Annotated in this window: 57 protein-coding genes and 1 other RNA gene (2 of these 58 cut by a window edge); 43 read left to right on the top strand and 15 right to left on the bottom strand. The window is 69.6% G+C overall.

The window, feature by feature from the left end; genetic code table 11:
- Together nagB and IAI58_RS12120 are read left to right on the top strand one after the other, a co-directional pair.
- Positions 1–559, top strand: the 3' portion of a protein-coding gene (gene nagB / locus IAI58_RS12125; protein WP_207450770.1) for a glucosamine-6-phosphate deaminase. The gene continues 218 nt to the left of window position 1, outside the view; 559 of the gene's 777 nt are visible here — the last part of the coding sequence; its start codon lies off the left edge, out of view; it ends in the stop codon at positions 557–559.
- A gap of 28 nt (positions 560–587) precedes the next feature.
- Positions 588–2,201: an ABC transporter ATP-binding protein gene (locus tag IAI58_RS12120; RefSeq protein ID WP_207450768.1), complete on the top strand. Its 1,614-nt coding sequence runs from the start codon at positions 588–590 to the stop codon at positions 2,199–2,201.
- A 3-nt stretch (positions 2,202–2,204) separates the two neighbouring features.
- On the opposite strand, the gene IAI58_RS12115 is transcribed toward IAI58_RS12120, so the two are convergent.
- On the bottom strand, positions 2,205–3,464 hold the full coding sequence (locus IAI58_RS12115; RefSeq protein WP_207450766.1) for a cytochrome P450: 1,260 nt from the start codon (positions 3,462–3,464) through the stop codon (positions 2,205–2,207).
- A gap of 100 nt (positions 3,465–3,564) precedes the next feature.
- Between IAI58_RS12115 and IAI58_RS12110 the strand changes: the two genes are divergently transcribed.
- The 5 genes from IAI58_RS12110 (at position 3,565) to IAI58_RS12090 (ending at position 7,273) form a co-directional block, all read left to right on the top strand.
- A complete protein-coding gene (locus tag IAI58_RS12110) occupies positions 3,565–4,080 on the top strand; it encodes a hypothetical protein (protein WP_207450764.1) in 516 nt (171 codons plus the stop codon).
- A gap of 63 nt (positions 4,081–4,143) precedes the next feature.
- Entirely contained in the window at positions 4,144–4,485 is a 342-nt protein-coding gene (locus tag IAI58_RS12105) for a hypothetical protein (protein WP_207450762.1), read from the top strand.
- 1 nt (position 4,486) lies between these two features.
- Complete coding sequence (locus tag IAI58_RS12100) at positions 4,487–5,728, top strand: MFS transporter (protein WP_272874889.1); 1,242 nt, start codon at positions 4,487–4,489, stop codon at positions 5,726–5,728.
- Between the two features lie 131 nt (positions 5,729–5,859).
- Positions 5,860–6,210: a RidA family protein gene (locus IAI58_RS12095; protein ID WP_207450758.1), complete on the top strand. Its 351-nt coding sequence runs from the start codon at positions 5,860–5,862 to the stop codon at positions 6,208–6,210.
- A gap of 352 nt (positions 6,211–6,562) precedes the next feature.
- On the top strand, positions 6,563–7,273 hold the full coding sequence (locus tag IAI58_RS12090; protein WP_237182847.1) for a CHAP domain-containing protein: 711 nt from the start codon (positions 6,563–6,565) through the stop codon (positions 7,271–7,273).
- Positions 7,274–7,378: 105 nt separating this feature from the next.
- Here the strand turns inward: IAI58_RS12090 and thiE are convergent, their stop codons facing one another.
- From thiE to IAI58_RS12075, 3 genes are read right to left on the bottom strand one after another with little or no spacing between them, the layout of a single operon-like run.
- Complete coding sequence (thiE, locus tag IAI58_RS12085; protein ID WP_207450754.1) at positions 7,379–8,020, bottom strand: thiamine phosphate synthase; 642 nt, start codon at positions 8,018–8,020, stop codon at positions 7,379–7,381.
- A 3-nt stretch (positions 8,021–8,023) separates the two neighbouring features.
- Complete coding sequence (locus IAI58_RS12080; protein ID WP_207450752.1) at positions 8,024–8,944, bottom strand: class I fructose-bisphosphate aldolase; 921 nt, start codon at positions 8,942–8,944, stop codon at positions 8,024–8,026.
- A gap of 51 nt (positions 8,945–8,995) precedes the next feature.
- Complete coding sequence (locus tag IAI58_RS12075) at positions 8,996–9,445, bottom strand: hypothetical protein (RefSeq protein WP_207450751.1); 450 nt, start codon at positions 9,443–9,445, stop codon at positions 8,996–8,998.
- A 141-nt stretch (positions 9,446–9,586) separates the two neighbouring features.
- Here IAI58_RS12075 and IAI58_RS12070 point away from each other — a divergent pair, with 141 nt between their 5' ends.
- The 6 genes from IAI58_RS12070 to clcA all read left to right on the top strand — a co-directional run bounded on the left by IAI58_RS12070 (position 9,587) and on the right by clcA (position 13,460).
- On the top strand, positions 9,587–9,862 hold the full coding sequence (locus IAI58_RS12070; RefSeq protein WP_207450749.1) for a hypothetical protein: 276 nt from the start codon (positions 9,587–9,589) through the stop codon (positions 9,860–9,862).
- Between the two features lie 2 nt (positions 9,863–9,864).
- A complete protein-coding gene (zapA, locus tag IAI58_RS12065) occupies positions 9,865–10,191 on the top strand; it encodes a cell division protein ZapA (RefSeq protein WP_207450746.1) in 327 nt (108 codons plus the stop codon).
- A gap of 8 nt (positions 10,192–10,199) precedes the next feature.
- Positions 10,200–10,355: non-coding RNA, 6S RNA (gene ssrS / locus IAI58_RS12060), on the top strand.
- Entirely contained in the window at positions 10,342–10,935 is a 594-nt protein-coding gene (locus tag IAI58_RS12055; protein WP_207450738.1) for a 5-formyltetrahydrofolate cyclo-ligase, read from the top strand. Before ssrS ends, IAI58_RS12055 begins: the two co-directional genes overlap by 14 nt.
- An 8-nt stretch (positions 10,936–10,943) precedes the next feature.
- Positions 10,944–11,765: a TIGR00282 family metallophosphoesterase gene (locus IAI58_RS12050; protein ID WP_207450736.1), complete on the top strand. Its 822-nt coding sequence runs from the start codon at positions 10,944–10,946 to the stop codon at positions 11,763–11,765.
- 327 nt (positions 11,766–12,092) lie between these two features.
- The gene (gene clcA / locus IAI58_RS12045; RefSeq protein WP_207450734.1) at positions 12,093–13,460 is read left to right on the top strand and encodes a H(+)/Cl(-) exchange transporter ClcA; all 1,368 of its coding nucleotides are present in this window, start codon (positions 12,093–12,095) and stop codon (positions 13,458–13,460) included.
- An 81-nt stretch (positions 13,461–13,541) separates the two neighbouring features.
- Here the strand turns inward: clcA and IAI58_RS12040 are convergent, their stop codons facing one another.
- Both IAI58_RS12040 and IAI58_RS12035 read right to left on the bottom strand, forming a co-directional pair.
- Entirely contained in the window at positions 13,542–14,156 is a 615-nt protein-coding gene (locus IAI58_RS12040) for an MSMEG_1061 family FMN-dependent PPOX-type flavoprotein (protein ID WP_207450732.1), read from the bottom strand.
- A gap of 17 nt (positions 14,157–14,173) precedes the next feature.
- A complete protein-coding gene (locus IAI58_RS12035; RefSeq protein ID WP_237182663.1) occupies positions 14,174–14,743 on the bottom strand; it encodes a cytochrome b in 570 nt (189 codons plus the stop codon).
- A gap of 188 nt (positions 14,744–14,931) precedes the next feature.
- On the opposite strand from IAI58_RS12035, the gene IAI58_RS12030 reads away from it, so the two are divergent.
- The 19 genes from IAI58_RS12030 (at position 14,932) to IAI58_RS11940 (ending at position 33,957) form a co-directional block, all read left to right on the top strand.
- On the top strand, positions 14,932–15,681 hold the full coding sequence (locus IAI58_RS12030) for a YebC/PmpR family DNA-binding transcriptional regulator (RefSeq protein ID WP_207450723.1): 750 nt from the start codon (positions 14,932–14,934) through the stop codon (positions 15,679–15,681).
- 13 nt (positions 15,682–15,694) lie between these two features.
- Positions 15,695–16,207 carry a crossover junction endodeoxyribonuclease RuvC gene (gene ruvC, locus IAI58_RS12025; RefSeq protein ID WP_207450721.1) on the top strand — a complete coding sequence of 171 codons (513 nt, stop codon included), beginning with the start codon at positions 15,695–15,697 and terminating at the stop codon, positions 16,205–16,207.
- Entirely contained in the window at positions 16,204–16,818 is a 615-nt protein-coding gene (gene ruvA, locus IAI58_RS12020) for a Holliday junction branch migration protein RuvA (protein WP_207450719.1), read from the top strand. Before ruvC ends, ruvA begins: the two co-directional genes overlap by 4 nt.
- Positions 16,815–17,843: a Holliday junction branch migration DNA helicase RuvB gene (gene ruvB, locus IAI58_RS12015; RefSeq protein ID WP_207450717.1), complete on the top strand. Its 1,029-nt coding sequence runs from the start codon at positions 16,815–16,817 to the stop codon at positions 17,841–17,843. Before ruvA ends, ruvB begins: the two co-directional genes overlap by 4 nt.
- A 3-nt stretch (positions 17,844–17,846) precedes the next feature.
- On the top strand, positions 17,847–18,260 hold the full coding sequence (gene ybgC, locus IAI58_RS12010; protein WP_207450709.1) for a tol-pal system-associated acyl-CoA thioesterase: 414 nt from the start codon (positions 17,847–17,849) through the stop codon (positions 18,258–18,260).
- Between the two features lie 70 nt (positions 18,261–18,330).
- Positions 18,331–19,053: a protein TolQ gene (tolQ, locus tag IAI58_RS12005; protein ID WP_207450707.1), complete on the top strand. Its 723-nt coding sequence runs from the start codon at positions 18,331–18,333 to the stop codon at positions 19,051–19,053.
- Positions 19,054–19,056: 3 nt separating this feature from the next.
- On the top strand, positions 19,057–19,578 hold the full coding sequence (gene tolR / locus IAI58_RS12000; protein WP_207450705.1) for a protein TolR: 522 nt from the start codon (positions 19,057–19,059) through the stop codon (positions 19,576–19,578).
- A gap of 18 nt (positions 19,579–19,596) precedes the next feature.
- Complete coding sequence (locus IAI58_RS11995) at positions 19,597–20,751, top strand: energy transducer TonB (RefSeq protein WP_208775947.1); 1,155 nt, start codon at positions 19,597–19,599, stop codon at positions 20,749–20,751.
- Positions 20,748–22,106, top strand: coding sequence for a Tol-Pal system beta propeller repeat protein TolB (gene tolB, locus IAI58_RS11990; protein WP_207447628.1), 1,359 nt, complete (start codon positions 20,748–20,750; stop codon positions 22,104–22,106). The genes IAI58_RS11995 and tolB overlap by 4 nt, the downstream gene beginning before the upstream one ends.
- Positions 22,107–22,246: 140 nt before the next feature.
- A complete protein-coding gene (gene pal / locus IAI58_RS11985; RefSeq protein WP_207447627.1) occupies positions 22,247–22,738 on the top strand; it encodes a peptidoglycan-associated lipoprotein Pal in 492 nt (163 codons plus the stop codon).
- A gap of 158 nt (positions 22,739–22,896) precedes the next feature.
- The gene (locus tag IAI58_RS11980; protein WP_207447626.1) at positions 22,897–23,748 is read left to right on the top strand and encodes a YbgF trimerization domain-containing protein; all 852 of its coding nucleotides are present in this window, start codon (positions 22,897–22,899) and stop codon (positions 23,746–23,748) included.
- Between the two features lie 4 nt (positions 23,749–23,752).
- Entirely contained in the window at positions 23,753–24,979 is a 1,227-nt protein-coding gene (tilS, locus tag IAI58_RS11975) for a tRNA lysidine(34) synthetase TilS (protein WP_207447625.1), read from the top strand.
- A gap of 113 nt (positions 24,980–25,092) precedes the next feature.
- Positions 25,093–27,018: an ATP-dependent zinc metalloprotease FtsH gene (ftsH, locus tag IAI58_RS11970; RefSeq protein ID WP_207447624.1), complete on the top strand. Its 1,926-nt coding sequence runs from the start codon at positions 25,093–25,095 to the stop codon at positions 27,016–27,018.
- A gap of 84 nt (positions 27,019–27,102) precedes the next feature.
- Positions 27,103–28,161 (top strand): dihydropteroate synthase, encoded by a 1,059-nt coding sequence (folP, locus tag IAI58_RS11965; RefSeq protein ID WP_207447623.1) that lies wholly within the window; start codon positions 27,103–27,105, stop codon positions 28,159–28,161.
- A gap of 159 nt (positions 28,162–28,320) precedes the next feature.
- A complete protein-coding gene (gene glmM, locus IAI58_RS11960; protein ID WP_207447621.1) occupies positions 28,321–29,703 on the top strand; it encodes a phosphoglucosamine mutase in 1,383 nt (460 codons plus the stop codon).
- The gene (gene thiD, locus IAI58_RS11955) at positions 29,703–30,518 is read left to right on the top strand and encodes a bifunctional hydroxymethylpyrimidine kinase/phosphomethylpyrimidine kinase (protein WP_207447619.1); all 816 of its coding nucleotides are present in this window, start codon (positions 29,703–29,705) and stop codon (positions 30,516–30,518) included. The genes glmM and thiD overlap by 1 nt, the downstream gene beginning before the upstream one ends.
- A gap of 76 nt (positions 30,519–30,594) precedes the next feature.
- Positions 30,595–31,434, top strand: coding sequence for a PhzF family phenazine biosynthesis protein (locus tag IAI58_RS11950; RefSeq protein WP_207447617.1), 840 nt, complete (start codon positions 30,595–30,597; stop codon positions 31,432–31,434).
- A gap of 56 nt (positions 31,435–31,490) precedes the next feature.
- Complete coding sequence (locus IAI58_RS11945) at positions 31,491–32,675, top strand: phosphoserine transaminase (protein ID WP_207447615.1); 1,185 nt, start codon at positions 31,491–31,493, stop codon at positions 32,673–32,675.
- Between the two features lie 391 nt (positions 32,676–33,066).
- Entirely contained in the window at positions 33,067–33,957 is an 891-nt protein-coding gene (locus IAI58_RS11940) for an SMP-30/gluconolactonase/LRE family protein (protein WP_207447613.1), read from the top strand.
- A 6-nt stretch (positions 33,958–33,963) separates the two neighbouring features.
- Here IAI58_RS11940 and IAI58_RS11935 read toward each other — a convergent pair whose 3' ends face one another.
- The gene (locus IAI58_RS11935; protein WP_207447611.1) at positions 33,964–34,296 is read right to left on the bottom strand and encodes a hypothetical protein; all 333 of its coding nucleotides are present in this window, start codon (positions 34,294–34,296) and stop codon (positions 33,964–33,966) included.
- A gap of 14 nt (positions 34,297–34,310) precedes the next feature.
- Here IAI58_RS11935 and IAI58_RS11930 point away from each other — a divergent pair, with 14 nt between their 5' ends.
- Both IAI58_RS11930 and IAI58_RS11925 read left to right on the top strand, forming a co-directional pair.
- Positions 34,311–34,769: a hypothetical protein gene (locus IAI58_RS11930; protein WP_237182846.1), complete on the top strand. Its 459-nt coding sequence runs from the start codon at positions 34,311–34,313 to the stop codon at positions 34,767–34,769.
- 74 nt (positions 34,770–34,843) lie between these two features.
- Positions 34,844–35,101, top strand: a complete 258-nt coding sequence (locus tag IAI58_RS11925) for a hypothetical protein (RefSeq protein ID WP_237182431.1) — start codon at positions 34,844–34,846, stop codon at positions 35,099–35,101.
- A gap of 17 nt (positions 35,102–35,118) precedes the next feature.
- Here the strand turns inward: IAI58_RS11925 and IAI58_RS11920 are convergent, their stop codons facing one another.
- The 3 genes from IAI58_RS11920 to IAI58_RS11910 all read right to left on the bottom strand — a co-directional run bounded on the left by IAI58_RS11920 (position 35,119) and on the right by IAI58_RS11910 (position 38,272).
- Positions 35,119–35,262, bottom strand: coding sequence for a hypothetical protein (locus IAI58_RS11920; RefSeq protein ID WP_207447609.1), 144 nt, complete (start codon positions 35,260–35,262; stop codon positions 35,119–35,121).
- A 434-nt stretch (positions 35,263–35,696) separates the two neighbouring features.
- Complete coding sequence (locus tag IAI58_RS11915) at positions 35,697–37,193, bottom strand: YifB family Mg chelatase-like AAA ATPase (RefSeq protein ID WP_207447607.1); 1,497 nt, start codon at positions 37,191–37,193, stop codon at positions 35,697–35,699.
- Positions 37,194–37,237: 44 nt separating this feature from the next.
- Positions 37,238–38,272 carry a histone deacetylase family protein gene (locus IAI58_RS11910; protein ID WP_207447605.1) on the bottom strand — a complete coding sequence of 345 codons (1,035 nt, stop codon included), beginning with the start codon at positions 38,270–38,272 and terminating at the stop codon, positions 37,238–37,240.
- 100 nt (positions 38,273–38,372) lie between these two features.
- On the opposite strand from IAI58_RS11910, the gene IAI58_RS11905 reads away from it, so the two are divergent.
- From IAI58_RS11905 to IAI58_RS11875, 7 genes are read left to right on the top strand one after another with little or no spacing between them, the layout of a single operon-like run.
- Positions 38,373–39,953 (top strand): ABC transporter substrate-binding protein, encoded by a 1,581-nt coding sequence (locus IAI58_RS11905; RefSeq protein WP_237182430.1) that lies wholly within the window; start codon positions 38,373–38,375, stop codon positions 39,951–39,953.
- Between the two features lie 10 nt (positions 39,954–39,963).
- A complete protein-coding gene (locus IAI58_RS11900) occupies positions 39,964–40,947 on the top strand; it encodes an ABC transporter permease (RefSeq protein WP_207447603.1) in 984 nt (327 codons plus the stop codon).
- Complete coding sequence (locus IAI58_RS11895) at positions 40,947–41,792, top strand: ABC transporter permease (RefSeq protein WP_207447601.1); 846 nt, start codon at positions 40,947–40,949, stop codon at positions 41,790–41,792. Before IAI58_RS11900 ends, IAI58_RS11895 begins: the two co-directional genes overlap by 1 nt.
- Positions 41,789–43,402, top strand: a complete 1,614-nt coding sequence (locus IAI58_RS11890) for an ABC transporter ATP-binding protein (RefSeq protein WP_207447599.1) — start codon at positions 41,789–41,791, stop codon at positions 43,400–43,402. The genes IAI58_RS11895 and IAI58_RS11890 overlap by 4 nt, the downstream gene beginning before the upstream one ends.
- 11 nt (positions 43,403–43,413) lie before the next feature.
- A complete protein-coding gene (locus IAI58_RS11885; protein ID WP_207447597.1) occupies positions 43,414–44,703 on the top strand; it encodes an ArgE/DapE family deacylase in 1,290 nt (429 codons plus the stop codon).
- Entirely contained in the window at positions 44,700–45,944 is a 1,245-nt protein-coding gene (locus IAI58_RS11880; RefSeq protein WP_272877177.1) for a Zn-dependent hydrolase, read from the top strand. The genes IAI58_RS11885 and IAI58_RS11880 overlap by 4 nt, the downstream gene beginning before the upstream one ends.
- 7 nt (positions 45,945–45,951) lie before the next feature.
- Positions 45,952–47,433 carry a M81 family metallopeptidase gene (locus tag IAI58_RS11875; RefSeq protein WP_208775946.1) on the top strand — a complete coding sequence of 494 codons (1,482 nt, stop codon included), beginning with the start codon at positions 45,952–45,954 and terminating at the stop codon, positions 47,431–47,433.
- A 7-nt stretch (positions 47,434–47,440) separates the two neighbouring features.
- Here IAI58_RS11875 and IAI58_RS11870 read toward each other — a convergent pair whose 3' ends face one another.
- The 3 genes from IAI58_RS11870 to IAI58_RS11860 form a co-directional block, all read right to left on the bottom strand.
- Positions 47,441–48,370 carry a sugar kinase gene (locus IAI58_RS11870; RefSeq protein ID WP_207447594.1) on the bottom strand — a complete coding sequence of 310 codons (930 nt, stop codon included), beginning with the start codon at positions 48,368–48,370 and terminating at the stop codon, positions 47,441–47,443.
- Complete coding sequence (locus tag IAI58_RS11865; RefSeq protein WP_208775945.1) at positions 48,367–49,008, bottom strand: bifunctional 4-hydroxy-2-oxoglutarate aldolase/2-dehydro-3-deoxy-phosphogluconate aldolase; 642 nt, start codon at positions 49,006–49,008, stop codon at positions 48,367–48,369. Before IAI58_RS11865 ends, IAI58_RS11870 begins: the two co-directional genes overlap by 4 nt.
- 92 nt (positions 49,009–49,100) lie before the next feature.
- Complete coding sequence (locus IAI58_RS11860; protein WP_207447590.1) at positions 49,101–49,379, bottom strand: hypothetical protein; 279 nt, start codon at positions 49,377–49,379, stop codon at positions 49,101–49,103.
- Positions 49,380–49,524: 145 nt separating this feature from the next.
- Here IAI58_RS11860 and IAI58_RS11855 point away from each other — a divergent pair, with 145 nt between their 5' ends.
- Positions 49,525–50,793, top strand: coding sequence for an Hsp70 family protein (locus IAI58_RS11855; RefSeq protein ID WP_207447588.1), 1,269 nt, complete (start codon positions 49,525–49,527; stop codon positions 50,791–50,793).
- An 8-nt stretch (positions 50,794–50,801) separates the two neighbouring features.
- On the opposite strand, the gene IAI58_RS11850 is transcribed toward IAI58_RS11855, so the two are convergent.
- Positions 50,802–52,076 carry a glycosyltransferase gene (locus IAI58_RS11850; protein ID WP_207447586.1) on the bottom strand — a complete coding sequence of 425 codons (1,275 nt, stop codon included), beginning with the start codon at positions 52,074–52,076 and terminating at the stop codon, positions 50,802–50,804.
- A gap of 170 nt (positions 52,077–52,246) precedes the next feature.
- Between IAI58_RS11850 and IAI58_RS11845 the strand changes: the two genes are divergently transcribed.
- Entirely contained in the window at positions 52,247–53,551 is a 1,305-nt protein-coding gene (locus tag IAI58_RS11845) for a hemolysin family protein (protein ID WP_207447584.1), read from the top strand.
- A 96-nt stretch (positions 53,552–53,647) separates the two neighbouring features.
- Here the strand turns inward: IAI58_RS11845 and IAI58_RS11840 are convergent, their stop codons facing one another.
- Positions 53,648–54,822, bottom strand: the 3' portion of a protein-coding gene (locus IAI58_RS11840) for an NAD-dependent succinate-semialdehyde dehydrogenase (protein ID WP_207447582.1). It continues 259 nt past the right edge of the window; only the last 1,175 of its 1,434 coding nucleotides appear in the window; its start codon lies beyond the right edge, outside the window — the gene reads right to left on this strand; its stop codon occupies positions 53,648–53,650.

The raw sequence follows: 54,822 nt of genomic DNA, 5'->3' as shown, positions 1-54,822 counted from the left end.
TGTCGGCCTGCCGCCCGATCACCCATCCTCCTATGCCTGGTTCATGCGGGAAGCGTTGTTCCGCCATGTGGGGATGGATACCGCCCGCGCGCATCTGCCTGACGGGATGGCGCCCGATCCGCAGGCCGAGGCGGATCGCTACGAAGCCGGCATCGCCGCCGCGGGCGGTATCGCGCTGCAACTGCTGGGGCTGGGCCGCAACGGGCATATCGGCTTCAACGAACCCGGCTCTTCCTTCGCCTCCCGCAGCCGGGTGGTGAGGCTGGCTGCGCATACCCGTGCCGACAACCAGCGCTTCTTCCCCGCCGGGGAGGCAGTGCCGGAGCGCGCCATCACCATGGGTATCGCCACCATCCTGGAGGCGCGGGAGATCCTGCTGGTCGTCACCGGCGCCGCCAAGGCGCCAACGCTGGGCCGCGCCCTGCTGCAGCCGCCTGCGGAGGATTGCCCCGCCTCAGCCCTTCAGACGCATGGCGCGGTGACCGTGCTGTGCGACGAGGCCGCCGCCGTGGCCCTGCCGGCGGAAATGCGGGAGCGGGGGATGCGCGAGGATGCGTGAGACCCAGACCGAGCGTGGAGAGGCTCCCATGGCCAGTCCACTGGTTGAACTGCGCGACCTGAGCCTGGCGCTGCCGGGCGGCGCCGACCGCGCGCTCGGCGTCAGCGGCGTTTCCTTCCGGCTCGAGAAGGGGGAAATCCTCTGCCTCGTCGGCGAATCCGGCTCGGGCAAGTCGCTCTGCGCCCAGGCCCTGATGGGACTGCTGCCGCGCAGCATCCGCCCGGCCGGCGGCAGGGTGGAATTCGAGGGGCGCGACCTGCTGTCGCTGGATGCTGAGGGATGGCGGGAGTTGCGCGGCCGCCGCATCGCCATGATCTTTCAGGAGCCGATGACGGCGCTGAACCCGGTGATGCGCGTGGGCGAGCAGATCGCCGAGATGTTCGAGGCGCATGGCCTGCTGACCCCGCGCGCGCGCCGCGAACGCGCGCTGGAACTGGCGCGGGAGGTCGGACTACCGGACCCGGAGCGCCTGCTGCGTGCCTATCCGCACCAGCTCTCAGGCGGACAGCGGCAGCGGGTGATGATTGCCATGGCGCTGGCGCTGGAACCGGCGCTGCTGATCGCCGATGAGCCGACCACGGCACTGGATGTCACGACCCAGGCGCAGATCCTGCGGCTGATCGCGCAGCTGCAGCGGCGGCATGGCATGGGCATCGTCTTCATCACCCATGATTTCGGCGTGGTGCGGGAGATCGCCGACCGGGTCGTGGTGCTGCGGAAGGGCGTGGCGGTGGAGCAGGGGCCCGCCGCCAAGGTGCTGGAGGCGCCCTGCCATCCCTATACCCGCGCGCTGCTGGATGCCGTGCCCTCGCTGGAGCCGCCGCCGCGCCCCCGGCGCGCGGAGCAGCGCGCGGGCTGCGTCGTCACCGGGCTGTGCAAGACCTATATCGCCCGAGGCGGATGGCTGGCGCCGCCGCGCATCGTGCCCGCTGTGCAGAATGTGACCTTCAGCATCGCCCGCGGCGAGACGCTGGGGCTGGTGGGGGAATCCGGCTCGGGTAAGTCTACGGTGGCGAGGCTGCTGACGCGGCTGTCCGAGCCGGATGCGGGGCATGTGGATATCGGCGGCGCGGATTTCGGCACCGCCCATGGCCGCGCGCTGCGCGAGATGCGCCGCCGCGTGCAGATGGTCTTCCAGGACCCCTTCGCCTCCCTGAACCCGCGCCGCAAGGTGGGCCACAGCATTTCAGACGGGCTGGTGGCCGCCGGGATGCCCCGCGCGGCGGCGCTGGAGCGCGCGCGGCAACTGCTGGAGCGCGTGGGGCTGGAGGCGAGGGTCGCCGGCCGCTACCCGCATGAATTCTCAGGCGGCCAGCGCCAGCGCATCGGCATCGCCCGCGCCCTGGCGCTGGAGCCGGAGGTGCTGGTGGCGGATGAGCCGGTCTCGGCGCTGGATGTCTCCGTGCAGAAGCAGGTTCTGGAACTGCTGGAGGAACTGAAGCAGCAGTTGCAACTGGCCGTGCTCTTCATCACGCATGACCTGCATGTGGCGGCGCAGGTCTGCGACCGGATCGCCGTGATGCAGCGCGGCCGTATCATCGAGATCGGCCCGGCGGCGGAGCTGCTGAAGTCGCCACGCGAGGCCTATACACGGCAGCTCCTGGACGCCATTCCCGGCCGCGCCACCCACGCCGCCGGCTGAGGGTCAGGCGGCGGCGGATACCGGCTCCGGCATCACCCGCGCGACGAACCCGCTTTCCGGTGCCGCCGGGATGCGGGAGAGGCGGATGCTGAGGTCCTGCGGCGGCACGGTGTAGTGCATGCCGCCGGCCAGCAGCCGCACGGCCTGCTCGATCAGCGCGATGGTGATCCATTCGCCGGGGCAGCGGTGTCCCTGCATGAACTCCCCGGCCCCCTGCGGGATCAGCGTATAGGGATTGCCTGCCCAGCCGCGGAAACGCTCCGGCCGGAACTGCGCGGGATCGGGCCAGAGGCGCGGGTCGTGGTTGGTGCCGTAGAGGTCGAGCAGAACCCAGTCGCCCTCGGCGAAGCGGTGGCCGGACCAGTCGAAGGACCGCCGCACCCTGCCGCCGACGACGGGGAAGAAGGGATAGAAGCGCCGCACCTCCTGCACGAAGGGCGTCAGGTCGGTCTCGTCTTCCGCAAGGCGCTGCCGCCAGTCCGGATACTCGTGCAGCGCCAGGGCGGCGAAGGTGATGAAGCGCCCGACGGCAAGGATGGGGCGGAGGATATTGATCAATTCCACCGCCGCGATACCTCTGTCCAGCGGTTGCCCATCCGGCCCGGTATGCCGCGCCAGGACCGCCGCAGCCGAACCCGGTGGCACCTGCAGTTCACCGGCGCGGATGCGCTCCACCAGCCCTCCCACGCGGCGCTCGGTGCGCTGCCGGAGGCGCAGCGCCCACCAGTTGCGGGGGCCGATGCTGCCGGCCTGCTCCACCATGGCCGAGAGTTCCCGCGCCAGGGCGGGCATCTCCTCCTCCGGCACCGGCAGGGCGGCCCAGTCGCAGGCGGTGCGGGTCAGCAGCTCCGCCATCTCCCGCAGCAGCACGATCTCCGGCATCGTCCGCCAGCGCGGCACGGCCTGCCGCCAGTGATGGTCGAGCAACTGGCCGATGCGCTCCACCGCCGCGGGCGACATCAGGTCCATGAACATCTGCTTGCGGTGCCGGTGGGCCTCGCCATCCAGGCTCTGCACGCTGCCCTTGTCCTGCAGCAGGCGCAGCACGGATTGCGGCATGGCGCCCCGCCGGGTGAAGCGGTCTCCGTCGTAGAAGATGCGCGCGGCTTCCGCGCCACGCATGCAGACCACCGGGGTGAGCATGATGCGCGCCGCGAAGAGGTCCGTGCCCATCCGGTCGCAGCGGCGGGAGACGAAGGTATAGCCCTCCGCCAGGAAGGCGAGGGAGTGGTCCAGGCCCGGCTCGCGGGGAATCGGCCGCATGGGTCCTCCGTCTGGCTGTGGCCTTCCGCCAACACCGGGCAGGAGCGCGGGTTGCCCGGCGCCCCTGGCGATGCCCGCCGGGAAGCCCCATCTTGGGGCCATGTCCACCGCTGTCCGCGTGGCACTCGCCCCTGACGGCGTGTTGCACTACGCTATTCCCTGCCGGCCCGAGGATCTCCCCGGCGTCCCCCCGCGTGCTCTCAGCAATGCCTGGGAGGCGGCGCGCGCCGCCGCCGCCGCCGAACTCTGGGGCCCGCACCGCGCATTGTTCTTTGCCGGAGACCGGCACCAGGACGGCGCCATACTGACCCTCGCCGATGCGGATGCCGCCTGCTGGGCGGAAGCGGTGGACCGGCTGGCGGGGCTGGACACGCTGGCGGGCCTGGCGCTCTGCCTGCGGCTGCTGGCGCTGGTGGACCTGCTGGGCCGTGCGCGCTGGATGGCCGGGCTTTTCGCCATCGGCCGGGACGGAATCGAGATTCATCCGGCTTTACTGGCCGCCGCAGCGACAACGGGGCTGGACGGCGCGGGCCGCTTCGACGAAACCGTCATGAAGCGGCTTTTGTCAAGCCGCGTCGCCGGGACCTCGGCGGGCAGGGGGGTGGAAGCGGGCTGAAGAGCCGCGCGGCGCTTTTTCCGGCCCGCGCCGCACCGGCACCACGCCTTGCCGGAGCGCATTATGAAAGCCCTCTCCCTCTCGCTTCTGCTGCTCCTGGGTGCCTGCGCGGCGGCCCCGCCGCGCTCCGCCGAGCAGCGGCAGCAGGACCTCGCCACCGCCGCCTGCCGGCAGGATGCCGAACGCATCATGCGCTACCGCGAGCGCGGCCAGCAGATGCGGCTGGACGAGGCGGATGCGCGCCTCGGCGCCGGTGCCTTCACCGACAGCGTCAGCGGCCGCCTGAGCACGGACCGGCTCTCCGCCCAGTATGAGCAGGAGCGGATGGTCGAACGCTGCCTGCGCGGCGCGGAAGGCGCGGCGCCGGTTCCGGCCTCCGGCCCGAGGGGCGGGCGAGGCTCCTGACCTGCGGTCCCCCGCGGCGTTCGGCGCCATTCGCCGGGCGCTGGCCACCCGTGACGCAAGGCTCTTTTTCGGCGCGAGCCTGACGGCCTGGACAGGGCTCTGGATGCACCGCATCGCCGTGGGCTGGCTGGCCTGGGAGATGACGGGGAGCGCCTTCTGGGTCGGGCTGGTGGCCTTCAGCGACCTGGCGCCCGCCGCCTTCATCAGCCCCATCGCTGGCGCGGTGGCGGACCGGGTGGACCGGGTGCGGCTGACCACCATCGCCCAGGGCGCCATCGCGCTGGAAGCGGCGCTGGTGGCCACGCTGGTGGCCACCGGCACGATGCGGATCGAATTGCTGATCCTGCTGGAGCTCTGCGCCGGCACCGCCGCCAGCTTCCTGCAGCCGGCGCGCCAGACCCTGCTTCCCGGCGTCGTCCCGCCTGCGGAGCTGCCGGCGGCCGTGGCCTGCAACTCCCTGGTCTTCAACATCGCCCGTTTCATCGGCCCGGCCCTGGCGGGGCCGATCATCGCTGCTTTCGGCGTTTCGCCGGCCGTGGCCTGCAACGCCATCGCCTATCTTTGCGCCGTGGGCAGCATGGGACTGATGAAGGTGGACCCGGCGCACCGGCGCGGCCATGGCGGCACGGGCAGGGGGCTGGCCTCCGAGGTGGGGGAGGGTTTCCGCTACATCGCCGGGCATCCCGGCCTTGGCGCCCTGCTGGCCTATGCCGCCATGATGGGCGTGCTGCTGCGTTCCGTGCAGGAGATGCTGCCTCCTTTCGTGGAGCGGAACTTCGCGCGCGGCGCCGATTCCCTGGCCATGCTGACGGCCAGCTTCGGCGTCGGCGCGCTGGTGGCCGGGCTCTGGCTTTCCGGCCGCGGGCGGGTGGAGGGGGCGACGCGCATCTCCATCTTCTCCGGCCTCGCCCAGGCCCTGGCGGTGGCGGGCTTCGTCGCCACAGGCTGGTTCAGCTTCGGACTGGCCTGTGCCGTCCTGATCGGCGCCGGAACCTCCCTGCACGGGATCTCCACCCAGCAGCTGGCTCAGACGGCGGCGCGGCCGGATATGCGCGGGCGTGTCCTGGCGCTCTGGGGCCTGATCACCCGCGCCTGCCCGGCCCTGGGGGCGCTGATGCTGGGCGCCGCTGGCGAGGTCTTCGGCCTGCGTCTGCCGGCGCTGGTGGGCGTCCTGCTGGCACTCTGCGCCTTCGTCTGGGGGCTGCGGCAGCTACGGCGGATCGAGCGGGCGCTGGAAGGCTGAATGCCATGGCGGAAGGCAGCCACCTTGCGAGGGTGTCACGAGCGCCGTAGAAGCAGCCGACCCTGTCCCGGTGCCCGAGGCGCCGTGTCCAGGACACGTCCCATCCCAGCCACAGGGAGCGCATAGCGCCGATGAGCAAGATCACCCGCCACGAGACCAACCCGGTCCTTTCTAACGCGGTCGAGTATCACGGCTTCGTCTTCCTGGCCGGCGTGACCGCGCAGGACCTGTCCCAGGACGTGGTCGGCCAGACCAAGCAGGTCCTGGCCAAGATCGACGAGCTGCTGGAGCACCACGGCACCGACAAGACCCGCCTGCTGCAGGCCCAGGTCTGGCTGAAGGACATCCGCGACCGTGACGCCCTGAATGGCGTCTGGACGAAGTGGCTGCCGGAAGGCGGCGCGCCCGTGCGCGCCTGCGTGGAGGCCAACATGGCCGACCCGCGCCACCTGGTGGAGATCATGGTTACCGCCTGCCGCTGAGGCGGACGCGTTACTTTCCGTAACGCAGAGTCACGGAGTGGCGCGGCTGGGAAACCGGCTGCGCCGCTTCTGTTTCCGGGCATCGACTCCATGGCTGTTGCATAAACATCGCAACACTGTGGCATTTTATCCTGTAAGTCAGTGATTTAGGAATAAAGTCTTATTATTCACCGGTTGGTGAACCCTGAAATGCCGAATCACGGCATGTTTCGTCCTGCAACGTGCAACTCGATTGTCCTCGGCCTCCCGCCTTTGCTACCGCCTTACTGCCGAAGCCGGGAAACCGGTCCGGTTGGGGGCTGACTAAGAGTAATCAGGGGGTTTCATGCGGGTGACGAGCACTGCTTTGGCCGTGGCTGTCCTAATGGGCGTGGCCTGCGCCATGCCGACGATGGCCGATGCGGCCACCAGCCGCGGCGCGCGGGAGACCGTGAAGCAGCGCGTCGCAACCGAGGTGAGCTCCACTAGCCGCAGCGTCAAGCTGCAGGGCACCAAGCAGCCGCTCCGCAGTTCCGTGACGCGCGGTGCCGCCGTCAGCCGTTTCGCCTCCATCTCCTGCGTGCCGTATGTCCGCTCCATCACCGGAATGGACATCACGGGCAACGCCCATACCTGGTGGGCCAGAGCCGCCGGCAATTATGCCCGTGGCCAGCGGCCGGAGCGCGGCGCCGTCATGTCCTTCCGGGCATCCGGCGGCATGCGGCTGGGCCATGTGGCCGTCGTCTCCAAGGTGGTCGGCGCGCGTGAGGTGCTGATCGACCATGCGAACTGGGAAGGCCCGGGCATCCGCAAGGGCACCGTCATGCACGGCGTCTCCGTCATCGATGTCTCCGACCGCAACGACTGGACGGCGGTGCGCGTGCAGGTCGGCCGCAGCGACGAGGCCTATGGCCGCGTCTACCCGCTCCACGGCTTCATCTACAACCGCCCGGACAACGGCCGCCTGATGATGGCCGGCACCGGTGCCAGCTTCGAGGAGCTGGCCGAGGCGCCGTCCTCCCCGCATGCCGCGCATCTGGCCGAAGCGGTGAGCGACCTGAATCTGGGCGGCGGCCGCCGCTGAGTTCCGACGGCGGGCCCCCCCTCCCGCCGCGACGAATGCCAAGCCCTTACCGAAGGCGGGCCGGATGATGATCCGGCCCGCCTTCGGTGTTTCAGGTGAGGGGAGTCAGGCCTGCGCGGCGGCGATGGCGGCGTTCATGGCGCGCACCCCGGCATCCGCGCCTTCCGGATGGTTCCAGACGGCGCTGACCACCGCCAGGAAATCGGCCCCCGCGCGCACCAGCGGCGCGCAGTTCGATGGCGTGATGCCGCCGATGGCGACGCAGGGCAGTTCGAACAGAGAGGACCACCATTCCAGCACCTCCGGCTCGGCCCGGTGCTCGGCGTCCTTGGTGCTGCTGGGGAAGAAGGCGCCGAAGGCGACGTAATCAGCGCCGATCTCCCCGGCCCGCATGGCCAGGTGGCGGCTGGCATGGCAGCTGATGCCCAGCATGCCGTCGCCCAGCAGGCGGCGGGCGGCCTCATGGTCGCCATCCTCCTGTCCCAGATGCGCGCCGTCGCAGCCGGTCTGCACCGCGAGTTCGGCGCGGTCGTTCAGCAGGAAGGCGACGTCGCGGGACTGCACCACCGGGCGGAGGATGTCGATGGCGCGCCGGAGCGCATCGTCATCTACGCCCTTCAGGCGCAGTTGCAGCGCCGCGACATCGCCGGCGTCCAGCGCCCGCGCCAGCACATCAGCGAAGGCGCGGGGCTCCAGGACCGGCGGCGTGACGAGATAGAGACGGCAGCCGTCGGTCTGCGTAGCCATGGTTCAGACTGTGCCCTTATAGACGGCGGCCATGTCGTTGAGGAGCTTCAGCGCCTCAGCCCGTGGCCGCTGGAAAGTGTTGCGGCCGATGATCGAGCCATTGCCGCCGCCAGCATGGATGCCGCGCGCCATCTCGATCATCGCCTCCGAGGTGCCGGCCTCGCCGCCCGAGAAAACCACCAGTCTCCGCCCGCCGAAACAGGCCTGGACCACATGGCTGATGCGTCCGGCCAGAGTGGAGGCATCCACCGGATACTTCTCGTAGGTCTTCCTGGCGGCATCGAGGGCGATGACGTCCGTCGGCGGCTTCACCTTGATGATATGGGCACCCAGCAGCGCCGCCATATGCGCGGCATAGGCGCAGATATCGAGTGCCGTCTCGCCCGCCTTGTCCAGGATCGGGCCGCGCGGATAGGACCAGACCACGACGGCGAGGCCGGAGGCCTTGGCCTCCTCTGCCAGCTCCCGCAGCTCTTCCATCATCTCGAACTGGTATTCGCTGCTGGGATAGATGGTGAAGCCGATGGCAGAGCAGCCCAGGCGCAGCGCGTCCGCGACCGTGGCGGTGACCGCCTGGTCCTTGGTGGTGGAGAGGCTGTTGGAGCTGTTGACCTTCAGGATGGTCGGGATCGCGCCCGCATAGCTGGCTGCGCCGGCCTCGATCATGCCGAGCGGGGCGGCATAGGCGTTCAGCCCGGCCTCGATCGCCAGCTCGAAGTGATACCGCGGGTCATAGGCCGCCGGGTTCGGGGCGAAGGAACGGGCGGGGCCATGCTCGAAGCCCTGGTCCACCGGCAGGATGATCATCCGCCCCGTGCCGCCCAGCTGTCCTTCCATCAGGATGCGGGCGAGGTTCGCCTTGGTTCCGGGATTGTCGCTCTCGTACCAGGAGAGGATTTCCTTCACGCGATGCGTCAGCTTCATGTGCGGGCCTTTCCTCGATGTTCTTGGCAGTTCCCAGGCTTTAGCGGAGCCTCAGATGGCTGTCACCTCGGTCAGCCAGCCCCGCAGCGCGGCCTCGGCGCGGGGCGTGCCGGGGCGCAGCAACGCGAGGTCCAGCGCCGCGGGAGCACGGCCCCAGAGCCGCGCCCCGGCCTCCGCCGCCGCACCGGCCAGGGCGGGGTAGGCGGGGCAGCCGGCGGACAGGATCAGGGCGGGGCAACCGGCCCTCAGCGCGGCCAGTGCATAGCCAGCGGCCATGCCGCAATCCAGCACTGGCAGATGGGGTGCCTGCAAACCCAGCGCACCCTCTGCCACCATGGCGAGGAACAGGCGCGGGGAGAGCCAGTGCGCCGCCCCGGGGGCGGAAAGCAGGGGCAGCACGCGGCCAAGCGGCAGCACCGCCCGCGCCACGCGCAGGGCCTGCGCCACCTGGGATGCGTCATGCACGATCAGCGCTGCCGCGAGGTCACTTTGTCGTGCCATCGATTCCACCTCTCTTCATGCGCTGCCCACGCCGCCGCATCCGTTGACCCTGGCGGCGGCCCGCGCGTAAAGCCTGCATCGATGTGGGCCACCGCAGATGCGCGGTGCCCTTGGCTATAGGCCATTTTTGGGGGCGGTAGCATGAGCGAGGCAGTAAGCGAGGCAGCAGCGCGTCTTGAGCGGGCGGTCGGCCGTCTGGCGGAAGCCCTGGCGAAGCCGCGCCCCCAGCCCCAGGCCGGTATCCCGGCCGAGCAGGTGGAGGCGCTGGCATCGCGCCTGGACATCAGCCTGGCCAAGCTGCGCGCCGCGCTGGTGGAACTGGACGCGCCTGAGCCGGAGCCCCACGATCCCATGCTGGAAGAGGATGAAGGGGTACCCCCGGCTCCTCCGGCCACCGCCCAGAACGAGGAGCGCTGAGTTTGGGTCAGGTCACGGTTCGCATTGGCGGCTACACGCATCCCGTTTCCTGCGAGGATGGCCAGGAGGGGCATCTGATCGCCCTGGCGGCGGAGGTGGACCGCCGCGTCAATTCCATCCGCGCCATGGGTGGGCAGTTCGGGGAGAGCAGGCTTCTGTTGCTGGCCTCCCTGCTGCTGGCCGATGAGCTGCACGACCTCCGCGTGGAACTCTCCCATGCGCGCGCCGGCCAGCCCGGCGGCGCCGCGATGGACCCGAAGCTGGCCGAGCGCCTGGCGCGGATCGCCGAGCGGATCGAGGGCATTGCGGATGGGCTGGAGCACCCCTAGATAGATGGCCGGAGCTGCCAGGTGCGTCAGGTACATTATCCCTGGGGCCAATAAGCAACCTCCGGGAGCTGGCTCTGACCGGATCTTGGTCCGGTTACCTGGTGCCCACCTGTTTACGCAGGTCTCGGGAGGATAAAAACGCCAACGGCCATGGCGGCTCCACTTCCTTTCATCTCTGACTCTCCCGCGCTGGTGGCCGAAAAGGCCGCGCTGCGTCAGGCTGCCCTGACCGCCCGCGCCGCGCTGCGCGCCCCCGGTGCCGCCGAGGCCCTGGCGGAAGTGGTGCTGCGCGATTGCCCGCCACCCCCCGGCGTGCTGGTCGGCGGCTTCTGGCCGATGGGGGGCGAGATCGACATCCGCCCCCTCCTGCGCCGCCTGGAGGACGCCGGCCACGCCCTGGCGCTGCCGGTGACGCCGCCGCGCGGACAGCCGCTGGCCTTCCGCCGCTGGCGCTTCGGCGAGCCGCTGCTGCCCGGACGATTCGGCACCTCCATCCCTGCCGAATCGGCCGGGGAGGTGCGGCCCGGCGCCCTGCTGGTGCCGCTGCTGGCCTTCGATGCCAGGGGGCTGCGGCTCGGCTACGGGGGGGGCTATTACGACCGGACCCTGGCGGCGCTGCCCGGCATATGGGCGCTGGGCGTTGCCTTCGCCGGCCAGCAGGTGGCAAAGGTGCCCGCGGGCGCGCATGACGTGCCGCTGCACGGCATCGCCACCGAGGCCGGCTTCCTCCCTACCGAAGGATAATCCTGTTCTTGCGTATCCTGTTTCTGGGTGACGTCGTGGGACGCGCCGGCCGCGACGCGGTGACCAGCGAACTACCCGGCCTGCGCGAGCGCCTGCGCGCGGACCTCGTCGTGGTGAATGTGGAAAATGCCAGCCACGGCTTCGGAGTCAGCCCGGAGATGGTGCGCGCCTTCCTGGCCGCCGGGGCGGATGTGCTGACGCTCGGCAACCACAGCTGGGACCGCAAGGAGATCATCGGCTATATCGATGGTGAGCCGCGCCTGATCCGCCCGCTGAACTACCCGCCCGGCACCCCGGGGCGTGGCGCGACGGTGGTGGAGGTACCCGGTGGCCGCAAGGCGCTGGTGGTGAATGCCATGGGCCGCCTGTTCATGGAGCCGCTGGACGACCCCTTCCGTGGCGTGCAGGCAGCGCTAGCGCAGCACAGCCTGGGCGCGAATGGCACGGTGCAGGCCATCCTCATCGACATCCACGCCGAGGCCAGTAGCGAGAAGATGGCCCTGGCGCATAGCTTCGATGGCCGTGCCAGCCTGGTGGTGGGCACCCATACCCATGTGCCCAGCGCCGACCACCGTATCCTGGAAAGCGGCACGGCCTACATGACCGATGCCGGCATGTGCGGCGACTATGACAGCGTCATCGGCATGCAGAAGGGTGGTGCGGCGCTACGCTTCTGGAAGAAGGTTCCGGGCGAGAAGCTGGCCCCGGCCGAGGGTCCGGCCAGCCTTTCCGGCGTTTTCGTCGAGACGGATGACGCCACCGGGCTGGCCCTGCGGGTGGCGCCGGTGCGGATGGGGGGGAAGCTTTCCCCCGCTATGCCGGAGTTCTGATGGCCTGCCCGTGAAGTTCATGGGTTCATCCATGAACTTCACGGGCCCCTCAAAACAGAGCCCCTCCTTCAAACCGCATTGGCCGCCCGCGCCCCGGCGACCGCCTCCTCCGCCCGGCTGAAGCTTGTCTGAAGCGGGGCGGCTCGCCATGCCTCCCGGTTCGGTGACACCCGGCCGGGCTTCGAGGGTTGAACAAACGGTTAGACGGCGCGGAGCATCTCATGAGCACGGCGATCCGTTAAAGGGGTCGACTACACTCATCACGGTGCGCCTGTTCGCACTTCCGCTGCGCGGATATCCGGCGCCGCGTTGATAAGGGGAGCGTCGATGAGCTTGGCTGACCAGCCCGACTCGCCCCTGCAACAGGCACGCTTCGTCGCCCTGGCCCTCATTGCCGGCGCCCTCACCGGCGTATTCGGCGGGTTGTTCCACGTCTTCATCGACCAGATCATCGAATGGCCGGCATGGATGGCGCGCCACGCCGAAGGGTGGAGGTTGATCGGCGCATGCGCCGTGATCACCATGGCGGCCACCGTTTTCGCCGTGTTCGTCACCCGGCGCTTCGCCCCCGAAGCCGGTGGCAGCGGAGTCCCCGAGATCGAGGGGGCCATCGACGGCATCAGGCAAGTGCGCTGGGAGCGCGTGCTGCCCGTGAAATTCATCGCCGGCGTCGCGGCCATCGGCTCGGGCCTCGTTCTCGGCCGCGAGGGACCGACCATTCACATGGGCGGCTCGGCGGCGCTCGCCGTGACCGACATCTTCGGCGTGAAGGGCGTTGACCGGCAGGCGCTGCTGGCGGCGGGCGCCGGGGCGGGCCTCGCCTGCGCCTTCAACGCGCCCATGGCCGCCGTGCTCTTCGTCATCGAGGAAACCCGGAAGCAGTTCCCCTATACCTTCCGGACCTACATGGGGGTATTCGCCGCCGCGATCACCGGAACGGCGGTGAGCCAGCTCATCTCCGGCGCGCGCCCGGAGCTGCCACTGGCCGCCGGGCAGGCGGCGCTGGCTTCCCTGCCACTGTTTGCACTGATGGGCGCCATGCTGGGCGTGGTGGGAGTGCTGTTCAACCGCTGCATCATGTCGATGCTCGACTTCACCGCCGCGTGCCAGAAACGCGCCCCCTACGCCTGGCCCGCCCTGGTCGGGCTGATCGTGGGCGCGTTGCTCGTCATCGCTCCGCGCACCGTCACCGGAGGCGAGCGTGTCATCTCGGAAATAGCCCTGGTCACCCCAGGCCTGGCCGTGCTGCTGATGCTGGTGGCGGCGCGCTTCGTCACCTCGGTGAGCAGTTATTCAACCGGAACGCCGGGGGGCATTTTCGCACCCATCCTCACCCTGGCCGCCTGCCTCGGGATCGCCTTCGGCCTGCTCGCGCAGATGGCGCTGCCCGGGACATTCTCCGGCATGGGCCTGACGCCCGTCTCCTTCGGCATCGTCGCCATGGCCGCGCTGTTCAGCGCATCAGTGCGCGCGCCCGCGGTGGGCGTGGTGCTGGTGATGGAACTCACCACATCCTATGCACTCACTCTGCCCACGCTGACGGCGTGCCTGAGCGCCAGCCTCGTCGCCCAGTGGCTTGGGGGGCGTCCCATCTACGGACAGATGCTGGAGCGCACCCTGGCCCTGGCCGGCGTCGGTCGGCAGGCACAACTCGGCCCGGGCATCGGACTGGCGGCCGACCGCGATCGGTCCTGACCTTGATCGGAAGCCGGGGCAAATCCCGTCCGGCGGTATCACCGGAAGGGGGCTGTCCGGTGGACGGAAGGCCGCCGTGCTCTAGTAGAGCGTGGAGGCGACGACCGGGCCACGCTCCCGGTCGTATTCCTCGGCGTCCACCATTCCCTTCGTGTGGGCGGCCAGCAGTTCGCCGGCACTGGGGATGGCGGCCGGCTTCTCCTGCCCCTTCCAGAGCCTGGAGCGATGGATGGCTCGGGCGCATTGCATGAAGACCTCCTCCACCGAGATCACCATCACGGTGACGGGGTTCTGCCCCTGCACGGCATAGCGCGCGCAAAGCTCCGGATCGGCCGAGAGCCGCGCCTTACCGGCGACGCGCAGCGTCTCCCCCACGCCGGGGACCAGGAAGAGCAGCGTCACGGCCGGGTTGTCCACCACGTCCCGCAGCGCATCCAGGCGGTTGTTGCCACGGCGGTCGGGCAGCACCAGCGTCTTCTCGTCCAGCACGTCGATGAAGCCGGGCGCGTCTCCGCGCGGCGTCACATGCGGGCCGCGCGCGCCGAAGGTGGCGAGCACGGCGAAGGGGCTGGCGCCGATGAACTCGGCGGTGCGCGGGTCGATGCGGTCGGCCACCTTTTTCAGCACCAGCTCCCGCGGCGGCGGATAAAGCGCCTGGAGCTGCTCCTGCGTCGTGACGGCGTGGGCATCGGTCATGCGCTGTCTCCGTGGCTCTACCGGCTCGTGGCGGGAATGCGCCCGGCCATCCGTTGCAGCACATCGTCGCGCCAGATCCGGCGATGCACAACCACCATCACGACGTGCCCGGCGACGACCGCCAGCAACGTCCAGGCCAGCAGACCGTGCGCCGCGCGGGCAGGGGCCACCATCCAGTCGATCGCGCCACCCCCGAAGCCCGGGAAGAGCGGGATGCCGAAGGGGGAGAAGGGGCGGCCGCTGCCATAGGCGCGCAGCAGCGCCAGCGAGGGCACGACCAGCATCAGAGCGTAGATCAGCAGGTGGCCCGCCGTCGCCAGACGGCCCAGCAGGCCGGCGGCATGGCCCGGCCGCCTTCGGGCCTGCGACAGGCCCCAGGCGCCACGCAGCAGCACCAGCAGCAAGAGCAGCGTGCCGACCCCGCCATGCGTGCCCACCATGAAGGCCGTCAGCGGTGCCCTGCCAAGGATGAGCTTCACCGCCATGCCCGCGAACTGCCAGGCGAAGAGGGCCGCCATGCCCCAGTGCAGGGCGCGGCTGACGAGGCCATAGCGTTGCGGGCTATCGAGCCAGGGATTGGTCGCCAATCGCGCCTCCTTCATAATATCGGCAGGCCGTTCATGCAGCCCGGGGGGCAGATGGCCAAGACCGCAGGCGCGACCGTTTCACAATGTCACGTCGCAATGCCGGGGCTGCGCCCCTCGCGTCCGGGGCGGCATGGCGGTAAGAGGGGCGCATAGCCCGGAACAACACGAGAATACCGGAGAAGCAGCGCGTGGCCGGCCATTCCCAGTTCAAGAACATCATGCACCGCAAGGGCGCACAGGACGCCAAGCGCGCCCGCGCCTTCGCCAAGCTGATCCGAGAGATCACGGTGAGCGCCCGCCAGGGCCTGCCTGACCCGGCCTTCAACCCACGACTGCGCTCGGCGGTGCAGGCGGCGCGGGTGGCCAACATGACCAAGGACACCATCGACCGGGCCATCAAGAAGGCATCCGGTGCCGGTGGCGGCGAGGATTACGTCGAGGTCCGCTACGAAGGCTACGGCCCCGCCGGCGTCGCCATCATCGTCGAGGCGCTGACCGACAACCGCAACCGCACGGCCTCCGACATCCGCTCCGCCTTCTCGAAGTTCGGCGGCGCGATGGGGGAGACGGGCTCGGTCTCCTTCCAGTTCGAGCGCAACGGCGTGGTGCGCTACCCGGCCTCCGTCGCCGATGCCGATGCCATGCTGGAGGCGGCGATCGAGGCCGGTGCCGCAGATGTCGAGAGCAGCGAGGACGGCCACGAGATCCGCACGGGAATCGAGGACCTCTTCTCCGTCCGCGACGCGCTCGAGGAGAAATTCGGGCCGGCGGAGAGCGCCAAGCTGGAATGGCGCCCGAATGTCTCCGTCGAGCTGGACGAGGAGAAGGCGCGCAGCGTGCTGAAGCTGATCGATGTGCTGGACGACCATGACGACGTGCAGACCGTGACCGCCAATTTCGAGGTTTCCGACGCCGTGGCCAAGGCCCTGGCGGATTGATGGCGGCGGACTGATGCAGACGGTACGGCTGCTCGGGCTCGACCCCGGCCTCCAGCACACCGGCTGGGGGGTGGTGGAGAGCACGGGCAACCGGTTGCGCCACATCGCCGACGGCGTGGTCTCAACCTCGGCCGAGCTGCCGCTGGCCGAGCGGCTCTGCCAGATCCACCGCGCGCTGAACGCGCTGATGGAGATCTGGAAGCCGGATGAGGCTGCGGTGGAGCATACCTATGTCAACAAGAACCCCGGCGCGGCCCTAAAGCTGGGCCAGGCACGCGGGGTGGTGCTGCTGGCGCCGGCGCTGGCGGGGCTGCCCGTGGCCGAATACCAGGCGATGGAAGTGAAGCGCGCCGTGGTCGGCACGGGCCATGCGGATAAGATCCAGGTGGCGGACATGGTGCGGCGGCTGCTGCCGGGCGCCACGCTCAGGCGCGCCGATGCCTCTGACGCCCTGGCGGTGGCCATCTGCCACGCCCATCACCGTGGCAGCCGGCTGGCGCTGGCGAAGGGATATGTGCCGGCATGATCGGCAAGCTCACTGGCAAGCTCGACTCCGCTTTCGAGGGCGGCTGCATTTTCGATGTTAATGGCGTGGGCTATCTGGTGGCCTGCTCCTCCCGCGCGCTCTCGGCCCTGCCGCCGCCGCCGGCTGTCTCCTCCCTGCTGATCGAGACCTCGGTGCGGGAGGACGCCATCACCCTCTACGGCTTCGCCGATGCGGCGGAGCGCGACTGGTTCCGCATGCTGACGGGTATCCAGAGCGTGGGCCCGAAGGTGGCGCTCTCGCTGCTCTCGGCGCTTTCGCCCGCAGATATGGCCCGCGCCATCCTGGCCGGGGACAAGGGCGCACTCACCCGCGCCGCCGGAGTCGGCCCGAAGCTGGCGGTGCGGCTGATCTCGGAATTGCAGGGCAAGGTCGGCGGCATGCCCATCGGCCCGGCCTTCGCGCCCAATGCCTCCGCCCTGCCGTTGCCGCCCAGCAGCGTGGTGTCGGAGACCGTCTCGGTGCTGCTGAACCTCGGCTGGAGGCGGCCTGAGGCGCAGGCCGTGGTGGCCCGCGTCGCCGAACGGCTCGGGGAGGGGGTGGCCCTGGAGCTGCTGATCCGTGAGAGCCTGAAGGAGCTGGCGCCGCGATGAGTGGAAGCGATCGCATTTCCGATCCGCATCGCTCCGATGAGGATGCCGCCGAGGCCACGCTGCGCCCGCAGACGCTGGATGACTTCACCGGCCAGAAGTCGCTGCGCGAGAACCTCTCCATCTTCATCCAGGCCGCCCGGACGCGTGGGGAAGCCCTGGACCATGTGCTGCTGCATGGTCCGCCCGGCCTGGGCAAGACGACCCTGGCGCAGATCGTGGCGCGGGAACTGGGGGTCGGGTTCCGCGCCACCTCCGGGCCGGTGCTGCAGCGGGCGGGCGACCTCGCGGCCATCCTGACCAATCTGCAGCCGCGCGACGTGCTGTTCGTGGACGAGATCCACCGCCTGCAACCGGCCATCGAGGAGACCCTCTATCCCGCGATGGAGGATTTCCAGCTCGACCTTATCATCGGCGAGGGGCCGGCGGCGCGGACGGTGCGGATAGACCTGCCGCCCTTCACGCTGGTGGGCGCCACGACTCGCGCGGGGCTGCTGGCCACGCCGCTGCGCGACCGCTTCGGCATCCCGTTGCGACTGCAATTCTATACGCCTGAAGAACTTCTGCTGATCGTCCGCCGGGGGGCCCAGAAGCTGGGTTTCGTCCTCAGCGAGGAAGGGGCGCAGGAGATCGCCAACCGCTCCCGCGGCACGCCCCGCATCGCCGGGCGGCTGCTGCGCCGGGTGCGGGATTTCGCGCTGGTCTCCGGCCAGGTGGCGGATCGCGCCATGGCCGACGACTCGCTGCGGCGGCTGGAAGTGGATGCGCGGGGACTCGATGCCCAGGACCGCCGCTACCTCCGCCGGATCGCCGAGCATCACGGCGGCGGGCCGGTGGGCGTCGAGACCCTGGCGGCCGCGCTGTCGGAGGGGCGGGACACGCTGGAAGAAGTGGTGGAGCCCTACCTGATCCAGGAGGGCTTCGTGCTGCGCACCCCGCGTGGCCGGGTGCTGGGCGAACCCGGCTGGCGACACCTGGGCATGACGCCTCCGCAAGGCAGCCAAGCGGATCTGCTGGGAGGATTCTGATCGGTGGGGGTGCATCGCTGGCCCGTCCGCGTCTACTTCGAGGATACCGACGCCGGGGGTATCGTCTACCACGCCAACTATCTGCGCTGGGCGGAGCGGGCGAGGACGGAATCCTTCCGTGCCATAGATTTGCCGCATCAACTTATGATGCAGCGTCACGCTTCGTTGCTCGTGGTGCGACGCATCGAAGTGGAGTATGTGGCCCCCGCGCGGCTCGACGATTCACTGATCGTGGAGACGCGCGTCCTGGCGATGCGCGGCGCCTCGGTCGATTTCGGCCAGGCGGTGCTGGATGAGGCATCCGGGGCCACAAGGGCGGTGCTGAAGGTCGGTCTGGTCTGCGTGCGCGCCGAGGGGATGCGCCCAGCGCCCATCCCCGAGCCTTGGCGCAGCGTCCTGAGAGACGGAATGAGCTAGCGGGCGGCCCGGAAGGCCGCTCCTGGCGACTGCAGGAACGGTGGCCGGGTAGGCTGCCCGAGCGAAGGAGATGGCCGTGGGTGGCAGCGTGAGTGCGTCGGATCTCGGCCAGATGGCGCACGACCTCTCTCTGTGGGGCTTGTTCCTGCAGGCCGACTGGGTCGTGAAGCTCGTGATGGTGGGGCTGCTCCTCGCCAGCGTCTGGGTCTGGGCCGTGGTCTTCGAGAAGGTGACGACGCTGCGGCGCGTGAACCGCGCGGCCGATGCCTTCGAGGAAAAGTTCTGGTCCGGTGGCAGCCTGGAAAAGCTGTTCCAGTCCGAAGGCGAGCGTCCGACCCACCCGATGGCCGCCGTCTTCGGTGCCGCCATGCGGGAGTGGGAGCGCAGCGCCCGACCGGGAGAGACCGCGCCGCACGGCGCCGGCATGCAGCAGCGGGCCGAGCGTGCCATGACTGTGGCGATCCAGCGCGAGATGGACGGCATGGAGCGCTGGATGGTCTTCCTGGCCTCGGTCGGCTCCGTCGGTCCCTTCGTCGGCCTGTTCGGCACGGTCTGGGGCATCATGAACAGCTTCAGCGCCATCGCCGGCATGAACAACACCAACCTGGCGGTGGTGGCCCCCGGCATCGCCGAGGCGCTCTTCGCCACCGCCATCGGCCTGGTGGCCGCCATCCCGGCGGTGCTGGCCTACAACAAGATCACGACCGACCTGTCGCGCTTCGCCGGCCGCCTGGAAGGCTTCGCCACGGAATTCGCCGCCATCCTCTCCCGCCAGGCCGAGGAGCGCGTCTGAACCATGGCCATGTCCGGAATGGGCGGCTCAGGCGGAGGCAGAGGGGGCAGGGGCCGCTACCGCCCGATGGCGGAGATCAACGTGACGCCGCTGGTCGACGTCATGCTGGTGCTGCTGATCATCTTCATGGTCGCGGCGCCGCTGATGACTGTCGGCGTGCCGGTGGACCTGCCCAAGACCAATGCCGCGGCCCTGAACCAGGAGACGGAGCCGCTGACCATCTCGGTCAATGCGGAAGGCCGGATCTTCATCCAGGAGGCCGAGGTGCCGATGGAAGGGCTGGTCGAGCGGCTGCGGGCCATCCTGGCCGAGCAGCCGGCCGGCGCCCCCGAGCGCCGCATCTTCGTGCGCGGCGACAGGGGCATCAATTACGGCCGCGTCATGGAAGTCATGGGCACCGTCTCGGCCGCCGGTTTCACCAAGGTCGCCCTGCTGGCCGAGCAGCCCTCCGGCGTGCCGGCCACCGGTGGCACGCGCCCGGCGCAGCCCGCCGCACCCGCGCCCACCCAGCCGCAGCGGCGCTGAGAGGATCGCTTTTTCCTGATGGCCCGTTCTGGCCTCCGTTTCTGGGCGATCGTCTCGGCGGCGCTGCACGCGCTGCTGGGGCTGCTGCTGCTCCTGGGCCTGCCCAGGCCCGAGCTTGAGGAGCCGCGCGAGCAGGCGATTACGGTCGAGCTGATGCCGGCCGACAACCCGCAGCTCGCCCAGGCGCCCGCCCCGCTGCCGCTGCCCGCCCCCCCGGCGCCGGAGCAGACGCCGGACGACACCACCGAGCCGGTGACGCCGGACCTGCCGACCTCGGCCACGCCGACCCCGCCGCCGCCGCCTCCGCCGCCGCCGGCCCCCGCGCCGACCCCTGCACCACCGACGCCTGCGCCGCCGAGCCCGACGCCCACGCCGCCGGCCCCGGTGCCCACGCCGCCGCCGCCCGCACCGGCGCAGCCGACCCCGCCGCAGCCGCGCCCGACGCCGCCGACGCCGGCCCCGCCGCAGCCGGCCCAGGCGCCGCCGCCTGCACCCGCGCCTTCGCCCGTGCCGGCGCAGCAGCAGGCGCAGGCCGCGCCGCCGCTGCCCCTGCCGCCGCCGCCCGCGCCGCCACCCCCGGCCCCGCCCACGCCACCGCAGCAGCAGGCGGCCGCCGCTCCGCCGGCTCCGCCGCGCCCGGAACCGACCCGGCCTTCACCGACGCCGCCCGCGCCTGAGCCGGCGAGAGAAGCCGGCACCGGCCGCACGCCGCCCGTGCAGCGCCCGGCCGAGCGCAGCAACAGCGTGCAGAACACGCTGGAGCGCCTGCGCGCCGCCCAGGCGCAGCAGGAGCCGCCGCGCGCCCGCGCCAGCACCGCCGCCGGGCGCCCTGCCTCCGGTGGTGGCTCGCCCACGGGCAATGCGCTGCTGAGTCAGGGCGAGATGCGTGGGGTGGCCGAACGCGTCAGCGAGTGCTGGTCTGTCGATGCCGGCATGATGGGCATCGACCAGATGGTGGTGGAACTCCGCATCGATGTCGACGCAGGCGGAACGGTCCGCAACGTCCGCGCGGCGAATGGCGTTCCTACGGACCCTCGCGGGCGTGCGCTGTTCGATATGTCGCGGCGCGCCTTGCTGGACCCGAAATGCAACCCGCTGCCTGTTTCCCGCGAGAAGATCCCGGCGTTGAACAACACGATCTTCCGCTTCAATCCGAAGGGCTTTATCCGATGATGAACCCGCTGTTCTCCCGTCGTGCCGCCCTGCTGGGTGGCGCTGGCCTGCTGGCTGCACCCGCCTTCGTCCGCGCCCAGGGCGCGCCTCCCGCCGCGCCATCCGGGGGCCAGCAGGTGATCGATATCAACCGCGCGCGGACGGACCCGATCCCGATCGCGCTGCCCAACCTGGCCGGCGGCCCGCTGGGGCAGAACATCACGCAGGTCATCGCCAACAATCTGCGGAATTCAGGCCTGTTCCGTGTGGTGAACAACGCCGCCTACATCCAGTCGCCCGAGGCCGCGGCCGCCACGCCGCGCTTCCAGGACTGGCGCGTGGTGGGCGCGCAGGCGCTGGTGACCGGCCGGGCCGAGCCGCAGGGCGACCGCGCGCGCATCGAGTTCCGGCTGTGGGAAGTGAATTCCGAGCAGCAGTTGCAGGGCACCGCCTATACCGCCGCCGCCGCCAACTGGCGGCAGATCGCCCATGTCATCTCCGACGTGATCTATGAGCGGATGCTGGGCGAGAAAGGGTATTTCGACACCCGCATCGTCTATGTGGCGGAGAGCGGGCCGCGCGACCGCCGCACCCGGCGCCTCGCGATCATGGACCAGGATGGCGAGAACCACCGCTTCCTGACGGATGGCCGCGCCCAGGCGCTTTCGCCGCGCTTCCATCCGAATGCGCGGCAGATCGCCTTCATGTCCTACGCCAACAACCAGCCACGCGTGTATCTGTTCAACCTGGACAGCGGCCGGCAGGAAGTGCTGGGCAATTTCCAGGGCATGACCCTCTCGCCGCGCTTCAGCCCGGACGGGCGCAGCGTCGTGCTGTCCTCCGCGCGCGGTGGTGACGCCAATATCTTCGTGATCGACCTCGCCTCGCGGCGGGAGCGGCAGCTGACCTCCGGCGGCGGGCTCGACGTCTCGCCCTGCTATTCGCCCGACGGTTCGCAGATCGTCTTCAACTCCGACCGCGGTGGCGACCAGCAGCTCTACATCATGGATGCCGGCGGCGGCGGGGTGCGGCGCATCTCCTTCGGCAATGGCCGTTACGCGACGCCGGTCTGGTCCCCGCGCGGCGACCTGATCGCCTTCACGCGCATGGGCGGCGGGCGTTTCGCCATCGGCGTGATGCGGCCGGACGGCTCGGGCGAGCGTATCCTCTCTGAGGGCTGGAGCATGGAGGGGCCAAGCTTCGCGCCGAATGGTCGCGTGCTCACCTTCTACCGCGAGACCCAGGCGCGGGACTCGCGCGGCGGCGGCTATTCCTCCCGCCTGTCGATGATCGATATCGCCGGGTTCAACGAGCGCCAAGTGGTGACCCCGACCGACGCCAGCGACCCGAACTGGTCGCCTCTGCTCTCTTCCTGAGAGGCGCGGGAGAAAGGGTAGGATTGCGGCAGACGAAAAAAACTGAAACCTGCCGCAACCCTGACGATTAGGTGCCTTGAACCCGCCGCATTCGCGGCGTACCGCGCCGTCATTCGACCTCCCAAAGGGGAATTGAGACGATGAATATGAAACTTCTTGGCGCTCTGGCCGCGGCCGCGCTGCTCTCCGCCTGCGCCAGCGAGGACACCTCGGGCGCGGCCACTGGCGCCGGTGCCGGTGCCGGCTCCAATGTCGGCATTTCCGGCAGCGTGCGTCCGGGCAGCCAGGAAGACCTGGTGGCCAATGTCGGCGACCGCGTCTTCTTCCCGCTGGACGGCTCCTCGGTCGGCGGCGACCAGCGCCCGGTGCTGGAGCGTCAGGCCGCCTGGCTGGCGCAGTATCCGCAGGTGATGGTCACCGTTGAGGGCCATGCGGACGAGCGTGGCACGCGCGAGTACAACCTGGCGCTGGGCCAGCGCCGTGCCAATGCGGCGCGCGACGTGCTGGTCTCCCAGGGCGTGTCGGGCAACCGCGTGAACACCGTCTCCTTCGGCAAGGACCGCCCGGCGGCGCTCGGCTCCAATGAGGAAGCCTGGGCGCAGAACCGCCGCGCCGTGACCGTGGTGCGCTGAACAAGTCTTGGCTTTCGCCAATCCTGCGTTGACGCAGGGTTGAGGGGCTGAAAAGAAGCGGCGGCTTCCGTATCACGGGGGCCGCCGCTTTCTTATTTTGGAACGCAGACAGGGTCCGGGGATGGCGCCCGGGTCGCGCCGCTCGCAAGGATGGAACCATGCTCCGCAAGCTTCTTCTCGCCGCGCCGCTGCTGCCGATGCTGATGGCCACTCCCGCCGTGGCGCAGATGGACAGCCGCGAAGGCATTGCCCTGCAGAACCAGATCCTGCAGCTCCGCAACGAGCTGGAGCAGCTGCGGCGCGGCGGCGGCGCCGGCCAGACCTATGTGCCGGCGCCGGTGGCGCCCGGCCGCCCCGCGGCTGGCGGCGCTTCCGAACTGGTGGGCTCGTTGCTGGACCGTGTGAACCAGCTGGACGAGGAAGTGCGCCGCCTGCGGGGCCGCGCCGATGAGGCCGAGTACCGCAACCGCACCCTGCAGCAGCAGGTCGAGAAGCTGCAGGGCGACATGGATTTCCGCCTCCAGCAGCTTGAGGGCGGCGCGAGCGGCGGGCGGCCCTCGGCCCCGGCGGCGGGTCCGGCCCCCACCGCGCCAGCCGCTCCGGCCGCGCCGCCGGCCGCCGCCGCGCCCCGCACCGCCGAGCGCGCGCTGGCCGATGGGCAGGCCGCGCTGTCCCGCCGGGATTACGCGGCGGCTGAGGCGGCGGCGCGCGAGGTGATCGCCGCCCGTGGTGCGCGTGCCCAGGACGGGCAGTTGCTGCTGGCCGACGCGCTGCTGGGCCGTCGCGATTTCGCCAATGCGGCCATTGCCTATGACGATGCCTACAAGCGCAACCGCCAGTCCACCCGCGCGCCGGAGGCGATGATCGGCCTGGCCAATGCCTTCCTGGGCCTGAATGCCAAGCGTGAGGCCTGCGATACGCTGAATAACCTTCGCAGCGAGTTCCCGCGCCTCTCGGGCAGCCTTGCCGAGCGCGCGACCAGCGCCCGCCAGCGCGGCGGCTGCCGCTGACGCGGTGAAGACCCTGCCCGGGGCCGATTCCGCGCCGGGGGCGGAGGAGTTCGCGGCGCTGATGGCGCCGCTCGGCCCCTTCGGGCTGGCACCCCGTCTGGCGGTCGGCGTCTCTGGCGGGCCGCATTCCCTGGCCCTGGCGCTGCTGGCGCGTGACTGGACCCGGGCGCGAGGCGGGCATCTCCATGGACTGGTGGTGGACCATGGGTTGCGGGCGGAGAGCGCCGCGGAGGCGGACTGGACCGCCGACACCCTGCGCCAGCTTGGCATCGAAGCGGAGATCCTGTCCCTGAGCCTGCCGGGTGGCACGGCCATACAGGAGCGCGCCCGTGCCGCGCGACTCTCCGCCATGCTGGACCGCTGTGCCAGCCTGGGCGCGGCCTGGTTGCTGCTGGGGCAGCACCGGGGCGACCAGGCGGAGACGCTGCTGTTCCGTGCCCTGCGCGGCAGCGGCGGGGCAGGGCTGGCCGGCATGGCCGCGGCCCGGCCAGCGGCGCAGGCCCTGTTGCTGCGACCGTTGCTGGATATGCCCCCGGCACGTTTGGAGTCACTTTTGAAAGTGAATGGGGTGGTTCCGTTGCGTGACCCCTCCAATCTCGATCCCCGCTTCACCCGTGCGCGACTGCGGCTGGCGCTGGGCGATGCAGGCGGGCAGGGCGCGGGCACTGCCGCCCTGGCTGAAGCCGCGCGGGCTTTCGCGCGGCGCCGGGCCCGGCTGGAGGCGGCCGTGGCGGCCCGGCTGGCCGGGGCGCTGCATCTGGCACCGCAAGGCTGGGCGAGGCTGGACGGGGCTGCCCTGGGCAACGACAGCGTGGCGGAGATGGGGATGGCGGCTTTGCTGCGGCTGCTTTCCGGCGCCGAGCACGCACCGGCCGGAGCCGCCGTGGCCGCGCTGCTGCGGCGGGGACAGGGCACCCTCCATGGGGTGCACTGGAGCGGCGGACTACTCTGCCGGGAGGCCGCGGCCTGCGCCCTGCCGGTTCTCGCCGTAGCGGGCGTGCGGTGGGATGGCCGCTGGCGCGTGCTCCGGGTGGTGGAAGGTGCGACGATCGGCGCGCTGGGCAGGGACGCTGCCTGGCTGCCCCGCCCGGCACGGCGGGGCCTGCCGGCCCGCGTGCTGGCCGGGCTGCCCGCCCTGCGGCGGGGGGGAGCCATCCTGAGCGTGCCGGCGCTGCGGCTGGGGGTCGGAGGGGAACTGTGCTTCGACCCCGCCGGCGGGCCATTACCTTAGGAAACTGGCCGCCGAGGCACGGATGAATTAAGTGACATGGTTTCAGAACTCGGCTTGACGTCCTATCTTGTCAGGACGCCGGGTTCGCCTGGCGATCGAATGGGAACCGCACGGTGAATAATTTCGGCCGCAATCTGGCGCTGTGGGTGATCGTGGCGCTGCTGCTCGTGGCGCTCTTCAATCTGTTCCAGCCCAATTCCTCTACCCGCCAGACCGGCCAGCAGGTCGCCTACAGCGACTTCCTGAACGAGGTGAACGGCGGGCGGGTCCGTGACGTGACTATCACGGGTCGCACCGTGACCGGCCAGCTTTCCGACGGGCGCAGCTTCAGCACCTACACGCCCGAGGACTCGACCCTGGTCAGCAAGCTGACGGAAAAGGGCGTGCGCGTGGTGGCGCGGCCGGAGGAGAGCGACGTCAACCCGCTCTTCCACTACCTGCTCAGCTGGTTCCCGATGCTGCTGCTGATCGGCGTCTGGGTCTTCTTCATGCGCCAGATGCAGGGCGGCGGCGGCCGGGCCATGGGCTTCGGCAAGTCCAAGGCCAAGCTGCTGACCGAGAAGCAGGGGCGCGTGACCTTCGAGGACGTCGCTGGCATCGAGGAGGCCAAGGGCGAGCTTGAGGAGATCGTGGACTTCCTGCGCGACCCGCAGAAGTTCCAGCGCCTCGGCGGCAAGATCCCCAAGGGCGTGCTGCTGGTCGGCCCGCCCGGCACGGGTAAGACCCTGCTGGCCCGCGCCATCGCGGGTGAGGCCAATGTGCCCTTCTTCACCATCTCCGGCTCCGACTTCGTCGAGATGTTCGTGGGCGTCGGCGCCAGCCGCGTGCGCGACATGTTCGAGCAGGGCAAGAAGAACGCCCCCTGCATCATCTTCATCGACGAGATCGACGCCGTGGGCCGCCACCGTGGCGCCGGCCTTGGCGGCGGCAATGACGAGCGTGAGCAGACCCTCAACCAGATGCTGGTCGAGATGGACGGCTTCGAGGCGAATGAGGGCGTGATCCTGATCGCCGCCACCAACCGCCCGGACGTGCTCGACCCCGCGCTGCTGCGCCCCGGCCGCTTCGACCGTCAGGTGGTGGTGCCGAACCCGGACGTGCAGGGCCGCGAGAAGATCCTGCGCGTGCATATGCGCAAGGTGCCGCTGGCCTCGGACGTGGACCCGAAGACCATCGCGCGCGGCACCCCCGGCTTCTCGGGCGCCGACCTCGCCAACCTCGTGAACGAGGCCGCGCTGCTGGCCGCCCGTACCGGTCGCCGCACCGTCGGCATGCACGAGTTCGAGATGGCGAAGGACAAGGTCCTGATGGGTGCCGAGCGGCGCTCGCTGGTGATGTCCGATGACGAGAAGCAGATGACGGCCTACCACGAGGCCGGCCATGCGCTGGTCGCCATGCACGAGCCGGAATGCGATCCGGTGCATAAGGCGACCATCATTCCGCGCGGCCGCGCCCTGGGTCTGGTTATGTCCCTGCCGGCCGGTGACCGCTACTCCAAGCACAAGTCCAAGCTGAAGGCGGAACTCGCCATGGCGATGGGCGGCCGTGTCGCGGAGGAGCTGATCTTCGGCCCGGACAAGGTCTCCAACGGCGCCTCGGGCGACATCAAGATGGCCACCAATCAGGCCAGGATGATGGTGACCGAGTGGGGCATGAGCGAGAAGCTCGGCATGATCGCCTATGGCGACAACAGCCAGGAGGTCTTCCTCGGCCATTCCGTGACCCAGTCGAAGAACGTGTCCGAAGCCACGGCACGCGAAATCGACAGCGAAGTGCGTTCCATGATCGACGAGGCCTATGCGCGTGCCAAGCACACGCTGCAGGTGAATATCGAGGAACTGCACGCGCTGGCGAAGGGCCTGCTGGAGTATGAGACGCTCTCGGGCGACGAGATCCGCATGGTGCTGAAGGGTGAGCCGGTCATCCGCAACCGTCCGGACGAGCCCACCAATGCCGGCCGCGGCAGCGTGCCGACCTCCGGCCGGCCGCAGGCACCGCGCCCGGGCGGGCTGAATCCCTCCCCGCAGCCGGGCACCTGAGGGAAAGCGTTCCGCCTCCGAGGTGAATCAGGTTAAGGAGAAGGGCCCGTCGCGGGCCCTTTTTCTTGTCTGGGAGATCCTCTCATGGCTGAACGCTGGCTGGAGCCGCTGGGACTGCTGCATGGCCCGGCAGGGTTCCATGCCGTCCGGGCCGGGCACGCCATGCCGCTGGCCGGCGGGCCGGCCGCTTTCTCCCTGCTGCGGCTGATCGAGGACGGGCGGGAGCAGGGCATCCTGCCGGTCTCGGCCCTGCCCGAGGAATGGGAAGACCTGCTGCCGCCGCTGACGCGCCGCCCGCTGCCTTTCGCCGGGCTGCCGCAGGACAGGCCGCTGGTCATGGGCATCCTGAACATCACGCCGGATAGTTTCTCGAACGGTGGGCAGCACCTGGACCCCGGGGCGGCCATCGCCGCGGGCCACGCCATGCTGGAACAGGGGGCGGATATCCTGGACATCGGCGGGGAGAGTACCCGCCCTGGCGCAACCCCTCTGACGGCGCGGGAGGAGATAGCGCGCATCCTGCCGGTGGTGCGGTCCCTGGCCACGGCAGCGGTGGTCAGCGTTGATACCCGGCATGCCGATACCATGAAGGCCGTGCTGGATGCGGGGGCCGAGATCGTCAACGACATCTCCGCCCTGCGCCAGGACGCGCAGTCGGTGCGGGTGGTGCAGGAGGCCCGCGCGCCGGTGGTGCTGATGCATATGCCGGCGCTGGACCTGCGCCGTATGCACGAGGCCACCGCCTATCAGGATGTCGTGCTGGAGGTCGCCCGCTTCCTGCGCCAGCGCGTGGAGACGGCTGAGGCGCTGGGCATTCCGCGCGGGCGCATCGCCATCGATCCCGGCATCGGCTTCGGCAAGACGCGGGAACAGGACCTCTTGCTGCTGAACCGGCTGCCGCTGCTGGCGGGCATCGGCTGCCGGGTGCTGGTCGGTGCCTCCCGCAAGCGACTGGTGGGCTGGGTGACGGAGGTGGAGCAGGCTGCTGACCGTATGGCGGGAAGCATCGCCGTGGCGCTGGCGGCGGCGGCGGCCGGGGCCAGCATCCTGCGCGTGCATGATGTGGCGGAGACGGTGCGGGCGCTGCGGATGTGGCAGGCCTGTGCCGATGGGGCCCTTTCACGGGCCACTGAACTGGCCTGATGCGGCATGGCGCCGGCCGCGTTAAAGGGGAGAGTGCTGCCGGACGGAAAAGCCGCCCGGGTGAAGATCCCACGCTAAAAGCAACCTGGAGTATTTGACCTGCGCCAGCGCAAGAGGAAATCTCCGGGACCGAAATGGGTTGATGAAGGACGATCCGGCATGACCGAAGCCGTGCGCCGGCTTTTTGGCACCGATGGCATCCGGGGCGTTGCGAACCGCGCGCCCATGGATGCGCTGACCGCCCTGCGGCTGGGGCAGGCCGCAGGGCGCTTCTTCAGCCGCGGCGCACACCGGCACCGTGTGGTGATCGGCAAGGACACCCGCCTTTCCGGCTATATGCTGGAGCCGGCGCTGACGGCGGGCTTCGTCGGTGCGGGCATGGACGTGGTACTGGTGGGGCCGCTGCCAACCCCGGCCATCGCCCTGCTGACGCGCAGCCTGCGCGCGGATCTCGGCGTGATGATCTCCGCCAGCCACAATCCCTTCGAGGATAACGGCATCAAGCTTTTCGGCCCTGACGGGCTGAAGCTCTCCGACGCTCAGGAGATGGAGATCGAAGCCATGATGGCGGGGGAGCCGACGGGCCTGGCCTCGCCTTCCCGCCTTGGCCGCGCCAGCCGGCTGGAAGATGCGCCCGGCCGCTATATCGAGGCGGTCAAGGCCAGCTTCCCGAAGCGCCTCAGCCTGTCCGGGCTGCGCGTGGTGGTCGATTGCGCCCATGGCGCCGCCTACAGGGTCGCCCCCACTGTGCTGTGGGAACTGGGGGCGGAGGTGGTGCCGATCGGCGTCTCGCCCGATGGCTTCAACATCAACAAGGAATGCGGCTCCACCGCGCCGGGCAGGCTGGCGGAGCTGGTGCGGGAGCGGCGGGCCGACCTCGGCATCGCCCTCGATGGCGATGCCGACCGGCTGGTGCTGGTGGATGAGCATGGGCAGATCATCGACGGCGACCAGATCCTGGCCACCATCGCCGAATCCTGGGCCGAGCAGGGGCGCCTCGCGGGTGGCAGCGTGGTGGCCACGGTCATGTCGAATCTGGGCCTTGAACGCTTTCTTGACGGTCTAGGGCTGACATTGATCCGAACCAGGGTCGGCGACCGCTACGTCTCGGAACGGATGCGGGAGACCGGTTGCAACCTGGGTGGGGAGCAGTCGGGCCATATGATCATGAGCGAGTTCGGCACCACCGGGGATGGGCTGGTGGCGGCCTTGCAGGTGCTGGCTGAGCTGGTGGCGCGCGGCCAGCCTGCCAGCGAGGCCTGCCGCCGTTTCACGCCGCTGCCGCAGCGGCTGGTGAATGTGCGCTACAACGGCGCCAGCCCGCTGGAGGATCCGGCGGTGAAGGAGGCGATCGCCGCTGCCGAGACGCGGCTGGGCAGCCGCGGCCGCGTGCTGATCCGCGCCAGCGGTACGGAACCGCTGATCCGCGTGATGGCCGAGGCCGAGGAAGACGGCCTGGTGGAGGAGACGGTGGAATCCCTTGCCGCGCTGATCCGTGCCCGGGCCGCCGCCGCAGCCATTCCGGTCCGGGCCGCGGAATAATGCGCGGCCGGGTTCTGATCGTCGCCGGCTCGGATTCCGGCGGCGGGGCTGGCATTCAGGCGGATATCAAGGCCTGCGCGGCGATGGACGCCTATTCCGCCACCGCCGTCACGGCGCTGACGGCGCAGGACACGCTGGGCGTGCACGGGGTGCATCCGGTGCCGCCCGACTTCATCCGCCAGCAGATCCGCCTGACCCTGCGCGACATCGGCGCCGATGCCGTCAAGACGGGCATGTTGGGCGATGCCGTGACCATTGAGGCTGTCTGCGACGCCCTGGCCGAGGAGGGGCGCGGCATCCCCGTGGTGGTGGACCCGGTGATGGTGGCCAAGGGCGGCAGCCGCCTGCTGGCGCCTGAGGCCGTGGAAATGCTGAAGCGCCGCCTGCTGCCCTTCGCGGCGCTGCTGACGCCGAATATCCCGGAGGCGGAAGTGCTCTCGGGCATGCGCATCACCGGGTTGAGGGAGATGCGCGCGGCGGCGGAGATGATGCTGACGCTGGGCGTGCCCGCCGTGTTGCTGAAGGGCGGGCACATGGAAGGCGATCTGCTGCTGGACCTGCTGGCCACCGAGGACGGTATCCAGGTCTTCGAGAGCCGGCGGATCGACAGCCGCCATACCCATGGCACCGGCTGCACCCTGGCCTCCGCCATCGCCGCCGGCCTGGCGCAGGGCATGGTGCTGCGGGACGCCGTGTCGCGTGGCCGGAACTTCGTGCAGGCGGCGCTGAAGCTGGCCCCAGGCCTGGGAAAAGGGCATGGCCCGCTGAACCACGGCGTAACCATCGACCCTGCCCGCATAGCGTCCCTGTCATGACATAAGCGGGGCTACGAAACAGCGGCGCCTCTGGCATCCTGCATCGTCCCGCGAGGCGGTGAAGGAGGGGCAGACCATGGCTGGCGATGACCTGATTCGACTAGCGAGCTACACCGTGGATTCCTTTGCCAGCCGCCCCTTCGCCGGCAACCCGGCCGTGGTGGTGCCGCTGCAATCCTGGCTGCCGGACGCGGTGATGCAGGCCATGGCGGCCGAGCATAACGTGAGCGAAACCGCCTTCTTCGTGCCCGACGGGCCGGGCCAGTGGCACCTGCGCTGGTTCACCCCGAAGTTCGAGGTCAATCTCTGCGGCCACGCCACCCTGGCCACCGCTTTCGTGCTGGCGACGGAGCTGGATGCCGCGGCGCCGCTGCGGTTCCGCACGCAGTCCGGCATCCTGGGCGTGGAGCGGGAGGACGACCGCTTCGTGCTCGACTTTCCTGCCAATCCGCCTGTCCGCGCCGCGCGGACGCCGCCGGGCCTTGCCGCCGCCCTCGGGGCGGTGCCGCGGGAGGTCTGGAAGGCGCGGGACTGGATCTGCCTGTTCGACAATGCCGAGATCGTCCGGGCGCTGACGCCCGACCATGTCCGTATCGCCGGCCTGCCGGATTCCGTGCCCGGTGGCGTCGCGCGCGTCATCGCCACGGCGGCTTCGGACGATCCGCGGTATGATATCGTTTCCCGCTATTTCTCGGCCCGCATGGGCGTGAACGAGGACCCCGTGACAGGGGCCGCCCATGTGCAGCTGGTGCCTTTCTGGGCGCAGCGGCTGGGGCGGCAGGCGCTGGTCTGCCACCAGGCCAGCGCGCGGGGCGGCACGCTCTGGTGCCAATTGGCCGGGGAGCGGGTGCGGATGGGCGGCCATGCCGTTCTCTATGCCCGCAGCGAGGTTCTGTTGCCGGGGGCCCACGCTTGATCGGGGCGCCGCTGCTGGCCTAACCCTGCCGCGACAGAACGAAGCGAGCCAGATCCATGCCGCACGCCAATCCACCGCCCGCGCTTCGCCCGGCGAATCCTCACTTCTCGTCCGGTCCCTGCGCCAAGCGCCCGGGGTGGTCCCTGGCGGCGCTAGAAGGGGCGCTGCTGGGCCGCAGCCACCGTGCCCCGGCGCTGAAGGCAAGGCTGGCGGAGGTGATCGACCGCTCCAAGGCCGTGCTACGGATGCCGGAGGGCTGGCGGCTCGGCATCGTCCCGGCTTCGGATACCGGCGCGGTGGAGATGGCGCTCTGGTCGCTGCTCGGGCCACGGGGCGTCGATGTGCTGGCCTGGGAAAGCTTCTCCGGCGAATGGGCCAGTGACATCACCACCCAGTTGAAGCTGCAGGATACGCGGCTGATCCAGGCGCCCTATGGCGGGCTGCCGGACCTGGCGCAGGTTTCCTGGGACCAGGACGTGGTCTTCGTCTGGAACGGCACGACCTCGGGCGTGCGGCTGCCGGATGGGGACTGGATCCCGGCGGACCGCCAGGGGCTGGCGATCTGCGATGCCACCTCGGCCGCCTTCGCCATGGACCTGCCCTGGGACAAGCTGGATGTGGTCACCTGGTCCTGGCAGAAGGTGCTGGGCGGGGAGGCGGCGCATGGAATGCTGGCGCTTTCCCCCCGTGCCGTGGCGCGGCTGGAAAGCCACACGCCCGGATGGCCGCTGCCGAAGATCTTCCGCCTCACCAAGGGCGGCAAGCTGATCGAGGGCATCTTCCGGGGCGATACCATCAACACCCCCTCCATGCTGGTGGTGGAGGATGCGCTGGACGGGCTGCGCTGGGCCGAGCAGATCGGCGGGCTGCCGGCGCTGGTGGCGCGGTCCGAGGCCAATCTCGCTGCCGTCGCGGCCTGGGTGGAGCGGCAGGACCAGGTCGCCTTCCTGGCGGAGCGGCCGGAAACGCGCTCCTGCACCTCCATCTGCCTCCGCATCGCCGCCCCCTGGTTCACGGCTCTGGCGCCGGAAGGCCAGGCGGCGGCGGCGAAGCTGCTGGCCGCGCTGCTGGAGAGGGAAGGAGCGGCCATGGATGTCGCTCCCTACCGCGACGCGCCTCCGGGCCTCCGCATCTGGGGCGGCGCCACGGTGGAAACCAGCGATATCGAAAGGCTGCTGCCCTGGATCGACTGGGCGCTGGCCGAGGTGGCGACGCGGCTTGCTTCCGGGCAGACCGGCTGACCGCGGGGTCTCGACGCGCTCCTGGTGGGAGGGACTGGTCGCGGAGGCCGACTTCCTGCCCGGCGGGTCGTGCCTGAAGGTGGCAGGCCCTGGAAAGGCGTGAGGGGGTCCAGAGCCTGCCATGCCCTCTGGCGGGACGGAGGGACTGGGTCGCTGCCCGGCGCGGGTCGGGATGCGGCCCGTCCTGCATCTAGACAAGCCGACCGGCGCCGGGCAAGCTGCAACAGCAAGGACAGCCTCCAGTTGCATCGAATCTCGTCGATTTGATGACGGAACGACAGGCTGGGGCCAGGTTGCCCGGCATGGCGGGGCCGCCACGTTTCAGGCCTCTTCCGCGTTGGGAACGGGAAGGCGCGGCAGGCGCGCCGGCCTTATGGGAGAAGCTCCTGGCATGACATCCACCGACTCCGTCACCCGATGCCGCCCTGTTGTGGAATTACGGAACAGCCTGGGCGAGAGTCCCGTCTGGGATGAACGGGACGAGGCGCTATGGTGGGTCGATATCCCTGAAGCCCGCATCCACCGGTTGCATCCTGCCAGCGGTAACACGAAGAGCTGGATCATGCCGGAGCGCGTCGCTGCCCTGGCGTTGTGCCGGTCCGGCGGCCTGATCATCGCCCTGGCATCCGGCTTCGCCCGTTTCGACCCATCGACCGGCGCGATGGAGCCGGTGCCGGTGCGGCCGGAGCTGGCTGCGGGCCAGCGGTTGAACGATGGCCGCTGCGACCCCGCTGGACGCTTCTGGTGCGGCGCGATGCGGGAGGAGGGCGAGGAAGCCGATGCCGATCTCCACGTTCTGCGCGCCGATGGCGGCATTACCCTCTGGCAGCGGGGGCTGCGGATCGCCAATGGGCTGAACTGGAGCCCGGACGGTCAGCGCTTCTATGTCTCGGACACGCCCGAGGGCATCATCTATGTCCATGATTTCGATCGCGAGAGCGGCCGCCTGGGCGAGGCCCGGATCTTCCACGACGGGGCGGATGTCCCCGGCAGTCCGGATGGCGCCGCGGTGGATGCTGAGGGCTTCCTCTGGAGCGCGCGTTACGGCGGCGGCGGTCTCGCGCGGTTTCGTCCGGACGGCGAACTCGACCGCTTCCTGCCGCTGCCGGTGCGAGACATCACCTGCTGCGCCTTCGGCGGACCGGATCTGCGGAGCCTCTACGTCACCTCGGCCAGTGAGGGCCTGGACGGGAAGGAACTCGCCGCGCAGCCTTGGGCTGGCCGGCTGATGGTGCTGGACGCAGGGGTGCCAGGCCTGCCGGCGCTGCGCTTCGCGGGCTGAGCACCGTCAGCCCGGCAGGCAGCGCAGGATATCCTCATGCCCCCGTGCCAGGGTAGGGCGGGTCCCTTCGGGGCAGGAGGACTGCACGCGGCTGGCGGCGGGCAGGCCGTGGTCCCAACCCGGCGCCGGCGAGCCGAAGCCCGAGGCGGAGCGCGTGGAACCGCGCCCCGCGCCATCGCAGCGGCCGGGCGCGCCCCGCACGGGCATGCCGCCATTCGGACAGAGCCAGCGGCGGATTTCCTGCATCTGGGCGGCTGTCGGGCGGCGATACTCGGCTGCCGTGGCCGGCAGGGCAGCCGCCAGCGTCAGCGCCAGACAAATGGCCGGGCCGTACCTCATGCCATTGATATGACATGTCCGGCGCAAGGCCGGAAGCGCCCGAGCCTTCTGGCGGCGACACTGTGAAGAAAGGGCCGGATGTTGGCGTGGCGGTGACATTCCGTCAAAAAACAACACAATCCATCCGGTATGCGGGGCTTGAAGCTGACCCTGGGGATGGCAACATGGGGGACATGGATCAGCAGTTCCGCCATCGCCCCGTCATTGACATGACCCCGGAAGGTGAGTTCAGCGGCCCGGCGCCGAAGCGCACGGGCACGCTGGATCGTCTTCTCCAGCGCGTCGGCGGCATTGCCGCCCTGGTCACGCTGGTAGCGGGCGGCATCGTGGTGGCCGGATTGGCCATCGCTTTCTTCGCCATCGCTCTGCCGATAGCGCTGGTGGCCGGGCTGATCGCCTTCGGCAGCCTGTGGTGGCGCATGCGCCGCGCCGGCTACCAGGGACGCGCCTTCATGCATGTGATGCGGCGCTGAGCGGCCCGGGACCCGGATTCTCAGTCGATCCCGCCCGCCTCTATGAGGTAGGCGATACAGGGCAGGTGCATGTCGTGCCGCCCGACGAAGCCTTGCGCCCCACGCGCCGCGTCTGGAGCTGGTGGGCGGCGGCGGTGGCACTGAACATGGCCAGCGCCGGCGGCGCGGCGGCGGGTTTCGTGGTGGGCGGGCGCCTGGTAGGCGCCGCCATGGGACTGGTGGTGATCGGCACCGCACCGCTTCTGGCCGTGGCGCCGGCCATGGTATTCCTCCAACGGCGCAGGCAGTTCCGCCGGCTCAACCGGCGGCCGGAGACATTCGGTCGGCGGTGACGCGTCAGGAAGACGAGTCAGGAAACGGTAGCCCACCGATAGGGGGCGATGACCTCCGGCAACAGGTTGATGCCGAGCCCCGGCCGGTCGGAGATATCGACGCGGCCTCGCCTGATGCGCCGCTCCTGCGGATCATCGGTGAATTCCAGATAGCCGGGCATGTCCTGCCAGTAGGTGTAGATTTCCTGGATCGCGAAATTCGGGATGCAGGCGTGCCGAGGTGATCGTGTAGATCGAGGCCTGTGTGATCTTCATCGTCTTTCCCCGCTCTGGCGCCGACCGGAGTGACGCAGGACATGGTGCGCGCCGTGGCCCGGGGCCGGTTCGGCGTCTTTCACTGTACAGGCCGAATAGCAGGCCGGGTTAACGGGAAGATTGCAAAGGCCCCGGGGAAGGAGGCCAGGAAGACGGCGGATGCCTGCTGCTCCGCGATTCTCCGCAGCCGGCAGTACGCCCCTCATCCGCCACCTGCACCAGTTCCACCCTCACCAGCCCGGCGCTGCGGAGGTGGCTTGGTCACCGCGTGGCATCCGGCGGCACCTGGATGCCATGTTCAGCGTGGAACGGCCGGGTCATTCCGGCTGGCCGGGGCGCCTCAATGCCCGGCGGCGCGGTGCCGGAAGGCCAGCGCCTCCGCCATATGGACCCGTGCGATCCGCGCCTCGCCCGCCAGATCGGCGATGCTGCGCGCGACGCGAAAGCAGCGCGTGAAGCCGCGATTGGAAAGCCCCAATTTCCCCGCTGCGCGCTCGGCAAGCGCGATGGTCTCGGCCGAGGCCGCAGCCGTCAGGCTGTCGAGCGGCGCTTCGGCATTGCGGAATCCGTCGCGCCGCAGTTGCGCCTGCCGCGCGCTTGCCACGCGGGCGGCAACGGTGGCGCTGCTTTCGCCGCGCGGTGCCCGCGCCAGCTCGCCGGGCGGAATCGGGGCCATGCCGATGGAGAGGTCGATGCGGTCCAGCAGCGGACCGGAGAGGCGGGACTGATACTGCTCCCCGCATCTGGGTGCCTGCCCGCATTCGCGCTGCCCATCCCCCAGATGACCGCAGCGGCAGGGATTCATCGCTGCGACCAGTTGCACCCGCGCGGGATAGGTCACATGCGCTGCCGCGCGGCTGATGGTGCAGATGCCGCTCTCCAGTGGCTGTCGCAGAGCTTCCAGGGCGGGGCGAGGAAATTCGGGCCACTCGTCCAGGAAGAGCACGCCGCGATGTGCCAGGCTGATCTCGCCAGGCCGCGCGCCGGGGCCACCGCCCACCAGCGCCGCCTGGCTGGCGGAGTGGTGCGGCTCCCGGAACGGCGGACGGGCGGTGATGCGGCCCTGTTCGATCAGGCCGGCAACGCTGCGGATCAGGCTGACCTCCAGCGCCTCCTGCGGCGTCAGATCGGGTAACAGGCCCGGCAGGCGTGCGGCCAGCATCGACTTGCCCGCCCCCGGCGGGCCGATGAGCAGGAGATTGTGCCGGCCGGCCGCCGCGATCTCCAGCGCCCGCTTGGCGCTTTCCTGCCCTTTCACCTCGGAAAGGCACGGTCCGCCCCTGTCTTCCGGCAACAATGCGGGTGGGGTGGGTGGGTCCAGCACCTGCCGCCCCGTGAGATGCGCGATGAACTGGCGGAGGTCGGAAGCCGCGAGGATCTCGATCTCCCCGGCCCAGGCGGCCTCGGCCCCCTGGCTGCCCGGGCAGATCAGGCCCAGCCCGCGCGCCGCCGCGCCCAACGCCGCCGGCAGGATGCCCGCCACGGGACCTACCGTGCCATCCAGCGCCAGTTCTCCCAGCGCGGCGAACTGGGCCAGTTCCTCGCGCGGCACCACATCCATCGCGGCCAGGACGGCCAGGGCGATGGGCAGGTCGAAATGGCTGCCTTCCTTCTGGATATTGGCGGGTGCCAGATTCACCAGCACCCGCTTCGGTGGCAGGGAAAGGCCAAGGCCGGTCAGCGCCGCGCGCACGCGCTCCCGGCTCTCCGCCACGGCCTTGTCGGGCAGGCCCACCACCATGAAGGACGGCAGCCCAGGCGAGATCTGCACCTGCACCTCGACCGGCAGGGTTTCGATCCCGGAAAACGCGAAACTCGCCAGCCGTGCGATGGTCATACCAGACCGCTAACCCGGCCGGCGGTGATTTTCAACTTGTAGGTTCATCGCCCCCAGGAGGTCAGGAACCGCTCCAGCAAGGTGCCGATCACCTCGACATTGTAGCCACCCTCCTGCACCAGCACGGTGGGCAGCTTCAATGCCGCCAGCTTCTCCGCCGCACGGGAGAATCCATCGGCCGTGACGCCAAGGAAGCTGAGCGGCTCATGTTCCGATGCGTCGAAGCCCAGCGGCACGACCAGGGCTTCCGGTGCGAAGTCGCGCAGCTTCTCCAGGCCGGTGTCGATGGCTGCGAGCCAGGCATCGTCCCTGCTGCCCTGGCGCAGCGGCAGGTTCAGGTTGCAGCCAGCCCCGGCCCCCGCGCCGGTCTCTCCGGCATAGCCGACGTACCAGGGGTAATAGCCGGACGGGTCGCCATGGACCGAGACGGTCAGCACGTCCCCGCGGTCCCAGAAGATGCCCTGCGTGCCATTGCCATGATGGGCGTCGATGTCGAAGACGGCGATTCGCGCCGCGCCCACGTCGCGCAGCCGCTGGGCGGCGAGCGCGCTGTTGTTGATGTAGCAGTGCCCGCCGGCCCGCGCCGCATAGGCATGGTGCCCGGGTGGGCGGCAGAGTGCGTAGGCGCTGCCGCCATGGCTGGCCACGGCATCGGCCGCCGCCAGCGCCGCGCCAGCCGCCCCGGCGGCCGCTTCCCAGGTGCCGGGGCCGATAGGGCAGGCGGTGTCGGCGGTGTACCAGCCCAGGCGGCCGATGATGGCATCCGGGCAGGTCGCGCCCTGGGCCAGCATTTCCGGCGAGGGATGCATGTTGGCCACCGCTTCCTCGCCGCGCTCCTGCAGGCCCGCCCAGCCACGCGCGGCACTTTCCAGGAAATCGATGTAGCCGCCGTCATGTACGCTTCGCAGCGCCTCCGGCGTCGCGGCCTCCGGCTCGGTGGGCGGCAGGCCCAGGCGGTACAGGGCGGAGAGCAGAGCGCCCGCGCGTTCCGGCACCTCGAAATTCGCGCGGACCCGGCCGCGCTGAAGGAAGAAGCGTGGCGTATGCCGCAACTGGGCGGGATGGGCGAAGCTCTGCATGGGACCGACGCTAAGGCCGAAAGCCGGGCTTGTCGATCCGGTGCCGTGAAGGCTAGCGTCACAGACAAGGGAAGCTTCCACGGAGATATTCCGCATGTCCATGTCGCGTCGCGGTCTGATGGCCGCCGCTGCCACCTTGCCTGTGCTCTGGCGTCTGGAGGATGCCCTGGCCCAGGGCGTGCAGCCGAAACGAGGCGGCACCCTGAACAGCATCGTCAATCCGGAGCCGCCGATCCTGCATGTCGGCATCAACAATCAGGCGCCGACGCTGATCGTGGGCGGCAAGATCTTCCAGGGCCTGCTGCGCTACGACCCGCAGCTGAAGCCCTTGCCAGAACTGGCCAAGAGCTGGGAGATCAGCCCGGACGGGCTGGAATATACCTTCCACCTCCAGGAAAACGTGAAATTCCATGACGGCAAGCCGATGGCGGCTGACGACGTGGTCTTCTCCATCATGAAATTCCACATGGAGGTCTCGCCCCGTGCCCGCGGCGTCTTCGCCCGGATCAAGGAAGGTGTGGCGGTCAACCCGACCACGGCGAAATTCGTCCTGTCCGAGCCCTTCGAGCCGTTCATGCTGATGTTCGACGTGACGGTCTCGGCCATCGTGCCGAAGCACCTGTTCGAAGGGCAGGATTACCGGCAGGCCCCGGCGGTGCAGAAGCCGGTCGGCACCGGACCCTTCAAGTTCGCCGAGTGGCAGCGAGGTAACTTCATCAGGCTCGAGCGCTTCGAGGGTTACTGGAAGCCGGGCCAGCCCTATCTCGACGCCATCATCTACCGCGTGGTGCCGGACAGCCAGAGCCGCCGCCTGGCGCTGGAATCTGGACAGGTGCAGCTGACGCAGTCCAATGACATTGAGCCGTTCGACGTGCCGCAGATGCGGGCGCGCCCCAACCTGGAGGTCAAGACCACCGGCTGGGAGTATATGGGCCCGCTGATGTGGATGGACTTCAACCACCGCGTGAAGCCGCTGGACGACGTGCGGGTGCGTCGCGCGCTGACCATGGCGGTCAACCGCGACTTCATTGCCCAGCGCCTGTGGTTCGGCATCGGCAAGCCGGCGACCGGACCTTTCCACAGCGCCACACGCTTCTACGACGCTTCGGCCAAGGCGCCGGCCTATAATGTCGAGGCCGCCAAGAAGCTGCTGGACGAGGCCGGGCTGAAGCCGAACGGGCAGGGGGTCCGCTTCGCCATCAAGCATCTCAGCCTGCCATATGGCGAGGTTTTCACGCGATTGGGCGAGTTCCTGCGCCAGTCCTTCCGGCAGGTGGGCGTGGACCTGCAGTTGGAAAGCGTGGATGTCGGCACCTGGTCCCAGCGCACAGGGAACTGGGATTTCGACACCACCATCAACTATCTCTACCAGTATGGCGACCCGACGCTGGGCGTGGAGCGCAGCTACGTCTCCACCAACATCAAGAAGATCCTTTTCTCCAACGTGGCCGGCTACGCGAATCCGAAGGTGGACGAGCTGTTCAAGCAGGGGCGGGACGAGGCGGACCCGAACAAGCGGCAGGAAGCCTTTACCGCCGTGCAGAAGATCCTGGTGGAGGACGTGCCCTTGCTCTGGCTGATGGAAATGTCCTTCCCCACCATCTATGACAAGAGGCTGCAGAACGTCATCACGACCGGCGCCGGCGTGCATGCCAGCTTCGACGACGTGTTCCTGGCCTGACGGCGGACTGATGGAACTGTCGCGCCTGCCCGCTTATCTCGCGGGGCGCCTGGTCAAGGCGGCGATCGTGGTCCTCGCGATCGTCGTCTGTAATTTCTTCCTGATCCACGCCGCGCCCGGCGACCCGGCGAGCATCATCGCCGGGCAGTCGGGCGCCGCGGATGCCAGGTTCCTGGAGCAGCTGCGCGCGCAGTTCGGTCTCGACCAGCCGCTCTATGTGCAGCTCTGGCTGTATCTGAAAGGGGTTCTGACCCTCGATCTCGGCTTCAGCCACCGGCAGCAGGCCAGTGTCGCCTCCCTCGTCTGGGACCGGCTGCCGGCGACACTGCTGCTCACGGGCGCCGCTTTTGTCTTCGCCGTTGTGCTTGGCGTGACCATGGGGGCGCTGGCGGCGCGGCGGGTCGGCACCTGGGCGGATTCCGCCATCACGGTGCTGGCGCTGGTCTTCTATGCCACGCCGCTCTTCTGGGTCGGGCTGATGCTGGTGCTGCTGTTCAGCGTGGCGCTGGAATGGCTGCCGTCCTTTGGTATGATGTCGGTGGGGGTGGAACTGTCCGGCATCGAGAAGATGCTCGATATTGGCATGCATCTTCTCCTGCCGGCGCTGACGCTCGGCCTTTTCTACCTTGCGGTCTACGCCCGGCTCTCCCGCGCTACCATGCTGGAGGTCGCGGACCAGGATTTCGTCAAGACAGCGCGCGCCAAGGGGGTTCCGGAAGGACGCATCCTCCGGCGCCATATCCTGCGGAATGCCATGCTGCCCATCATCACCTTTGCCGGCATCCAGGCAGGGCAGCTGATCGGCGGCTCCATCCTGGTGGAGACGGTCTTCGCCTGGCCCGGCATCGGCCGGCTGGCTTTCGAGGCGCTGCTGGCGCGGGACTATCAGGTCCTCATGGGCGTCTTCTTCTGCACCAGCGTCATGGTCGTCTTGTTCAACCTGATCACCGACCTGCTCTATGCCGTGGTCGATCCGCGCGTGGAGGTTTCGTGATGCGGGGCTTCTGGCGGAATTTCGCGCGCAATGGCGGCGCGGCGGTGGGGCTGCTGATCCTTCTCCTGGTGGTGGTGGTGGCTATCGGCGCGCCTTGGTTCTTCCCTGGCAGTCCCTGGGACATGGTGGCCGCGCCCTTCATGCCGCCGGGCGAGATGGGCCTGCTGCTGGGCTCGGACAGCCTGGGGCGGGACGTGGCGGCCGGCATCGCGCATGGGGCGAGGGTCTCGCTGCTGGTGGGTGCGGTCTCCACCGTGGTGGCGCTGGTGATCGGCGTTGGGCTCGGCGCCATCGCCGGCTACCTGGGCGGGGTGGCGGATGACATCGTCATGCGCTTCACCGAATTCTTCCAGACCATCCCGTCCTTCGTGCTGGCCATCCTGCTGGTGGCGATCTTCACGCCCACCATCCAGTCCATCGTCTTCGCCATTGCCGTGGTTTCCTGGCCGCCGGTGGCGCGGGTGGTGCGGGCGGAGTTCCTCTCGCTCCGTTCCCGTGAATTCGTGCAGGCATCGGAAGTGCTGGGGAAGTCCCGCATCTCCATCGTGCTGGGAGATATCCTGCCGAACGCGCTCTCGCCCATCGTGGTGCTCTCCTCCCTGATGGTGGCTTCGGCAATCCTGCTGGAAAGCGCCCTGTCCTTCCTGGGGCTGGGCGATCCGAACCTGATGTCCTGGGGGTTCCTGATCGGTAGCGGCCGCAGCGTCATCCGGCTGGCCTGGTGGATGAGCGTCTTCCCGGGCGTCGCCATCTTCCTCACCGTGCTCTCCCTTAATCTGGTGGGTGAGGGGCTGTCGGACGCGCTGAACCCGCGCCTGGCGCGCAACCGCGGAGGCAAGGCATGAGCCGGCTGCTGACGGTCGAGAACCTCACGGTCTCGCTGCCCCAGGGCGCGGACCGGCCGCATGCGGTGGAGGATCTCTCGCTGCATCTCGATGCCGGGGAGATCCTTTGCGTGGTGGGCGAGAGTGGCTCGGGCAAGTCGATCACCGCCAATGCGGTGATGGGGCTGCTGCCCAAGCTGCTGAAGGTGACATCCGGCCGGGTCACCTTCGAGGGCGAGGACCTGCTGGCACTGTCGGAGGACGCCTTGCGCGGGCGGCGCGGGCGGCGCATGGCGATGGTCTTCCAGGAGCCCATGACGGCGCTGAACCCGCTGATGCGGGTCGGGGACCAGATCACCGAGGCCCTGGCCGTCCATGGCCGGGCACAGGATGCCCGCGCCCGCGTGCCGGAACTGCTGGCGGCGGTGAACCTGCCGGACCCAGCTTCCATCGCCCGCAGCTATCCCTTCCGCCTTTCCGGCGGGCAACGGCAGCGGGTGATGATCGCCATGGCGCTGGCGCTGGAGCCCGCCCTTCTGATCGCCGATGAGCCGACGACGGCGCTGGACGTGACGACGCAGATGCAGATCCTGCGGCTGATCCGCGAGATCCAGTCCCGGCAGGGCATGGGCGTGATGTTCATCACCCATGATTTCGGCGTGGTGGCGGAGATCGCCGACCGTGTGGTGGTGATGCAGCACGGGCGCATCGTCGAGCAGGGACTGGCCAGAGAGGTGCTGAACGCGCCGCGCCACCCTTATACCCGCGCGCTGATCGCGGCCGTGCCGCATGGCGAAGCCAAGGCACGTCCCGCTGTCACGGCCACCCCCATGCTGGAGATGAAGGGGATCGAGAAGACGTATCAGCGTGGCGGCTGGTTCGGCCCCCGTGTTGAGGTGAAGGCGGTCCACGACGCGGATTTCACCCTGTTCAAGGGCGAGACCCTGGGCCTGGTGGGGGAGAGCGGCTCCGGCAAGTCCACTCTCGCGCGCTGCGTGGTGCGGCTGGTGCAGCCGGAGAAGGGCGAGATCATCTTCGCGGGAGAGGATCTGCGGCCTCTTTCCCGCAGCGGATGGCTGCCGTATCGCCGTCGTATCCAGATGGTGTTCCAGGACCCCTATGCCTCCCTCAACCCGCGGCGCAAGGTGGTCGACGCCATCGCGGAAGGGCCGATCACGCATGGCGTCCCGCCGGCCGAGGCGCGCGCCCGCGCGGCGGAGCTGCTGCGTCTGGTGCAGCTCGACCCCTCCGCGCTGGAACGCTACCCGCATGAGTTCAGCGGCGGGCAGCGGCAGCGCATTGGCCTCGCCAGGGCCCTGGCCATGCAGCCGGAACTGCTGATCGCGGATGAGCCGGTTTCGGCACTGGATGTCTCGGTGCAGGCGCAGGTGCTGAACCTGCTGGCGGACATCCGCAAACGGCTGGGCCTGACGATGCTCTTCATTACCCACGACCTTCGCGTGGCCGCGCAGATCTGCGACCGCATCGCCGTGATGCAGCGCGGCGCCATCGTGGAAATGGGCAGCACGGAAGAGGTCTTCGGCGCGCCGAAGCATCCCTATACCCGCGCGCTGCTCGACAGCATTCCCGGGCAGGGCTGGACCCCACCCGTGCTTTCCAAATCCGCCTGAAGGACCGAAGGATGCTCACTCTCGACCCCGGCGCGCGTCGCGCCATCCTGGATGCCGTGACGGCGCTCGAAATTGACGCTGTCGCGGCGCTGGAGCGGCTGGTGCGCTGCCCTTCCACCCTCGGCAACGAAGCTTCGGCGCTGGACGAGATGGCGCGCAATTACGAGAGCCTGGGCCTCGCCCCGCGCCGCGTGCCGACAGTGCCGGAGCAACTGGCCTCCCACCCCGGTTTCTCGCCACCGCTGATCTCCTATGAGGGCCGCGACAATGTCGTGGCGGTGCACATGCCGCGCGAGGTGAAGGGGCGCAGCCTGGTTCTGCAGGGCCATGTCGACGTTGTGCCGGAAGGCGCTGCCGACCTCTGGGCCACGCCGCCCTTCGAGCCGTCCGTGCGTGGCGGCCGGATGTACGGCCGGGGCGCGGGGGACATGAAGGCGGGCGACATCGCCAATGTCATGGCCTTCCGCGCCTTGCAGATGGCGGGGCTGCAACCCGCCGCGCAGGTGCAGTTCCATTCCGTGATCGAGGAGGAATGCACCGGCAACGGCGCCCTGGCCTGCATGATGGCGCTGCCGAAATGCGACGCCGCCATCATCCCCGAACCCGGTCCGGGCTTCGACGCGCTCTATGGGGTGGAAGTCGGCGTGGTCTGGGCCTGGGTGACGGTGACGGGCCGGCCCACCCATGTGCGCGACATGCATGCCGGCATCAATGCCATCGAGGCCGCCTATCTGATCTCCCGCCTCTTCAAGGACTACGAGGCGGAGATGAACAAGGCCGAAAATATCCACGAGAGCTTCTTCGGCGTGAACCACCCCGTGAACGTTAATTTCGGCACGGTGGAAGGCGGCGAGTGGAACAGCTCCGTCCCGACACGCGCGCGCATCGGGCTGCGTGTCGGCGTGATGATGGGCCGCACGGCGCTGGACGTGAAGGCGGATATCGAGCGGCTGGTGGAGCAGGCGCGGCAGGATCAGCGGCTGCGCGGCACGCAGATCAAGCTGGAGTTCAAGGGCTTCATGGCAGATCCCTGCATCTTCGACATGCAGGCGCCGATCGTGCAGGCCGTGCGCCGCAACTTCGCCGAGACGGCGGGCCATGAGCTTCGGGAATACAAGGTCCAGGCCCTGACGGACGGGCGTTTCTTCGCCCTCTATCAGAACATACCGGTGGCCTGCTTCGGGCCTGAGGCGGATATGATCCATGGCATCGATGAAAGCGTCAGCCTGGAAAGCTTCCATGCCACGACCAGGACGATCGCCCTGACCATGGCGGAATGGTGCGGGGTTGAGCCGGCGTGAAACCCAGCAACCTTCCTGTCTCTGGCGCCCGCCTCTGGGACAGCCTGATGGAGATGGCGCGGATCGGCGCCACGCCGAAGGGCGGCTGCAACCGCCAGACCCTGACGGAGCTGGATGGCGCCGGCCGCGCTCTGCTGCGCCGCTGGGCGGAGGAGGTGGGCTGCACGCTCACCGTCGACCGCGTCGGCAACATGGTGCTGCGGCGGGAAGGGCGGGACCCCGCCCGCCCGGCGGTGGCCATCGGCAGCCACCTCGATACCCAGCCCACCGGCGGCAAGTTCGATGGCGTGCTGGGCGTGCTGGCGGGGCTGGAGGTGCTTCGCGCCCTGCATGAGGCGCGTATCGAGACCCTGGCTCCCATCGTGCTGATCAACTGGACCAATGAGGAGGGCGCCCGCTTCTCGCCGCCCATGATGGGCAGCGGCGTGGCCATGGGCCTTTTCGACGAGGAGGAGGTGCTGGCCAAGCGCGACCCGGCCGGCGCCGTCTTCGGCGAGGAACTCCGCCGCATCGGCTGGCAGGGCGAGGCCGAGCCCACCGTGCTGCAATCCCTCGGCGCCTATTTCGAGCTGCATATCGAGCAGGGGCCGTTGCTGGAGCAGGCGGGAATTCCCGTCGGCATCGTGGACCGCGCCCTGGGCCAGGCTTGGTTCGACGTGACCGTGACGGGGGAGGAGGCGCATGCCGGCTCCGCCATGGCGCCCCGCCGGGATGCGCTGGTGGCCGCCGCCGCGCTGGTCCAGGCTGTGGAGAGCATCGCCAAGGAAGAAGGTGGGCGGGGCACCGTGGGCCGGCTGACGCTGGCGCCAGACAGCCGCAATGTCGTGCCCTCCCGCGTCTGGTTCAGCGTCGATCTGCGCCATGGGGACGAGGCGGCGCTGGCCCGCATGGGTCAGGCTTTGCGGCAGCGGGCTGCGGGTATCGCCCGTGCCCGCCGCGTGGAGGTGGCCGTGGAGGATTTCTGGACCTTCCCGCTGACGCCCTTCAACCCCGACCTGGTGGCGGCGCTGGAGCAGGCGGCGCGCGGGCGCGGGTTGAATTATCAGGTGATGCCGACGGGCATCGGGCATGATGCGGTCTATGTCGCCCGGCGGGTGCCTTCCGTCATGATCTTCGTGCCCTGCGAAGAAGGCATCAGCCATAACGAGGCCGAGAATATCACCCCCGCCTGGGCCGAGGCGGGGCTGGTGGTACTGGCGGACGCGGTGCTGGCCACGGCCGCCCGCGCCGAAGCGGAGTAGAGAGAGCATGCGTATCGCCATCGGTGGCTTCCTGCACGAAAGCCATTCCTTTGCCCCCCGCCCGACCACCTGGGGGGATTTCCGCAGTCCTGGCGGCTTCCCCGCCTTCGTGCGCGGCGCGGGGCTTTTCGACGTGCTGCGGCCGACCTCCGTACCTTCGGCCGGTGCGCTCTCGGTGGCCGAGCCGCGCGGGGTGACGCTGGTGCCGCTGGCCTGGTGCTTCGCCAATCCCGCCGGTCCGGTGACCGAGGAGGCTTACGAGCGCGTGGCGGGCTGCCTTCTGGGCGACCTCGTCTCGGCGCTGGAAGCGGGGCCGCTGGACGGTGTCTATCTCGACCTGCACGGCGCCATGATGGCGGATTCCTTCCCGGATGCGGAAGGCGAGCTGCTGCGCCGCGTGCGCGCCGTGGTGGGCCCGGATGTGGCGATCGCCGCCAGCCTGGACCCGCATGCCAATGTGACCGCGCTGATGGTGGAGAAGGCGGATGTGCTGGTACCCTTCCGCACCTATCCGCATGTGGACATGAAGGCCGCCGGCGCCCGCGCGATGGATCTGCTGATCGGCCGGATCGAGCGCGGCCAGCCCTGGGCGCGCGCCTTCCGGCAGATCGACTATTGGACGCCGCTGACGATGCAATGCACCATGGTCCCCCCTATGGCCGATGCCCTGGCGGAGCGGGAGCGTCTGGCGCAGGATCCGGGCGTGGTGGAGCTGGGCTTCTGCTTCGGCTTCCCCTATGCCGATTTCCCCGGTTGCGGCATGGCCATCTCCTGCTACGCCGAAGATCAGGTCACGGCGGAGAATGCGGCGGACCGGCTGAAGGCCTGGCTGGACGCGCATGAGGCGGATTTCGCCGGCGGTGTCGTGCCGGCGGCCGAAGGCGTGGCGCAGGCCATCGCCCTGGCTGGGGAAGGCGGTCCGGTGGTGCTGGCGGATACCCAGGACAACCCCGGCGGCGGCGGCCATGGCGATACCACCGGGTTGCTCGCCGAGCTGATCCGGCAGCAGGCGCCCGCTACCCTCGGCATCATCAATGACGCGGAAAGCGCCAGCGCCTGCCACGCGGCGGGCGAGGGGGCGGAAGTCTCACTGCGCCTGGGCGGGAAATCCGATGGCGCGCCGCTCGAGGTGCAGGCCAAGGTGCTGCGCCTGACCGATGGGCGCTTCACCTGCACCGGGCCGATGAGCGCCGGCAACCCCGCCGATCTCGGCCCCGCTGCCCTGATCGCCATCGGGCCGGTTAAGGTGGTGGTGGTCAGCCGGAAGATGCAGGCACACGATCAGGCGATCTTCCGCCAGATCGGCATCGAGCCGGCGAAGGAGAAGATCCTGGCGCTGAAGAGCAGCGTGCACTTCCGCGCGGATTTCCAACCCATCGCGAAGGAGGTGATCGTGGTGGCTGCGCCGGGGCCTGTGGTGGCCGATCCGTCGTCGCTGCCCTTCTCCGATCTGCGGCCGGGCATCCGCACCCGGCCGCAGGAAGCCTGAGGGCGCCTCAGCCCTCGGCCAGCAGGGCGCGCACGGCGTCCGGCCGCGGCATGGGCGCCACCGCGCCGTAACCGGTGGTGGCCAGCGCCGCGGCGGCATTGGCGTATCGTGCCGCCTCCTCCACGTCGTCCCCGGCCAGGATGCGGGCCAGGACATTGCCGGCGAAGGTATCACCGGCCCCGGTGGCATCCACGGCCTTCACTTTGCGGCCGGGGATGCGGGTGCGCCCATCCCGTGTCGCCACCATCGAGCCTTCCTTGCCCAGCTTCAGCAGAACCAGCGGGGAAAGCCTGAGATAGAAATCCGCGACGGCGTCCGGGTCTTCCAGCCCCGTCAGCGCCGTCGCGTCGTCCATGCTCGGCAAGGCGATGTCGGCATAGGCGATGGCGGCATGGATGATCGCCCTGGCGCGGGGCAGCGGCCAGAGCGGGCGGCGGAGATTGGTGTCGTAGGAGACCTTCACCCCTGCCTCCTTCGCCACCTCGATGGCACGGAAGCAGGCATCGCAGGCGCTGGTGGAAATCGCTTGGCTAATGCCGGAGAGATGCAGGATCTTCGCGTGCCGGATCGTTTCCGCCGGCACATCCTCCGGCCCAAGGCGGGAGGCGGCGCTGCCGCTGCGGTAGAAGGTGAATTCGTGCCCCTCAGGGCCGTGCCTGACGAAATAGACGGCCGTTGGCGCGTCCGCCCGGCGGAGGACGGTGCTGCTGTCCACACCCTCATCCGCCCAGAGCTTCATGAAGCTCTCCCCCGGTGCATCCTGGCCGATGGCGGTGATATAGCCGGCCCGCGCACCCGCCCGCGCCGCCGCGATGGCGGCGTTGGAGGTGTCGCCGCCATGCCCTTCCAGGTAGAGCGGACGGCTCTGGTCGTCGCGCGTGCTCTGGTTGAATTCCAGCATCGGCTCGCCGATGCAGAGCAGATCGACCGTGCTCATGCCCAAAGGATACCCAGCGCCTCGCGCGCCGCGGCCTCGACCGCGCCCCGGTTGTTGGCCGCGATGGCGCCTTCATCCACCAGCTTCCCACCGATGCCGACGAAGGCGGCTCCGGCCGCGATATAGTCGCCGGCGTTGCGCGCATCGACGCCGCCGGTCGGGCAGAAGACCACGTCTGGGAAGACGGATCTCAGCGCCCTGATATGCCCGGGACCTCCGGCTGAACTGGCCGGGAAGATCTTCACCACATCCGCGCCGGCGGCGCGGGCGGCGCGCACCTCGGTCGGCGTGAAAGCGCCGAGCATCACGCAGGCCCCGGCGGCGCGGGAGGGCGCCACCAGCGCCGGTTCCACCCAGGGGGAGACGATGAATTTCGCCCCCGCCTTCAGGCTGGCCTCGGCCGCTGCCGCATCCGGCACGGTGCCGACGCCCACCAGGAGGGAAGGGTCCGACGCAGCGTCGCGGATGACGGAGAGTGCATCCGGGATGGTCAGGGTAATCTCGAAGATGGTGATGCCGGCGCCCTTCAGCCATTCAACGGCGGTGGCGGCCCGGGCTGCGTTACTGGTTCGTACCACCGGGACGATGCGGGCGGCACGGAAGGTATCGATCAAGGAGTGCTGGGCCACGGCTTCCATCCTGCGGGGCGGCAGGGCCCCGGCGATCGGCCAGGGTCCGCCGGTTCATGGGTTGGCCCCTGAGGCTAGACCCGTGTGCGCCCCGCGTGAAGTCAGCCGCTTGCTTCCATCCTGCCGGCCAGCCGCTGCAATTCCAGGGCGCTGCGACGGGCTTGGCGCAGCTCGGTGGCGGTCTGGTCCAGCGAGGCGCGATAATCCTCAACACTGCCCTCAAGTCCGGAGGCCGCCTGGCGCAATGCAGCCAGATTGGCGCGGAACTCCTGCATCGCCTCGGCCTGCCCGGCCAACGCCGCCTCCAGCCCCCTTAGCGCCAGCCGCAGCCGGTCATGATCATGGCGGGGAAAGGGGAGGACGACGGTATCCTGCGCCATGCCAGGGCTCCTGCTGGTTAACTAATTTTTTATAGATAACGATATAAAAAGAGACAAATGGCTTTTTGGTGAAGCTTTGGCCCGGCCGCCTTGCGCCTGCCGCCCAACTGGCCTAGACGCCCGCCCCCATTTTCAGGTGCGGCGCATGCAGGACGTGATTGGCATCGATTTCGGCACGACCAACAGCGTCATTGCCCTGCGGCGGCCGGACGGGCAGGCGGTGGGCCTGCGCTACGCCGCCGGCGCCGGCATGGTGGACACCTTCCGCTCCGTGCTCTGCTTCTGGGCGGAGGAAAGCGGCGCCAGCCGGGGGCGCCTCCAGCATGCCGCCGGGCCGGATGCCATCGAAGCCTATCTGGACGATCCGCTCGGCTCCCGCCTGATCATGTCCATGAAGAGCTACCTGGCCAGCCGCAGCTTCGTGGAGACGCGGGTCTTCAACCGGCCCTTCTCACTGGAGGATCTGATCTCCACCTTCCTACGCGCTCTCGTGGCGGGGGCGGTGGGGATGCCGGCGGGCGGCGCGGCGCGCGTGGTGGCGGGGCGCCCCGTGCGCTTCGTGGGCGAGAATCCCGATGACGGACTGGCCGAGACCCGGCTGCGCGCCGCCTTCGCCCAGGCCGGATTCAGCGGCGTGACCACGGCGCTGGAGCCGGAGGCTGCCGGCCATCGCTTCGCCGCCACGCTGGAGGGCGCGGCCAATGTGCTGGTCGGTGATTTCGGCGGTGGCACCAGCGATTTCTCCATCCTTCGCTTTGAGCCCGGCGCCCGCCGGCGCGTCACGCCGCTGGGTCATGCCGGCGTGGGCATCGCCGGCGACGCCTTCGATTACCGCATCATCGACCAGGTCATCTCTCCCCGGCTGGGGAAGGGCGACACCTATAGCGTGATGGGCACGGACCTGCCGGTGCCGCCCGCCTTCTTCACGAGCTTCGCCCGCTGGCACCAGCTCTCGCTGATGCGCGCGCCGAAGACGCTGCGGGAGATCAAGGAGGTCGCCCGCATCGCCGCGCATCCCGAGCGGCTGCACCATCTGGTGCGGCTGGTGGAGGATGAGGCAGGTTATGCGCTCTATCAGGCCGTCTCGGCGACCAAGGCTGCACTTTCCGGCGCCGAGGAGGCCGTGCTGCGCTTCAGCCACCGTGACCTGGAGGTGGAGGCGCCGGTGCGCCGGGTGGATTTCGAGGCCTGGATCGCGCCGGAGCTTGCGCGGCTGGCCGCTACCATCGACCGCGCCCTGGCGGATGCCAAGCTGGCGCCGGGGCAGGTGGACCGCGTCTTCCTGACCGGTGGCACCTCGCTGGTGCCGGCGGTGCGGCAGCTCTTCGAGAGCCGCTTCGGTGCGGAGCGCGTGACAGGCGGCGGCGAATTCGTCTCGGTGGCAGAGGGGCTCGCGCTGCTGGGTGAGGAGTAGGCCGCCGCTCAGGCGGTATGCCGGCGGAAAGGTGCAATGCCGGGCTGGCCGGGGGGCCGGGCCGGCCGCACCGCCAGCGCGGCGAGCCCGGGGAGGGACTGCACCAGCAGCAACCCGGACCAGCCCACCGTCTCTGCCAGGCTCCAGGGCCGGGCCAGGGCGATGGCCAGGCTGGCCGCCCAGAGCGCCGCCAGCAGGGCGCGCTCCATCCGGTGCCCGCTGGCCCCGGCACTGGCGCCGCCCAGAACCCCTTGCCAGGCGGCACGGCCGATGCCCCAGATGCCTGCGGCATGACCCAATGCCGCGGGCCAGCCCTGGCGCCAGCCGCGCAGCAACGGCACCATGGCCACAGCCAGCAGCAGAGGCAGCAGGAGCGGTGGCGGGGCGACAGGGTCGTCCTGCCACAGCGCACGGGCCGCGACGGCCAATGAGGCGCAGGCCCCCGACAGGGCCAGGGCATCGGCGGCCATGGGCGCGGCCAGCCCCAGCAGATGGCGCCACTGTCCCGGCGTCAGGCTGCGGTCGCGCCGCAGCAGCGCCCAGCTGTGCCGGCGCAGCGCCGCCATGATGCCAGCCGCCCGCCGGTGCCGGCGGGCGGGCCAGTCCTCCATCCCCTGGGGCGGCCGGGCATGCCCCATGGGCTCATCCTCCCACAGCGTGTCCCAGCCCTGGCGCAGCAGGGTGAGGCCAAGCGAGGCCTCCGGGCAGAGGCTCTCCGTATCCCAGCCGCCGGTACGGCGCAGCGCCTCGGCACGGAACAGTGGCAGGCCGTCCAGCGGCAGCAGCGGGTCGGGCCGCTCCTGACCGACGAAGTGGTCCGGCGCCGGCTCCAGCGGTGCCAGCGCGCCCTGCGCGAGGCCAAGGCCAGGCTGGCGGAACATCGGCACCATCCGGCGCAGCCACCCCGGGCGCACGACCTGCCCGGCTTTCAGCACGCCGACCAGCGTCGCATCCGGCGCCGTCTCACCGAGGGCGAAGTTCAGGGCGCCGGGACGGCCTCCGGGCCATGGCCCCAGATGAAAGAAGCGGAAGGGCGGGCCCAGCCGGGCGCAATGCTCGGCTGCGGCCTCCCAAAGCGCGGGCTGCGCGGTATTGGTATCCACCACCAGCACCTCCAGCGCCGGGTAGTCCAGGTCGGCCAGGGAATCGAGCGTGCGCCGCACCAGTTCCGGCGGCGCGTCCCGCAAGGGCAGGTGGACGGAGACGCGCGGCCAGACGCCCCGCGCCACGCGGGGCGAGGCGGCAGGATGCGCGGCAACGGGACGGCACGGAAAAGCGTTCATCGGGCGGCCTCCATCTTATGCTGATGGCGTCTCACCCTCTTTCTGACGTGGCTCTGCGGCGCCTCGCAGTCGTCTTGATGGCAGGAATGGGGCTTTCTTCATCGTGGTGGCGTGACCGGAGCCGCCGTGGCGGCTAGAAGGCGGCTGTCCCTGAAATTTGGTGGAGCGCCATGTCCCTGCTGCTGGAAATGGGCATCATTCTGCTGCTTGTGCTGTTGAACGGCACTTTCGCGATGAGTGAACTCGCCATTGTTTCTTCCCGCCGGGGACGGCTGATGGCGTTGCAGCGCGCCGGGAAGCCTGGTGCCGCTGCCGCCCTGGCTCTGGCCGAGGATCCGAGCCGGTTCCTGCCCACGGTTCAGGTCGGCATAACCCTGGTCGGCATCTTCGCCGGTGCCTATGCGGGCCAGGGCATGGCCAACCGATTGGCGAGCGTGCTCTCCCTGGTGCCGGTGCTGGCGCCCTACGCGGCCCAGATGGCGCTCTTTGTCGTGGTGGTCATCATCACCTATCTCTCGCTGATCCTGGGCGAGCTGGTGCCGAAGCAATTCGCGTTGCGGAACCCTGAGGGGGTGGCCTGCCTGGTGGCGCGACCGATGAGCGCGCTCTCCCGCGTCGCGGCGCCGATGGTCTGGCTGCTGTCGCATTCCTCGGCGCTGGTGCTGCGGCTGCTCGGCGCTTCCGCCCCGGTCGAATCCTCGGTGACGGAAGAAGAGGTGAAGGCGGTGGTGGCGGAGGGCGCCCAGGCCGGCGCGCTGGAGACGGAGGAGCGGCATATGATCGAGCGCGTCCTGCGCCTGGCCGACAAGCCCGTGCGCGCCCTGATGACGCCGCGCAATGAAGTGGACTGGATCGACAGCGCGGCCACCCCGGCCGAGATCATCAGCCGCCTGAAGGCCAGCGAGGTGACGCGGTTCGTGGTGTCCGAGGGGCGTATCGACAATGTCGTGGGCGTGGTCCACGTCAAGACCCTGCTGGACCAGACGCTGGAGGAGGGCGGCACCGTTTCCGTCGCCGCCGCCATGCAGCAGCCGATGGTGCTGCCGGACAGCCTCTCCGCCCTGGATGCGCTGGAGCGGCTGCGGCATGACCGTGTCGGGCTGGCGCTGGTGATGGATGAATATGGCAGTTTCGAAGGTGTCGTGACTGCCTCTGACCTGTTGGAGGCCATCGTGGGCGAACTGGGCGGCGAGATCGAACCCAATCCCGGCGGCGCCGTGCAGCGCCATGACGGCAGCCTGCTGCTGGACGGCATGATGGCCAGCGATGAGGTCAAGGACCGGCTGGACCTGCCGGAACTGCCGGGCAAGGGCGGCTATCACACCGTCGCCGGGCTGATGCTGGCCCTGTTGCAGCGCGTGCCGCGGGAGGGCGACAGGATCGTCTGGGGAGGCTGGCGTTTCGAGATCGTCGACATGGACGGCCGCCGCGTCGACAAGGTGCTGGTCAGCAAGGAAGAAGCCACGGGGGCGTAAGCGCGCGCCGTCTTCCAGACAAAAGGGGCCGCGCCACGGTGGTGGCGCGGCCCCTTCTTCGTTTCATGGCCGACACGGCGCCGGCCGCGCTGCGTCTTACAGGCCGGCTTGGGTCACGAACTTCGTGTTCAGGTAGGACTCGATGGCCTCCGAACCACCTTCCGAGCCATAGCCGCTGTCCTTGATGCCGCCGAAGGGCACTTCCGGCAGGGCGAGGCCCAGGTGGTTGATGGTCATCATGCCCGTCTCGACCTGCGAGGCGATGGCATTGGCCGTCTTGGCCGAGCGGGTGAAGGCATAAGCCGCCAGGCCGTAGGGCAGGCGGTTCGACTCTTCCACCACCTCATCGAAATCGCGGAAGGGCACCATCAGCGCCAGCGGGCCGAAGGGCTCCTCGTTCATCACCTTCATCTCGCGCGTCAGGCCGGTCAGCACCGTCGGCTCGAAGAAATAGCCCTTGTTGCCGATGCGGCTGCCGCCGGTGCGGATCTCGGCGCCCTTCTGGGTGGCGTCGGCGATCAGCGCCTCCATGGCGGGGATGCGGCGGTCATTGGCCAGCGGGCCCATCTGCACGCCATCCTCCAGGCCGTTGCCGACCTTCAGGCTCTTGGCATAGCGGGTGAAGGAATCGACGAACTGGTCGAAGACCTTCTCCTGCACCAGGAAGCGGGTGGGGGAGACGCAGACCTGCCCGGCATTACGGAACTTGCTGCCAGCGAGGGTCTTGCTGGCGAAGTCCACATCGGCGTCGTCGAAGACGATGGCCGGAGCATGGCCGCCCAGCTCCATCGTCGCGCGCTTCATATACTTGCCGGCCAGCTCCGCCAGGTGCTTCCCGACGGGCGTGGAGCCCGTGAAAGTCACCTTGCGGATGACGGGATGCGGGATGAGGTAGGAGGAGATCTCCGCAGGCACGCCGAAGACCAGCCCGACCACGCCCTTCGGCACGCCGGCATCGATGAAGCAGCGGATCATCTCGGCCGGGGAAGCCGGGGTTTCCTCGGGCGCCTTGACGATGATGGAGCAGCCCGTGGCCAGCGCGGCCGAGAGCTTGCGCACCACCTGGTTGATCGGGAAGTTCCAGGGCGTGAAGGCGGCGACGGGGCCCACCGGCTCCTTGACCACGAGCTGGTAGACGCCCTCGGCGCGGGCGGGGATGACGCGGCCATAGGCGCGGCGGGCTTCCTCGGCGAACCAGTCGATGGTGTCGGCGGCGGCGAGCACCTCCATCTTCGCCTCGGGCAGGGGCTTGCCCTGCTCCATGGTCATCA

Origin of the sequence: Roseomonas marmotae, from assembly GCF_017654485.1 — a bacterium.
GTDB lineage: Bacteria > Pseudomonadota > Alphaproteobacteria > Acetobacterales > Acetobacteraceae > Pseudoroseomonas > Pseudoroseomonas marmotae.
Note: the sequence above shows the minus strand (reverse complement) of the source record. Positions and strands in the feature narration are given on the sequence as shown.

What these genes read in the sequence shown, in the direction of transcription:
- IAI58_RS12120 (WP_207450768.1), top strand. Translation starts at nt 588, where the DNA reads ATGGCCAGTCCACTGGTTGAACTGCGCGACCTGAGCCTGGCGCTGCCG.
- IAI58_RS12115 (WP_207450766.1), bottom strand. Translation starts at nt 3,464, where the DNA reads ATGCGGCCGATTCCCCGCGAGCCGGGCCTGGACCACTCCCTCGCCTTC.
- IAI58_RS12110 (WP_207450764.1), top strand. Translation starts at nt 3,565, where the DNA reads ATGTCCACCGCTGTCCGCGTGGCACTCGCCCCTGACGGCGTGTTGCAC.
- IAI58_RS12105 (WP_207450762.1), top strand. Translation starts at nt 4,144, where the DNA reads ATGAAAGCCCTCTCCCTCTCGCTTCTGCTGCTCCTGGGTGCCTGCGCG.
- IAI58_RS12095 (WP_207450758.1), top strand. Translation starts at nt 5,860, where the DNA reads ATGAGCAAGATCACCCGCCACGAGACCAACCCGGTCCTTTCTAACGCG.
- thiE (WP_207450754.1), bottom strand. Translation starts at nt 8,020, where the DNA reads ATGGCTACGCAGACCGACGGCTGCCGTCTCTATCTCGTCACGCCGCCG.
- IAI58_RS12080 (WP_207450752.1), bottom strand. Translation starts at nt 8,944, where the DNA reads ATGAAGCTGACGCATCGCGTGAAGGAAATCCTCTCCTGGTACGAGAGC.
- IAI58_RS12075 (WP_207450751.1), bottom strand. Translation starts at nt 9,445, where the DNA reads ATGGCACGACAAAGTGACCTCGCGGCAGCGCTGATCGTGCATGACGCA.
- IAI58_RS12070 (WP_207450749.1), top strand. Translation starts at nt 9,587, where the DNA reads ATGAGCGAGGCAGTAAGCGAGGCAGCAGCGCGTCTTGAGCGGGCGGTC.
- IAI58_RS12055 (WP_207450738.1), top strand. Translation starts at nt 10,342, where the DNA reads ATGGCGGCTCCACTTCCTTTCATCTCTGACTCTCCCGCGCTGGTGGCC.
- clcA (WP_207450734.1), top strand. Translation starts at nt 12,093, where the DNA reads ATGAGCTTGGCTGACCAGCCCGACTCGCCCCTGCAACAGGCACGCTTC.
- IAI58_RS12040 (WP_207450732.1), bottom strand. Translation starts at nt 14,156, where the DNA reads ATGACCGATGCCCACGCCGTCACGACGCAGGAGCAGCTCCAGGCGCTT.
- ruvC (WP_207450721.1), top strand. Translation starts at nt 15,695, where the DNA reads ATGCAGACGGTACGGCTGCTCGGGCTCGACCCCGGCCTCCAGCACACC.
- ruvA (WP_207450719.1), top strand. Translation starts at nt 16,204, where the DNA reads ATGATCGGCAAGCTCACTGGCAAGCTCGACTCCGCTTTCGAGGGCGGC.
- ruvB (WP_207450717.1), top strand. Translation starts at nt 16,815, where the DNA reads ATGAGTGGAAGCGATCGCATTTCCGATCCGCATCGCTCCGATGAGGAT.
- tolQ (WP_207450707.1), top strand. Translation starts at nt 18,331, where the DNA reads ATGGCCGTGGGTGGCAGCGTGAGTGCGTCGGATCTCGGCCAGATGGCG.
- tolR (WP_207450705.1), top strand. Translation starts at nt 19,057, where the DNA reads ATGGCCATGTCCGGAATGGGCGGCTCAGGCGGAGGCAGAGGGGGCAGG.
- IAI58_RS11995 (WP_208775947.1), top strand. Translation starts at nt 19,597, where the DNA reads ATGGCCCGTTCTGGCCTCCGTTTCTGGGCGATCGTCTCGGCGGCGCTG.
- tolB (WP_207447628.1), top strand. Translation starts at nt 20,748, where the DNA reads ATGATGAACCCGCTGTTCTCCCGTCGTGCCGCCCTGCTGGGTGGCGCT.
- pal (WP_207447627.1), top strand. Translation starts at nt 22,247, where the DNA reads ATGAATATGAAACTTCTTGGCGCTCTGGCCGCGGCCGCGCTGCTCTCC.
- IAI58_RS11980 (WP_207447626.1), top strand. Translation starts at nt 22,897, where the DNA reads ATGCTCCGCAAGCTTCTTCTCGCCGCGCCGCTGCTGCCGATGCTGATG.
- folP (WP_207447623.1), top strand. Translation starts at nt 27,103, where the DNA reads ATGGCTGAACGCTGGCTGGAGCCGCTGGGACTGCTGCATGGCCCGGCA.
- glmM (WP_207447621.1), top strand. Translation starts at nt 28,321, where the DNA reads ATGACCGAAGCCGTGCGCCGGCTTTTTGGCACCGATGGCATCCGGGGC.
- thiD (WP_207447619.1), top strand. Translation starts at nt 29,703, where the DNA reads ATGCGCGGCCGGGTTCTGATCGTCGCCGGCTCGGATTCCGGCGGCGGG.
- IAI58_RS11950 (WP_207447617.1), top strand. Translation starts at nt 30,595, where the DNA reads ATGGCTGGCGATGACCTGATTCGACTAGCGAGCTACACCGTGGATTCC.
- IAI58_RS11945 (WP_207447615.1), top strand. Translation starts at nt 31,491, where the DNA reads ATGCCGCACGCCAATCCACCGCCCGCGCTTCGCCCGGCGAATCCTCAC.
- IAI58_RS11940 (WP_207447613.1), top strand. Translation starts at nt 33,067, where the DNA reads ATGACATCCACCGACTCCGTCACCCGATGCCGCCCTGTTGTGGAATTA.
- IAI58_RS11935 (WP_207447611.1), bottom strand. Translation starts at nt 34,296, where the DNA reads ATGAGGTACGGCCCGGCCATTTGTCTGGCGCTGACGCTGGCGGCTGCC.
- IAI58_RS11930 (WP_237182846.1), top strand. Translation starts at nt 34,311, where the DNA reads ATGTCCGGCGCAAGGCCGGAAGCGCCCGAGCCTTCTGGCGGCGACACT.
- IAI58_RS11920 (WP_207447609.1), bottom strand. Translation starts at nt 35,262, where the DNA reads ATGCCCGGCTATCTGGAATTCACCGATGATCCGCAGGAGCGGCGCATC.
- IAI58_RS11915 (WP_207447607.1), bottom strand. Translation starts at nt 37,193, where the DNA reads ATGACCATCGCACGGCTGGCGAGTTTCGCGTTTTCCGGGATCGAAACC.
- IAI58_RS11910 (WP_207447605.1), bottom strand. Translation starts at nt 38,272, where the DNA reads ATGCAGAGCTTCGCCCATCCCGCCCAGTTGCGGCATACGCCACGCTTC.
- IAI58_RS11905 (WP_237182430.1), top strand. Translation starts at nt 38,373, where the DNA reads ATGTCGCGTCGCGGTCTGATGGCCGCCGCTGCCACCTTGCCTGTGCTC.
- IAI58_RS11900 (WP_207447603.1), top strand. Translation starts at nt 39,964, where the DNA reads ATGGAACTGTCGCGCCTGCCCGCTTATCTCGCGGGGCGCCTGGTCAAG.
- IAI58_RS11895 (WP_207447601.1), top strand. Translation starts at nt 40,947, where the DNA reads ATGCGGGGCTTCTGGCGGAATTTCGCGCGCAATGGCGGCGCGGCGGTG.
- IAI58_RS11890 (WP_207447599.1), top strand. Translation starts at nt 41,789, where the DNA reads ATGAGCCGGCTGCTGACGGTCGAGAACCTCACGGTCTCGCTGCCCCAG.
- IAI58_RS11885 (WP_207447597.1), top strand. Translation starts at nt 43,414, where the DNA reads ATGCTCACTCTCGACCCCGGCGCGCGTCGCGCCATCCTGGATGCCGTG.
- IAI58_RS11875 (WP_208775946.1), top strand. Translation starts at nt 45,952, where the DNA reads ATGCGTATCGCCATCGGTGGCTTCCTGCACGAAAGCCATTCCTTTGCC.
- IAI58_RS11870 (WP_207447594.1), bottom strand. Translation starts at nt 48,370, where the DNA reads ATGAGCACGGTCGATCTGCTCTGCATCGGCGAGCCGATGCTGGAATTC.
- IAI58_RS11865 (WP_208775945.1), bottom strand. Translation starts at nt 49,008, where the DNA reads ATGGAAGCCGTGGCCCAGCACTCCTTGATCGATACCTTCCGTGCCGCC.
- IAI58_RS11860 (WP_207447590.1), bottom strand. Translation starts at nt 49,379, where the DNA reads ATGGCGCAGGATACCGTCGTCCTCCCCTTTCCCCGCCATGATCATGAC.
- IAI58_RS11855 (WP_207447588.1), top strand. Translation starts at nt 49,525, where the DNA reads ATGCAGGACGTGATTGGCATCGATTTCGGCACGACCAACAGCGTCATT.
- IAI58_RS11850 (WP_207447586.1), bottom strand. Translation starts at nt 52,076, where the DNA reads ATGAACGCTTTTCCGTGCCGTCCCGTTGCCGCGCATCCTGCCGCCTCG.
- IAI58_RS11845 (WP_207447584.1), top strand. Translation starts at nt 52,247, where the DNA reads ATGTCCCTGCTGCTGGAAATGGGCATCATTCTGCTGCTTGTGCTGTTG.